This window comes from Lysinibacillus sp. BS3 (assembly GCF_039614735.1).
GTDB lineage: Bacteria > Bacillota > Bacilli > Bacillales_A > Planococcaceae > Lysinibacillus > Lysinibacillus capsici.
The window spans coordinates 2,627,501-2,685,171 of record NZ_CP154860.1 but is presented as its reverse complement, the minus strand read 5'-3'; the positions used below and the strand labels follow the sequence as shown (position 1 = coordinate 2,685,171).

The following is a 57,671-nucleotide window of genomic DNA, read 5'->3' as shown; positions in this document are numbered from 1 at the left end:
TCTTTTATGCATGTTAAGTCGGAATTGATAGAGGCTGACAAAATACATCATTACTTACGCATGTTACAATCTAGTAGTCCATCTTACTTATTATTAGCATCATTAGATGATGCTCGCTATTATGTACAGACATATATGGAGAGTGATGGGGCATATATAATAGAAAAAAAGAATCAATGGGTAGATGCATTACGAGCAATTGGATCATTAGAAGTAATTGAAGTAGATGATCCACTTAAAGTATTGCTACGTGTTAATGGTTATAGTGGCTTTCAATTACAGGAGGCATTAGAGGCAAAGCATGTATATGGGGAACTTGCAGATGCCAATCAGGTTTTATTTGTGTTACCTTTGCTGAAGCAGGGACATACCTACCCATTTGCTGAAATCAGGGTTCGTATAAAAGAGGCCATAACAACGCTATTAAACACAGCTAAAACAGATAGCATAACGGCTTCTCAAACAGCCTATCATTTTGTCCCGATTACTGAGCCTATATATACCTTTAATGAGGTTGCATCATTAAAGAAAGAATGGTTACCATATATGCGTACAATGGGGCGAATTTCAGCGAATATGATCATTCCTTATCCACCTGGTATACCATTATTAGTACCAGGAGAAAGAATAACAGTAGCTAAGTTAAGTCAATTGGAAGAGCTACTAGCAGCAGGTGCAACATTCCAGGGGAATCATCGTTTAGCAGAAAAAAAGATTCAGGTTATTAAATAGTTGGAGGCAATAACAGCATGAATAGCAATTTATTTATTACATTTGAAGGACCAGAGGGAGCAGGAAAAACAACGGTCATTCAAATGATAGCAGAGCGATTAAAAAAAATTAATATTGAAGTTCTAGCAACAAGAGAACCAGGTGGAATTGAGATTGCAGAAAAAATAAGAACGATTATTTTGAATCCTGCACATACTGCTATGGATGAACGAACAGAAGCATTGTTATATGCTGCAGCAAGAAGCCAGCATTATTTTGAGAAAGTACGTCCTGCCTTAGATGCAGGGAAGTTAGTGATATGTGACCGTTTTATCGATTCCTCTTTAGCTTATCAAGGATATGCAAGAGGTATAGGTGTTAATGAGGTGCTTTCTATTAATGAATTTGCTATTGGGAAGAAATTACCTGACGTGACCATACTATTTGATCTTGCTCCAGAGGTTGGCTTAGCGCGTATTCATGCAACTGGCAATCGAGAAGTAAACCGCTTAGATGTTGAAAGCTTGCCGTTTCATCAGAAGGTACGTGAAGGATATTTACAATTAGTAGAGCAGTACCCAGAGCGAATACGTGTAGTCAATGCAGATCAAGATATTAAAAATGTTGTTGAAGATGTATGGTTATTATTATTGGAAGCAATGCAGTAAATGCATGAAGTTGTCTACAACAATGTGATATAATGATACTATCCATTAATTTATCTTCACTAGGAGGGCAACATTTGTCGAAGTACCTATTAGGTCAGACACACCTTCGTGTAAGATACATTATGTGTTTAGGGAACCTTGTAGATGTCTTTTTTAAAACTTTCTTATAGAGTTTTTGTATCAACATGATGATGTTCCTCTAGTTCAACAGATGAACTAAGATTAAGTATAGAATTGAAATCTATCTAGGCGAATTTTATAAAAGGGGTGAGTGCGAATGAAGTTAGTCGTAGCTGTAGTGCAAGATCAGGATAGCAGCCGCTTATCAAATGCTTTAACGAAAAATCAGTTTCGCGCAACTAAATTAGCGAGCACAGGAGGATTTTTACGTTCAGGAAATACGACATTTCTTATAGGAACTGAAGACTCTCTCATACCCAAACTTTTAGATATTATTCGGGATAATTGTCGGGCAAGAGAGCAAATGGTTGCACCCGTTTCTCCGTTAGGAGGAAATGCTGATTCCTATATACCTTACCCTGTGGAGGTAGAGGTGGGAGGAGCTACCGTATTTGTTTTACCGATTGAACAATTCCATCATTTTTAAAAAGTAGCCTCCGAAGCTAAATCATTGATTATTTGTTACTATTAAACATTTTATTTAAAATCGATTATGCGTAGGAGAAATAGATGAAAATTGTGGGGGCGAAACCAGCTTGAAGATTAATCAAGATATACGTGTCGGGTTAAATACAAATCGCAAAGAGCCACTACAAAATAATAATCAAAATAACCGATTTGGAGATATGGTCGTCAAGCAAGGTAATAAGCTGCAAACAGAACAACTCACGCGTTTGTTAGGAGATATATCTACTGCAGGGGACCGAGTAGCTAGATCACGTAATTTACGAGAACTTGCTAGGTTTAAAATGCTTGTTAAACGATTTCTACAAGAGACAGTAGAACATGGTATGGAGTTAAAACAATCACATACCTGGAATCGTTTTGGTGAAGGAAGACGTCTGAAAATCATTGAAACCATTGATACACGTCTTGTCGAGCTTGCACAGGATCTCTTAGACGAAGAAAAAGAAGCAATAGATCTTCTTGATAAAATCGGTGAAATTAAAGGCTTACTAATTAATTTATATATGTAAAACCCGTGTCTCGTTCTCATTTAGGCGCGGGCTTTTTTCAAATGTTGATGTGGCTACTCGCCATAAAGTAAACAACTGTAATCTTTACAAGAGTGCAAGAAAGTATCACCTTTTGTTGTAGAGACAGGAAGGAATTTAAATGTATGGCCAAGAATGTTGAAGAGCTACTCACACTGCAACCAGTCGTAATGAAGCAGCTTCAAACAATATTTGACAAGAATAGATTAGCACATGCATATATTTTTGATGGCGAAAAAGGGACAGGCAAGGCAGATATTATGCACTTTTTTGTCAAATTAATGTTATGTGAGCAACCAAGTGGAAATGTTCCATGTGAAACATGTCGAAATTGCAAACGTGTAGATTCGGGAAATCATCCAAATATTCATCAAATTTATCCAGATGGTCAATTCATAAAAATTGATCAGATGCGAGAACTCATCGGAGAAATGAAAATGGTGGGTGTAGAAGAAGGACGTAAGATTTATGTGCTTCATCATGCAGACCGTCTTAATACAGCCTCTGCAAATATGATACTTAAATTTTTAGAGGAGCCAGAAGGAGAAGTAACTGCCATATTACTAACTGAGCAAATGCAGTCAATTCTTCCAACTATCCGTTCTCGTTGTCAACATATCAAATTTCAAAAAATGCCACGTCATGTTTTGTTGAAGCATTTACAGGAAAATAATATTTCACATTCAATGGCCTCAACAGTAAGCATGATGACAAATGAGCTCGAAACAGCGATATTTTTAGCAAATGATGAGCAGTTTGCACTCGCTCGAAAAACAGTGTTAAAATTAGTAGAGGCCATTCGGCAAAATGTACATGAAGCATTGCTTATTGTGCATGAAGAGTGGTTGCCTCACTTTAAAGAAAAAAGCGAGATGGAGCAAGCATTGGATTTACTACTATTTGCTTACCGTGATATAGTGTCAATAAAAGCTAATCCCGAGGCAGCTTGTACTTATCCAGACATGTTACCACTATTTAAAGAAGTTGCGTTATATTCCACTTATGAAAGATTATCAAATCAGATGGAATCTATTTTACAAGCACGCGCCTCTTTACAGCGTAACATGAATAGGACGTTATTGATGGAGCAGTTAATGCTAAATCTGCAGGAGGGATATACATTTGTATAATGTAGTAGGAGTCCGCTTTAAAAAGGCGGGTAAAATATATTATTTTGATCCGGCATCATTTCTACTAGAGGATAGTCAATATGTTATTGTAGAGACAGCCCGCGGTGTAGAGTATGGAAAAGTAGTTGTCCCTCAAAAAGTTGTGGGTGATAATGATGTTGTATTACCACTAAAACAAGTACTTAGACCAGCAGATGATCGTGATCGTATACAAGTAGAGGAAAATGCAGCGGAATCAAAGCGTGCATTTGAGCTCGCTAGTACTAAAATTATAGAGCATAATTTAGAAATGAAACTTGTAGATGTTGAATATACATTTGATCGTAATAAAATTATTTTTTACTTTACAGCTGAAGGACGAGTTGATTTTAGGGATCTAGTAAAAGATTTAGCCTCGGTTTTTAGAACACGTATTGAACTTCGTCAAATTGGTGTGCGTGATGAAGCCAAGCTTTTAGGTGGTATCGGTCCATGTGGTAGAATGCTTTGTTGTTCCACATTTTTGGGTGATTTTGAGCCCGTTTCGATTAAAATGGCTAAAGATCAAAACCTATCATTAAATCCTTCAAAAATATCTGGCCTTTGTGGACGTTTAATGTGTTGCTTAAAGTATGAAAATGATGAATATGAAGAAGCAAAAGAGGGCATGCCAGATGTTGGTGAGATAACAATGACACCAGATGGCCGTGGGAAAGTAGTAGGGCTAAATGTGCTGGAAAGACTTATTCAAGTATATTTACATGAGCAGGAACGCACAGTTGAGTATACACTAGAAGAACTGCTAGCATGCGAAAAAAATCTTATTTAAGATAGAGAATTTAACGAGGTGGCTTGGGTGAAGGACCGTAATTTCTTAGATACCGTTATGGAGTTCGAACAACAGCTCGAAGCAATGCAGGAGCAATTTGGTGCATTGAAACAATTTGTAGCGTTAATGATGGAAGAGCATAAGGCGCTTGAAACAGAAAATCATCACCTACGTACACGTCTAGAAGAACTACTTTCTAATACAAACTCCGTACAAGCTGCTGAAGTAAAGAAAGAGAGTCCGCTAGATATTGGTGAGGGATATGATAACTTAGCTCGCCTCTACCAAGAGGGCTTCCATGTTTGCCATGTTCATTTTGGAAGTTCACGTAAGGGTGAGGATTGTCTGTTCTGTCTATCATTTTTAAATAAACAAAATGTGTAATAAAAGGCTGATTCCCGCTACGGTGGTGTCAGTCTTTTGTTTTGTAGCGTAGGAGGAGTAAGCATGGAAAAATGGCTAAAAGGTGACGAGCGGTTAGATTATTTGTTGGCTGAGAATTTACGTATTATTCAAAGTCCCTCTGTCTTTTCGTTCTCATTAGATGCAGTATTGCTTTCGAAATTTGTCAGTATTCCTTATCATAAGGGAAAAATCGTTGATTTATGCTCAGGAAATGGTGTGATTCCACTTTTTTTAAGCGCACGTACAAAGGGACAGATAACAGGCGTAGAAATTCAGCCACGTTTATTTGAGATGGCAGAGAGAAGTATCCGTTACAATCAGCTAGAACAGCAAATTCAAATGATTCTTGGAGATGTTAAAGAAATACCAAAACAACTTGGCATTGAAAAGTATGATGTGGTTACCTGTAATCCACCCTATTTTTTAGCACATGAAGCGAGTGATAAAAATCTTAGTGAGCATCATGCCATTGCACGCCATGAATTGTATTTAACATTGGAAGAAGCGATTCAATCCGCAAGTAAATTATTAAAGCAAGGGGGCAAGGCCGCATTTGTTCACCGACCTGGGCGATTATTAGATATTGTGACAGCTATGCGAGCAAATCGCTTAGAGCCTAAACGGATGCAGCTCATTTATCCGAAAGAAGGGAAAGAGGCTAATACATTATTAATAGAAGGAATAAAAGATGGAAAGCCTGATTTAAAAATTCTGCCGCCGTTGTATGTTTATGATGCCAATAATGAATACACGACAGAAGTGAGAGAAATTCTTTATGGAAAAGAGCAATAATCACTACTTTTATGTGTTAGAGTGTGCTGATCAAACTCTTTATGCAGGGTATACAAATAATATAGAAAAACGTGTTGCTGTACATAACGCTGGTAAAGGAGCAAAATATACAAGAGCTAGAGGTCCAGTGAAATGTATTTACAAAGAAATATTCGAGACAAAGCAAGAAGCAATGCGTGCTGAATATGCCTTTAAGCAATTAACAAGAACACAGAAAATTAATTATATAAGGAGGGGTGAATCGTGAAATCACAAAAAAGTACAATACACGATCAGACAGGTTGTTTATATCTGGTAGGAACACCTATTGGTAATTTAGAGGATATGAGTGTGCGTGCACTTCGCATTTTAAAAGAAGCAGATATTATCGCTGCAGAAGATACTAGAAACACCAAAAAGCTTTGTAACTACTTTGAGATTGACACACCACTAATCAGCTACCATGAGCATAATATAGCCGTAGGTGGAGAAAAATTATTAACATTACTACAAGAAGGAAAAACAATTGCATTAGTAAGTGATGCAGGTTTACCTTGTATTTCTGATCCAGGTGCAGATATAGTGGAAAAAGCAATTGCCCAAAACTTTTCTGTTGTACCAGTGCCAGGGCCTAATGCAGCAATTTCAGCATTAATTGCATCTGGGTTATCGCCACAGCCATTTTTCTTTTATGGATTTTTGAATCGCGGAAAAAAGGAACGTCGCCAGCAATTAGAACAATTAAAAAAACGCCAAGAAACGATTTTACTATATGAGGCACCACATCGCTTAAAGGATACATTAAAAGATATGGAAGCTATACTCGGGGAACGTCGTATTGTTTTAGCTCGAGAGCTGACAAAGAAGTTTGAAGAGTTTTTACGAGGTACTTTGTCTGAAGCTGTAGAATGGTCACAAACTGAAGAAATACGAGGAGAGTTTTGTATTGTTCTTGAAGGCAATAGCTGTGTAGAAGAGGAAGATCATGAAGAAGCCTATTGGCAAAACATGTCCATTGTTGAACATGTTGATTTCATTATCAATCAATCGAATGTATCTTCAAAAGAAGCCATTAAAGAAGTAGCTAAGTTAAGGCAAGTGGCAAAGCGAGATGTTTATAATGAATATCATAGTGAATAATAGTAAAGAGTTACCTTATTAGGGTAGCTCTTTATTTTTATTTAGTTAATGACTCGAAACTTAAAAGTTGAAAAGTAATAATTTTGAGACACAATTTTAAATTGATAATAATTGTAAATAATAGTAACCTTAAATAGAAAGGTCTGACATGGACATTATAAGGGGTTAAGAAATTGGTTATATTAATAAACAGAAACACCTAAATCACTGTTTTGATTTAGGTGAGAAACTAATTATTTTTTTAAGTTAGATTGAATTTCTTTAACTAACATTTCTGCGCCTTCTGGACTTAAAATTAATTTGCCTCCAACTAGACGGAAGTTATCATCTGAAACTTCACCAGTAACAGCACATGTCATATTAGGCATATATTTTTTTAAGATGATTTTATCATCATCCACATAGATTTCTAAAGCGTCCTTTTCAGCAATACCTAGCGTACGGCGTAACTCGATAGGAATTACTACACGACCTAACTCATCGACTTTACGAACAATCCCTGTTGATTTCATAATAGATTTCCTCCTAATTTATAAAAGTTATATTGGTATTTCGTCAAATTTCGACATTATTTCTTTGTCTGATAGTTATCATACCAAGTAATGCCATAAACGTCAATTAATTAATGCACTAATATTATGGTTTTTAAAAAAAATTTTTGAGAAGAATGCAGGTATTTTAATTTTTTTAAAAGGTTTTTAATAAATATTTTTGTTAATAGTAAAAAAGGTTCTTATTTAAGTCATTTAATGGATTAAATATATTATTCGACAATTTTCGCGTTTAATAAACTTTCATTGAAACGAATTTCGTACTTCGTTAGAATAGAAAGTATATTGTAAAACAATGGAGGCAGTTCTTGTGAGTGAACAACAAAAAACATTCTATATAACAACACCCATTTACTATCCAAGTGGGAAATTTCATATTGGTACGGCATATACAACAGTAGCATCTGATACTATTGCACGCTATAAACGTTTAAAAGGTTATGATGTACGCTTTTTAACAGGAATGGACGAACATGGCCAAAAAATTCAAGAAAAAGCAGCTGAAGCGGGTAAACATCCTCAAGATTATGTAAATGAAATTGCCGATGCTGCGAAAAAACTTTGGGGTTTAATGGATATTTCTTATGATGACTTTATTCAAACAACGCAGGATCGACATACGAAAGCTGTCGAAAAGATTTTCCAAAAGTTTTTAGATAATGGTGATATCTATAAAGGTGAATATGAAGGCTGGTACTGTACACCGTGTGAATCATTCTTTACTGAGACTCAACTAGTTGACGGGAACTGTCCTGATTGTGGTCGTCCGGTGCATAAGGTTAAAGAAGAATCGTACTTCTTTAATATGAAGAAATATGCAGATCGTTTATTAGCTTATTATGAAGAGAACCTTGAATTCATTGAGCCAGAATCACGAAAAAATGAAATGATTAACAACTTCATTAAACCAGGGCTAGAGGATTTATCGGTATCAAGAACATCCTTCGACTGGGGAATTAAAGTACCAGGAGATCCAAAGCATGTTATTTATGTATGGGTTGATGCATTAACGAATTATATTACAGCCTTAGGTTATCTATCAGAAGATGAATCATTATTCAATAAATATTGGCCAGCAGATGTACATGTAGTTGGCAAGGATATTGTTCGTTTCCACACGATTTATTGGCCAATCTTCTTAATGGCATTAGATTTGCCATTGCCGAAAAAGGTATTTGCTCATGGTTTTATTATGATGAAAGACGGTAAAATGTCTAAATCAAAAGGCAATGTAATTTATCCTGAAATGTTAATCGAGCGTTATGGTCTAGATGCGACACGTTATTTCCTATTACGAGAATTACCATTTGGCTCTGATGGGGTATTTTCACCAGAATCATTTATTGAACGTACAAACTTTGATCTGGCTAATGATTTAGGGAACTTATTAAATCGTACAATTTCAATGATTAATAAATATTTTGAAGGTATTATTCCGACAGAAAATCTTCAACCGACAGAATTTGATGCAGCTTTAAAAGAGCAAGCTGAGTCGGTACGTATTAAATATGAAGAAAGTATGGAAAAAATGCAATTTAGTGTCGTTCTTGCTGACTTATGGACGCTTGTTTCACGCACAAATAAGTATATAGATGAGACACAACCATGGGTGTTAGCAAAGGAAGAGTCAGACAAGCCAAAATTAGGTGCAGTTATGCGAAATTTGGCAGAAAGCTTACACCAAATCGCTGTCATGTTGCAACCATTTATGACAACAACTCCTAAACGTATGATCGATCAGTTAGGATTAGATGACAAATTCTTAGCATGGGATACAATTGCAACATTCGGCAATACTATTCCAGCAAACATTAAAGTGGTAGAAAAAGGGATACCGATTTTCCCACGCTTAGAAAATGAGGTTGAGATTACTTATATTCGTGAGGAAATGCGTGGGTCTGTGAAAACACCACAGGATGAAGAAATTAAAAAGGTAGCAAAAACTGAAGAAAATCCAGAAATTCCTGAAATTACTATTGATGATTTTATGAAAGTTGATTTGCGTGTAGCTACTGTGACTGCATGTGAAACTGTTCCGAAAGCAGATAAATTATTAAAGCTACAAGTTGATCTAGGATATGAGCAACGTCAAGTAGTTTCAGGTATAGCGAAATTTTATACACCAGATGATTTAATAGGTCAAAAAGTGATTGTCGTAGCAAATTTAAAACCAGTAAAATTACGTGGTGAAATATCACAAGGAATGATTTTAGCTGGTGAGAAAGATGGAAATTTAAAATTAGCATCAGTTGATCCTAAACTTGAAAATGGTGCAAAAGTAAAGTAATGAACTTAAGGAAGGCCTGCTGAATATGAATTATTCAGCAGGCTTTTCAAATCTGTTAGAGAAATCGGGATTAAATTATTTTGATATAATTTACGATGCGTGAAAAACTTGGTTTTATGGGCCCGAAGAACTACTTGTGGTAATGTCGATTAAGTGGAATGTCACAATGTCGAATAGTTTGTAATGAAATTGTAATGATCACGAAAAATATGAAATAATAAATTTTAATAAAATCAATGTTAGGAGAATGAAGATGTTTATAGATACACACGTACATTTAAACGCAGATCAGTATGAGGAAGATCTTCAAGAAGTGATTGATAGAGCTCTTGAAGCTAAAGTAGAACGAATGGTAGTTATTGGTTTCGACCGTAAAACCATTGAGAGAACAATGCAATTAATAGAGCAATATGATTTTGTTTACGGTGTCATTGGCTGGCATCCAGTAGACGCTATTGATTGTACTCAACAAGATTTAGAGTGGATTGAGCAATTAGCTTCACATCCAAAAATAGTTGGCATTGGTGAAACGGGATTGGACTACTATTGGGATAAGTCTCCAAAAGACGTTCAACAGGAACTTTTTCGCAAGCAAATTCAATTAGCTCAAAAGATCAATTTACCAATCGTTATTCATAATAGGGATGCAACAGGTGATGTTGTACAAATTTTACGTGAAGAAAATGCTGCATCCGTAGGGGGTGTTATGCACTGCTTTAGTGGAAGTGTAGAAACAGCGCGTGAATGTATAGCAATGAATTTTATGATTAGTCTTGGGGGACCAGTGACATTTAAAAATGCACGTCTACCAAAGGAAGTAGCTACAGAAATAGCTCTTGAGCATTTGATGATTGAAACAGACGCTCCTTATTTAGCTCCACATCCACATCGAGGTAAGCGCAATGAACCCGCTTTCGTGCCTTTAGTTGCTGAGGAAATCGCACGTTTGAAAGGGTTGACAATTGAGGAAATTGCACAAGCAACTACAGCCAATGCGAAAAATTTTTTTGGGATTGACAATTAACTAGCTTAGATGCCTCCAATACAGGGTTTGTGGTTGGCAAAAAACAAGAAGTCAATTTTCAGAGAAATACTTTCGGGTTGACAGTGCCAAAACTAGTCCGTATAATCCAACCTTGTATTAAGGAGGCGTTTTTTCATGTCAAATAATTCCATGAAAAACTTGTTCTTAGGATCATTGAGGAGTAAGCAAACAGTGATAAGAATTATCTCACTTGTCCTGTTTGTGTCTGTAATCTCTTTCGTGCTTTACCAAGGTACGAAAAAATCCGTTAAGCTTGAAGCAAATGGAGAAACAATCGAAGTATCAACACATGCCAAAACTGTAGAACAATTATTACAAAATCAAAATATAGATATAGCAGAGCATGACAAAATTTCACCCTCTCTGAACACCAAAATTGTTAATGGATTAGCAATTACATGGGAACAGGCAAAAGAAGTAACTATTTCAGTTGATGGAAATCAGTCAAAAGTTTGGACAACTGAAACACTTGTGAAGGACATTTTGAAGGAAGCAAATATTAAAGTATCTGAACATGACTCTTTAGCGCAAGGTCTAGATACTGAACTAGGAGCAGAAAACAAAATCGATATTCAAAAAGCGTTTCAAGTAGCGCTTGTCGATGGCGTAAATAAAAGACAAGTATGGTCCACTTCGACTACGGTCGCTAACTTTTTAAAACAACAAGGAATTCAGCTAAATGAATTCGATCGTGTCGAAAATAACCTGGAGAACGTTATTACTCCGGAGAGTAAAATCACAGTAGTTCGCGTAGAAAAGGTTATCGATGTAGTGGAAGACTCTTTAGATTTCGCAGTTGAAAAGAAGCAGGATGCTTCATTGCAAAAGGGGAAACAAAAAGTAGTAGCAACGGGCGAGAAGGGTTCGATTTCTCGTACGTATGAGGTTGTCAAAGAAAACGGTAAGGTTGTGGCAAAAAACCTACAATCTGAGAAAGTTTTAAAAGAGCCGAAGAAACAAGTGGTTGCTGTAGGCACAAAAACAATTGTTGCAAGTGCAGCAACTGTGTCACGTGGTTCAGCAGAGCCTACTAACGGAAAAGAATTTTATGTAACGGCAACAGCATATACACCATATTGCAACGGTTGTACTGGTACATCAGCAACTGGTATAAACCTACGTTCAAATTCTGGCTTGAAGGTGATCGCAGTTGACCCTTCTGTTATTAAGTTAGGATCAAAGGTTTGGGTAGAAGGCTATGGAACTGCTATAGCTGGGGATACTGGTGGGTCAATTAAGGGTAATAAGATTGACATACTTGTACAAACAGATGCCCAAGCACGTAACTGGGGACGTAAGAAAGTGCGCGTTAAAGTATTAAATTAAAAAAATTGTAAAATTAATCAAAATGTTTTTCACAAATGGAGCTTTCCTGTTTTGACTGGCGGGAAGGCTTCTTTATTATTTTTTTAGCAAATGATGTTGTAGGTATGTAGAGAGAAAGTTGAATAAGATAAGCTCATCTGAACCTTGTATTCCTGTACAAATCGTATAGAGCAGTTGTAAAATGGTCAGAAGATAAGGTAGATAGAAAAGAGGAGCCTTTTTGCAAATTAAAGAAATTATTGTTGTTGAAGGAAAAGATGATACGACAGCTATTAAACGTGCTGTACAAGCAGATACTATAGAAACGAATGGATCTGCAATTTCTGAAGAAACGTTAAAGCGAATTCAGCACGCCCAAGAAAAACGTGGAGTTATCGTATTTACTGATCCAGACTATCCAGGACGTCGAATACGCGCCATTATCGAGGAGCGTGTAAAAGGGGTGAAGCATGCCTTTTTACCAAAAGCGAAAACGATCGCTAAAAACGGTAAAGGGTTAGGGATTGAGCATGCTGCTGATGAGGATATACGTGAAGCACTACAACATGTCTATACCCCTACACATGAGTTGCTAAACGAAGCGGTAATTACACTGGAAGATTTAATGACTGCTCGTTTAATTGGACATCCACAATCAAAGCAGCGTCGTGATAGACTAGGGGAAATTTTAAATATAGGTGCTACAAATGGTAAACAACTTCATAAAAGATTGAAAATGTTTCAGATTACAGAGGAGCAATTTGGTGCGGCTATCGCACAGTTAGATCAGGAGGAAAATGATGCATAAGGATATTGCTACACCAATTCGAACACAAGAAATATTAAAAAAGTATGGTTTTTCATTTAAAAAAAGTTTAGGTCAAAACTTCTTAATTGACCCGAACATTTTAAGAAATATAGTGAGTCACGCCAATTTAACTGAGAATAGTGGCGCAATTGAAGTTGGTCCTGGGATTGGGGCATTAACTGAGCATTTGGCGAGAAGCGCTAAAAAGGTAGTTTCCTTTGAAATTGACCAACGTTTATTACCTGTACTAGAAGATACGCTTAGTCCATATAATAATGTGTCTATTATTCACTCTGACATACTTAAGGCAGATGTGGAGAAAGTAATTGCAGATGAGATGCCAGGTATTGATGATATTATGGTTGTAGCAAATTTACCGTATTATGTAACGACCCCAATTTTACTGAAGTTACTCAATGACCGATTACCGATCCGTGGTTTTGTTGTGATGATGCAGAAAGAGGTAGCAGACCGTATAACAGCTAAGCCAGGGACGAAAGAATATGGTTCTTTATCAATTGCAATACAATATTACGTGAAAGCAGATATTGCGATGACAGTGCCAAAAACCGTTTTCATGCCGCAACCTAACGTCGACTCTGCAGTAATTCGCCTTATTAAGCATGAGGAACCACCAGTAAAAGTAATAGATGAGGATTTTTTATTTGTTGTAACGCGTGCTTCATTCGTACAGCGAAGAAAAACAATCTATAATAACCTGCAATCTGGTTTACCTAATGGAAAGGCACAAAAGGATCAAATTTTACAGGCATTAGAGTTAGCAAATATTGAGCCAACTCGCCGTGGAGAAACACTTTCAATTCAAGAGTTTGGGAAATTAGCTGATGCACTGCATCCTGTATTTGCAAAGTAAAAATTTTTGTTAACAATTTTTCGGATATGTAAAAAAATATATATTTTTTTATAAAAAATAAGTTGACAAGATTTATAAGAGGCTGATAAAATATTATATTTTGTTGACATTTTTGGGACATTAGCTTATACTTGTTATTAGTGAGGTGTAAGCGAAAATGCCAAAAACTTTAGCGGACATTAAAAAGTCGTTGGATTGTCATTTGGGTAAACGTTTGCAATTAAAAGCAAACGGTGGTCGCAAGAAAACGGTTGAGTGTGCAGGGATACTACGTGAGACATATCGCGCCATCTTTGTAGTAGAGCTCGATCAAGAAGACAATACGTGCAAGCGCGTATCGTATAGCTACACAGATATTTTAACTGAAGCAGTAGAGATTACATTTTTAGACGAAGCAAAGGCTGCTGTCGCAAAATAGTTTCTAGTACTTATTTCTATATTTTAGAAACACTCATGTATATGTAAAAATACATGAGTGTTTTGCGTTTTCACGGGCATACTAAATTCGTCAGTTGTTAAAGGAGGAGTTTATATGCCTAGAAAAGGTATCATGTCACCTCGTTTAAAAGAAGAGATCGCAAAAGAACTTGGATTTTATGATGTTGTGCAAAAGGAAGGCTGGGGCGGCATAAAAGCTCGTGATGCTGGTAATATGGTCAAACGTGCCATAGAAATGGCAGAACGGGCAAGTAGTGAGCAAGAGCGTAAGTAGACTGTTTTTGCTAAAATAGTCATCTTATAAAGTTTCATTCAGCAGGGATGAAAATCCTTACTGACACAACAAATACAACTGACGAGAGAGAGCCGTTACTCCGAATAGGGTAAACGGTTCTTTTTTTCCATTTTCGTATTCTCAATATGGTAAAATAAAATGAATAATCTTGCGCGAAAAAAAGAACTGTTTATACGTGTAGCTATAAGGAGGAAGAAAGATGCTTTATGTAAAGGCGCCTGCAAAAATCAATTTAACATTAGATGTACTTTATAAAAGACCGGATAATTTTCACGAAGTGGAGATGGTTATGACAACAGTCGATTTAGCTGATCGTATCAGTCTTGAATCTCGAGAAGATGGTGTTATTCAAATAATTTCAACAGATAATTTTGTACCAAATGACCATCGTAATTTTGCTTATCAGGCAGCGCGTCTCATTAAAGATACATATGGCATTAGACAAGGTGTATCCATTACGATTGAAAAGGAAATCCCTATAGCAGCAGGACTCGCAGGAGGTAGTAGTGATGCAGCTGCAACATTAAAAGGGCTAAATGAACTGTGGGATTTAGGTTTATCAATAGATGAATTAGCGGAACTTGGTGCTAAAATTGGTTCGGATGTTTCGTTTTGTGTTTACGGAGGCACGGCACTCGCTACAGGACGAGGCGAAAAAATAAAGGAATTACCAGCTCCACCTAATTGTTGGGTTGTACTAGCTAAGCCTAAAATTGGTGTGTCGACAGCAGAAGTTTATGGGGGTCTTAAGGTTGAAGGACTGCAACACCCCAATACACAGCAGATGATACAAGCTATAGAGACAAAAGATTATGAGCTATTATGTTCTTCATTAGGAAATGTTTTGGAAACTGTAACATTTAAGCTACACCCAGAAGTTGTGATGTTAAAGGAACAAATGAAGCGCTTTGGGGCAGATGCCACGCTAATGAGTGGAAGCGGTCCAACTGTATTTGGGCTAGTGGATAGTGAAGCTCGTGTAAGTCGCATTTATAATGGTTTACGTGGTTTTTGTGAGGAAGTTTATGCAGTACGAATTTTGGGTGAGCGAAATACGCTTGCTTAGAAACGCAAATTTGTGTTAATTTTACCTATAAATATTCGTGTTTAGGAGAGGGTCGCATGAAATGGAAGCGTAGTGAACGACTAGTTGATATGACGTACTACTTACTAGAACATCCACATCAGCTGATCCCGCTAACTTATTTTTCAGAACTATATCAATCTGCTAAGTCATCCATTAGTGAAGATTTAACGATTGTAAAAGAAACATTCGAAGAAAAAGGAATCGGGTTATTGATGACAGTGCCGGGTGCTGCAGGAGGAGTAAAGTATATTCCGAAAATGTCCGAGGCTGAAGTACGTTTAGTGATTCAAGATTTAAAAGCAGAGCTAGAACATTCAGATCGATTGTTACCAGGTGGTTACTTATTTATGACGGACTTGCTTGGAAACCCAGATTTAATTAATCGTGTAGGAAAGGTCTTTGCTTCGGCCTTTGCAGATCAACAAATCGATGTCATAATGACAGTAGCAACTAAAGGGATATCCATCGCTCATGCCATTGCAAGACATTTAAATGTACCAGTGGTTGTTGTGAGAAGAGATAGTAAAGTAACAGAAGGTTCTACAGTAAGCATTAACTATGTATCTGGTTCTTCCAGAAGAATTCAGACAATGGTATTATCAAAAAGAAGCATGAAGAGTGGACAACGTGTATTAATTACTGACGACTTTATGAAGGTCGGCGGTACTATGAATGGCATGAAAAATCTCTTAGAAGAGTTTGACTGTCAGTTAGCAGGCATTGCAGTGCTTGTGGAGGCTGAGCATGCGGACGAAACATTAGTAGATGATTATTATTCACTTGTAAAGCTTCATGAAGTTAATGAAAAAGATCGAACAATTGCATTAAGTGAAGGTAACTATTTTTCTAAAAGGGGACATGACAAATGAAAGTAGTAGCAACAACAAATGCACCAGCAGCAATCGGACCATATTCACAAGGTATTATTGTTAACGGAATGTTTTATAGCTCTGGTCAAATTCCATTAACAGCTACAGGTGATTTAGTGGAAGGCGATATAACTGTACAAACAAATCAAGTATTTGCTAATTTAAAAGCTGTTTTAGCGGAAGCTGGAACTTCTTTAGATAATGTTGTAAAAACAACGGTCTTTATGAAAGATATGAATGACTTTGTAGCGATGAATGAAGTTTATGCAAATCATTTCGGTGATCATAAACCAGCTCGTTCAGCTGTAGAGGTAGCCCGTCTTCCGAAAGATGTAAAAGTAGAAATCGAAGTAATCGCAATCGTAAAATAAATAAAACTTATTAAGCTCACTAAAGAGAATCTTTATTCTTTTTAGTGGGTTTTTTTACGCCGACAAACAATTGTCAAAAATTACGTATATAAGAAAAAATATTATTCTAATAAGTATTCAAATTTTTTAGAAAATTTGATAGACTATGAAAAGGAAAATATTCGGTAATTGAGAATATAATATTTTCATTTAGGCATCCAAGAAGAGAGGTGGTGAGAAAATGGAAGTTACTGATGTGAGATTACGTCGGGTACAGACGGATGGTCGCATGCGTGCGATTGCTTCCATTACACTTGATAATGAGTTTGTTGTTCACGATATTCGTGTCATTGATGGAAATACTGGTTTATTTGTAGCTATGCCTAGTAAACGAACACCAGATGGGGAATTTAGAGATATTGCTCATCCAATTAATTCTGATACTCGAAATAAAATTCAGGAGATCATTTTAAACGAGTATCATAACTCTAGTGAAATAGAGGAAGCTGGTAAAGAAGAAGAATTAGAGGGAATCGGTGTGTAATAAATAGTAAATAACTTACTTTTTAAGGATATGTTACAAACTTACGGTAAAAAAGATAGGAAGAACTCTTCTAGTTGGAAGGGTTCTTTTTATTTTGATAAAAAGATAATATGAGCAATTTCAGGATATACTTCATGACATTCGAGCATAAGGTGCATTGGATTTAGGAATTCATGTTTTTGTCAACTCTACATGCCTTGAAAATAGATGAATTTTGCTATATAGTCATAAGAGAAAATGAGCGTATTGGAGGACTTACAGATGAGCAATATTTTTGCTGTCATTTTGGCTGCAGGTCAAGGTACACGTATGAAGTCCAAATTATATAAAGTGCTCCATCCAGTATGTGGGAAACCAATGGTACAACATGTGGTGGATCATATTCAGACGTTAGATGTGAATCGCATTGTAACGGTTGTCGGACATGGTGCTGAAAAAGTGCAACAACAGCTTGGTGATAAAAGTGAGTATGTGCTGCAGGCTGAACAACTAGGTACAGCGCACGCTGTGCAACAAGCAGAGGCCATTTTAGGTAATGAAGAAGGTACAACATTAGTTGTATGTGGAGATACACCACTAATTCGTCCTGAAACGATGCAAGCTCTATTCGAACATCATCAAGCAAAGAATGCTAAAGCAACTATTTTAACTGCAATTGCTGAAAATCCAACTGGCTATGGCCGTATATTACGTGGCAGTAACGGACAGGTGGAGCAAATTGTTGAACAAAAGGATGCTTCAGCAGAGCAGCAATTAGTAAAAGAAATAAACACAGGCACATATTGCTTTGATAACAAATTATTATTTGAAACATTGAAGCTTGTGAAAAATGATAATGCTCAAGGTGAATACTATTTACCAGATGTCATTGAAATTTTACAAAAGCAAGGTGATATTGTTGAAGCATATGTCACTGATGATTTTGAAGAAACACTAGGTGTTAACGATCGCGTGGCTTTATCACAAGCCGAGACATTAATGCGTACAAGAATCAACGAAAAGCATATGCGGAATGGTGTAACAATTATCCATCCTGAAACAACGCATATTAGTGCAGATGCAGTTATTGGGCGTGATACGGTGATTCAACCTGGCTCAATGATTGAAGGTGCTACTGTGATCGGTGAAGATTGCATTATCGGGCCAAACACTCAAATCATAGATAGCCGCGTTGGTGATCGTACAACTATACATTCTTCAGTTGTCCGTGAAAGCGCTATTGCAGAGGATACTGCTATTGGGCCATTTGCTCATATTCGACCACTTTCAGACATCGGTAGTCATGTCAAAATTGGTAACTTTGTAGAAGTGAAGAAAAGCAAGCTAGATAATGGCTCGAAAGTTTCACATTTAAGTTATATTGGCGATGCTGAGATCGGTAGTAACGTCAATATTGGTTGTGGTTCCATTACAGTAAACTATGATGGAAAAAACAAGTTCAAAACAATTATTGAAGATGATGTATTTGTAGGATGTAATACTAACTTAGTAGCGCCAGTGAAAGTTGGAAAAGGTTCATTTATTGCAGCAGGTTCTACAATTACAAAAGAAGTTCCTGAAGATGCACTTGCCATAGCTCGTGCAAGACAAGAAAACAAACCGAATTATGTAAGCAAATTAAATTCAAAATAATTATCAACTAAACAGGAGGCCATCATGCCGTATCATTATGCAAACTCACAATTAAAAATATTTTCACTTAACTCTAATAATCCATTAGCTCAAGAAATTGCGCAGGAAATGGGCGTAGAATTAGGTAAATCTTCTGTTAAGCACTTCAGTGATGGAGAGATTCAAATTAGCATTGAAGAAAGTATTCGAGGTTGTGATGTGTTTATCGTGCAGTCTACTTCTGCACCTGTAAACGAACATTTAATGGAGCTTTTAATTATGGTAGATGCAGTTAAACGTGCATCTGCTCGTACAGTAAACGTTGTAATGCCTTATTATGGTTATGCACGCCAAGATCGTAAAGCAAAAGCGCGCGAGCCAATTACAGCTAAATTAGTGGCAAACCTACTTGAAACTGCTGGTGCAACACGTGTTATCGTATTAGATTTACACGCACCTCAAATCCAAGGGTTCTTCGATATCCTAATCGACCACTTAATGGCAGTACCATTACTATCTGATTACTTCAAATCTAAAGGTATTCCAGGAGATGAGATCGTTATTGTTTCACCAGATCATGGTGGGGTAACACGTGCTCGCAAAATGGCTGAACGATTAAAAGCACCGATTGCAATTATTGACAAACGTCGTCCGAAACCAAACGTTGCGGAAGTGATGAACATTGTTGGTAATGTTGATGGTAAAGTGGCAATCTTGATTGATGATATTATTGATACAGCAGGTACAATTACAATTGGGGCAGATGCGTTACGTGCTGCTGGTGCAAAAGAAGTTTACGCTTGCTGTTCACACCCTGTATTATCTGGTCCAGCAATTGAACGTATTGAAAACTCTGCTATTAAAGAATTAGTGGTGACAAATACAATTCAGCTTTCAGACGAGAAAAAATCTCCAAAAATTACAGAGCTTTCTGTAGCTAAATTAATGGCGGATGCTATCTCTCGCGTTTATGAAAATAAATCTGTAAGTACTCTATTTGATTAATAAATATTGTAAGTATAAGACCAATCTACTCTTTGAGAAGATTGGTCTTTTCTATATAAATTGGACACTATTTCATCAAGACGAAGAAATAGATGAGTGTTTTATGTGTGAGCCTTCTCACAAAGGGGTATAATAATAATGTGTCTTAATAATATTTACTCTACCTTAAACAAATAGAGCTAAGTATTATCATAGCCTACAACGAATTATTGTTGAGGCGTAAATAATTTTCTTGGAAGGGGAATAAAGAAGTATGAGTACAGTATTAAGTGTTACAAAGCGCGAAACTGGGCATCGTTCAACATTAACCCAACTTAGAAAAGGGGGAGCCATTCCTGCAGTTATTTACGGCTACAAAGTAGATTCAACCCCAATTTCTATTGCTGCAAAAGATTTTAAAAAGTCCATTCAAAAAAATGGGCAAAATAGTGTGTTTTCGCTAGAGTTAGAGGGGAAAAAGGTGAATGCTGTTGTGTCGGAGATTCAGCAATGTTCATTGAAAGATGAAGTAAATCATATTGACTTTTTAGCCATTAATATGGCGGAAGAGCTAGAAGCTGATGTCCCGATTAAATTACTTGGACAGTCAGTTGGTGTGAGTGAGGGCGGTATTTTAATGCAGCCTAACTTAGAATTAAAAGTTAAAGTAAAGCCAACAGAGTTACCCGAATCAATTGATGTGGACATTTCATCGTTGAAAATTGGGGAATCCCTAACAGTAGCAGATATTCGCGATGCTACACCTGTTGAAATTATTAGTGAAGATGATTATATGTTAGTAACCATTGTGGCGCCTGTTTCTGTAGAGGAAGAGACTACAGAAAATGAAGAAGGGCAAGAGTCAGTATAAAAGTAAATACGCTTAAGGCTAATAAGAAGGCTATAGCTTTCTTGTTAGCCTTATTTTTTATGCCTTTTAACAATTGTACAAAATGCTTTCTAGGCGTGCTATATGGTAAAATAATGACTATTAGATTTGAAAGAAGAGAGGTACTTATGAAAATTATCGTTGGTTTAGGAAACCCAGGTAAACCTTATGAGCATACAAGACATAATATCGGCTTTGATGTTATTGATGCGTTAGCAGAAAAATGGGGAACACCTTTAACAAATTCAAAATTTAACGGGATGTACACAACTGTACATCGACCAGAAGGAAAGGTTCTACTTGTTAAACCATTAACATATATGAATTTATCAGGGGAATGTGTTGGTCCCCTAATGGACTATTTTGACATAGAGGTAGAAGACTTAATTGTCATTTATGATGACTTGGATTTAGAGACAGGTAAATTACGTCTGCGACAAAAAGGGAGTGCAGGTGGTCATAACGGCATTAAATCATTAATTCAACATTTAGGCACTCAGGAATTTAATCGTATTCGAGTGGGCATTAATCGTCCACCAGCGGGCATGAAGGTAGCAGACTATGTGTTAGCTAAATTTTCGAAGGAAGACCAAGTTCTTATGCAAGACGCCATTGTAAATTCTGTAAACGCTGTTGAAGCATCTCTTTCAAAGCCGTTTCTTGATGTGATGAATCACTTTAACGCAAGCAAATAGATGGAAGTAATAAAATTTCTGTTAAAGTTTTTGGATAATTGGCATGGTGTAAGGTGAGTAATGAGCTGCCTTACACTATTATTACAGCTAATACTTGTAGTGAATAGTCTTAGCTACAGGTAAAAATTAATTCTCTAATTTTTACGTTATTGCAATGAGGATGACAGTGAAAAGTGCATAATCCTTTTTATAAATGTCTATACTTTAAGTAGAAAGTTGCTTAAAGGAGGATGATTTGGAGATGTCAGTTCGCTATCGATGTCGGCATTGTGAAGTAGAAATAGGGACACTACCATTTGATGCAGATGATACAATTCGAAAGTTGCATATTTTCGAATTGGGAGAAGCGGATGATTATGTTGAGAAAGATCAACATGGTCAAACGACTGTGCACTGCATTTGTGAGCAATGTGAGGATTCGCTGAGACAATATCCAGATTATCACGCACTCAATAAATGGATTCAATAATTGGAAGGATGCTTTGACACACTTATGTGTGTTCAAGGCTTTTTCCATTTCATAAAACAGCCATTAATAGAGATATGTAAAATAACACTAGAATAATAGAAATAAAAATATAGAATTTATGCTGAAAGGAGCTTTTGACTGTGGAGGTTTTACGACAGCTTGTGTCGCAAGATAAACATATTACATCATTTTTAAAGGAAATTCAGAGCGGTCAAACTGCATCACAGCTTATAACAGGTTTAACAGGAAGCGCACGCCCAGTAATGGTTGATGTGTTATTTGAATATGTAAAGAAGCCAATCTACATTATCTCTCCTAATCTATTGCAGGCACAAAAAATGGTGGATGAGCTTGCTGGACTATTAGGCGAGGAACATGTTCACTATTACCCTGCGGATGAATTTATTGCAGCTGATCTTTCTGTGGCTTCACCAGAACTTCGCGCGGAGCGAATCGCGACGCTCGATTGCTTAGCTAGAGGGGAGAAAGCCGTATATGTAATACCTGTGGCTGGTCTACGTAAAATAATGCAACCAAAAGAACACTGGCTACATTATTTTTTACAAACTGCATTAGGCGAAGATGTTGAAATTGATAAATGGTTGCAAACGTTAGTTGAGATGGGCTATGTACGGAATTCAATGGTGACATCACCTGGAGAGTTCGCATTACGTGGGGGAATTTTAGATATTTATCCACCTTATTTAGAATCACCAATTCGTATTGAATTATTTGATACAGAGGTTGATTCCATACGAACATTTTCAGCAGATGACCAACGTTCTATTGATAAATTACAAAAAATTCGTATTCTTCCTGCTTCCGAGGTCATTCTTACGAAATCAGAAAGACAGGCATTAGCAGACCGTTTAGAAGTGGCATTAGCAGCCAGCCTAAAGAAGGTGAAAAAGCAGGAGACAAAAGAACTTCTGTATCAGCATATTCAATATGATATTGAGTTGCTACAGCAAGGAAATTTACCTGATTATGTAAACAAATATGGCTCATTATTATACGATAAAACAGCCTTTTTGGGAGATTACTTTGAACATGATGGTATTGTACTTTTTGACGAGCTTGGACGTATTCAAGAGGTAATGGATGCATGGGAACGTGAAGAAGATGAATGGTTTTTATCTTTAATCGAAGAGGGAAAAATGGTTCATGATGTCAAACCCGCCTTCTCATTAAAAGAAATATTGGCGATGTTGTCACAACAAAAGCTTTCATTTTCATTATTTTCGCGAACATTTGCAGGGATTACGTTTAATAAAACAACTAACTTTTCTTGCAAACCAATGCAGCAATTTCATGGACAAATGTCCTTGCTTCAAAGTGAGGTTGAACGCTGGTTACTTGGCAAATTTACAGTTCTAATCATAGCAAGGGATAAAGAACGAGTAAAAAGGGTTCAGCAAATGCTTGAAGAATACGATATTCATACAGCGATAGGTGAGCCAACAGAACCTGGTATTTATATTGTAGATGGTGGCTTGTCGAGTGGCTTTGAATTGCCCCTACAGCGTTTAGCAATTGTAACAGAAGATGAGCTCTTTAAACAGCAGGCAAAGAAAAAAGCACGCACACAAAAAATGACCAATGCTGAACGTATTAAAAGTTATACGGAAATTAAGCCAGGTGATTATGTTGTACATGTTCATCATGGGATTGGTAAATATATTGGTGTAGAGACATTAGAGGTTAATGGTACACATAAGGATTACCTGCATATTCGATATCGTGCAGACGATAAATTATATGTCCCTGTAGAGCAAATAGACTTAATCCAAAAATATGTGGCGTCAGAGGATCGTGAACCAAAGCTACATAAATTAGGTGGAGCAGAGTGGAAAAAGGCTAAAGCGAAGGTATCCTCTGCTGTACAGGATATTGCAGATGATTTAATAAAGCTGTATGCAAAGCGTGAAGCAGAGAAAGGTCATGCTTTTACACCTGATAACGACGACCAACGTAATTTTGAAGCGATGTTCCCTTATGAGGAAACAGAGGATCAGCTACGTTCAATTGTTGAAGTAAAACGAGATATGGAACGTGAACGCCCTATGGATCGTTTAGTCTGTGGCGATGTAGGCTATGGTAAAACAGAGGTAGCCATTCGTGCCGCATTTAAGGCTATTCAAGATGGAAAGCAAGTGGCATTCCTTGTCCCTACTACTATCTTGGCTCAGCAACACTATGAGACAATTCGTGAGCGCTTTCAGGATTTCGCCATTAATGTTGGATTGTTATCTCGCTTCCGTTCGAAAAAAGAGCAAACAGCCACATTAAAAGGCTTAAAAGAAGGCCGAGTCGATATAGTTATTGGAACACACCGTATTTTATCTAAAGATTTAATTTTCCAAGACCTTGGCCTGTTAATTGTGGATGAAGAGCAACGCTTTGGTGTGACGCATAAGGAAAAAATTAAGCAGTTAAAGACAAATGTCGATGTCTTAACTTTAACAGCTACACCTATCCCAAGGACACTTCATATGTCCATGGTAGGGGTCCGAGATTTATCTGTTATTGAGACGCCTCCTGCTAATCGTTTCCCAGTTCAAACATATGTGATGGAGCACAGCGGGGCATTAGTACGAGAAGCTATTGAGAGGGAAATGGCACGTGGCGGACAAGTATTTTATTTATATAATCGGGTAGAGGATATGGCTCGAAGGGTTGAGGAGATTCAAGTGCTGGTCCCTGAAGCACGTATAGGCTTTGCTCATGGAAAAATGACTGAGTCAGAGCTAGAATCCGTAATTTTAGCCTTTTTAGAGGGCGATTATGATGTGCTTGTTACAACAACGATTATCGAGACTGGTGTCGATATACCGAATGTAAATACATTAATAGTCCATGATGCTGATCGCATGGGCTTAGCACAGCTCTACCAATTACGCGGGCGCGTTGGACGTTCTAACAGAGTAGCTTATGCATATTTTATGTACCAACGCGACAAAGTTCTGACAGATGTAGCGGAGCAACGTTTACAAGCAATTAAAGAATTTACAGAGCTTGGCTCAGGCTTTAAAATTGCGATGCGAGATTTATCTATTCGGGGCGCAGGAAACTTACTTGGAGCGCAGCAACATGGCTTTATTGATTCAGTTGGCTTTGATTTATATTCACAAATGCTTCAGGATGCCATCGCGGAACGTCAAACGGGCGTGAAAAAAGAAGAAAAGCCAGATATAGAAATTTTGCTGAGTATTGATGCTTATATTCCAGACGCTTACATTCCAGATGGTTATCAAAAGATCCAGATGTATAAACGAATTAAAGCCATGGATCAGGTGGAGGAGTATGACGAAATCATGGAGGAATTAGAGGATCGATTTGGCGATCTTCCAATTGAAACAGAGCGTTTACTTCGAATAGCACGAATGAAAGTTTGGGGCTTAGGTGCGGGAGTAGTATCTGTAAAGGAGAAGCAAAAACTTATTACAATACTATTGTCAGAACAAGGGACGGCAAGTGTCGATGGCAGTAAGATTATTGAAGAATCGATGAAATTCGAGCGTGCTGTTGGTTTTGGTATGGATGGCATGCAGTTAAAATTAACAATAGATGAACGCAAGAGTGGGAAATATCAACCCTTTGATATGTTGGAAGAGCTAATGCAAATTATTGATAAAGCAAAAAAGCAGCCATAGTAGTTAAGAGGCTAATCATATCTTTTACCGTAAAAGATAAGATTAGCCTTTTTCATGTTGCTTCAGTAATCATCATCTCTAACATATTTGCTCACAGGAATAATTGATTTTTTCCAATATTTTTTATGAATTAATTATAGAAACTTATTCCTTGGGTAATCTAATAAAGAGTTGATTGATGTAATACCGTTTTTTGAAAAAAATTGATTGATGGTTGTGAAATCCTTTTTCTTCAGTTTTTGCATAGATTGCTCAAATAAAAACCATACTATCATTGAATTAAAATTTCATTGTAGCGAAAGCGAGGCATTAGAATGAAGGCAACAGGAATTGTTCGTCGTATTGATGATTTAGGGCGTGTAGTTATTCCAAAAGAAATTCGTAGGACGCTACGTATTCGTGAAGGCGACCCGCTTGAAATTTATACGGACCGTGAAGGCGAAGTCATTTTAAAGAAATATTCTCCCATCAATGATTTGGGGGAATTTGCAAGAGAATATGTTGAAACACTTTATGAAACGATGGGCACACCAGCATTTGTCACTGACCGTGATGAAGTAATCGCTGTTGCAGGGATAGGGAAAAAGGAATATATAAATCGTCGCATTACGTCCTTTGCGGAAAGCTTTATGGACGAACGCTCCACAAAAATAGAAAAAATGGAGACAACGATTGAAATTGTCCCTGGACAATATGAGCAAGTAAAATCATATTGTGCGACACCTATTATGGTGAATGGTGACCCAATAGGCTGTATTATCGTCTTGTCTAAAGTACACTTTGTTGGTGAGGTAGAAGTCAAAGTAGTGGAAACAGCTGCAAACTTCTTAGCAAAACAAATGAATAGTTAATGCATGTAAAAGTTATTGCGATGACCTTTAAGGCTGAACAATAACTTTTTTGCGTACATAAGGATGAATCATTATAGGAACAGTAGTGCCACCTTGCACGTCAAACTTTTGAGATATGCTATACTATTGGCATTGTTAAGAAGGAAAGAGGGCAATTTATGTCGCAACGTTTTGGTATGAAAAGCTACATGAAGGGTGCCGCCTTATTGACGATAGCAGCCCTTATTGTAAAAGTTCTTAGTGCCATTTACCGTGTGCCTTTTCAAAATCTAGTAGGTGATGAAGGCTTTTATATCTATCAACAGGTATATCCAGTTATTTCAATCTTCGTTGTTTGGACATCTAGTGGCTTTGCTATAGCCATTTCTAAAATGCTTGCAGACAATGATTGTATTGTTGATACAATAGAACGTGATGAAAGACGTCGCACTATAACACAGGTAGTTTTCAGGTATTTAACGGTATTATCACTACTGTTTTTTGCCATTTTATTTGGAGGTGCTGAAAAGATTGCCCATTTAATGGGAGATATTCAATTAGCACCACTTATTCGTACAGGCTCCTTAGTAGTATTGGTTATGCCGGCGCTGGCTATTTTAAAAGGTAGCTTTCAATCTAGAGCAATTATGGAGCCTATTGCTTATGCCCAAGTACTTGAACAAGCAGTGAGAGTAACTGTCATATTAGCAGGTACCTTTCTTATTATGACAACGACTAAATCTCTTTATGGTGCAGGAAAAATGGCTGTTATCGGTACAGTAATTGGAGAAATTACAGCCTTGCTATTACTTGCTTATATCTCATATAAACGATTTGGTCTACAGCAAGTTAAACAACATCTACAAGGTAATCCAAGTTTACCTATCATTAAAGAGGTCACTTGGCTCAGCTTGAGTGTCAGTATGAGTGGTCTACTACTCCTTGGCTATCAATTGGTCGATTCATTTACAATCTATTCTTCATTAATTGATAATGGGATGACTCCTACAATTGCAAAGGAAACGAAGGGTATTTATGATCGAGGACAACCGTTAGTTCAACTAGGTGTTGTCATTGCATCCTCATTGTCGTTGGCCATTGTGCCACTTGTCGCCCATTTGTCGAAAAAACAAGCGGGACGTAGTGCAGTGCCATTCATACAATTAACATACAAAGCATCCGTCCTGTTCGGCTGGTCTGCTGCACTAGGCTTAATGCTAGTTATGCCTTATTTAAATGAAATGCTTTTTAAAACCAATTCCTTATCGGAAGTATTGATTGTCTATGTATTTCAAATTGTCCCTTTGTCGATTATCCTTACATTTACAGCAATCTTACAAGGCTATGGAAAATTAAAAAAACCAGCTTTATTTCTCATAATCGGTTTTCTAATAAAAATTATATTAAATGTACGTTTAATTGGTGGATTAGGTGTACTAGGAGCTGCCATCGCAAATGATATAGGATTATTATTAACAGCAACCTTGCTAATTATTTATTTAAAAACATTGACTGGCATTCAATTAGCTTCAGGCGCATTTTATAAAAAAGTAGGTATAGCCTCCTTCAGTATGACAATCGTCGTTCTTATATGGTTACAGCTAGTATCGACCTTGTTAAACCATTTGATGTCTTCACGTATGATAGCCATGGTGGCGGGTTTGACAGCAGTATCTATTGGGGCGTTTGTTATGCTAACAATTATTGCAAAGAAAAGAGTACTAATAGAAAAAGAATGGTATTTACTGCCGTTTGGACGTAGAATGGCTGTTTACCAACTTTGGCTAAATTCAAGGAAGTAGGTGTAATATTGAATACATTAACAATTATTGGTTTAGGTGCAGGTGACTTTAATCAGCTGCAAATGGGTGTTTATAAAAAATTAAAGGCTGCTAAAAAATTATATGTACGAACAGTGGATCATCCGGTTTTAGAGGAATTAGCAGCAGAGGGTGTGGGATTTGAAAGTTTTGACGACGTTTATGAAAAACACGATACATTTCAACCTGTGTATGCAGAAATAGCTGATTCACTTATAGAAGCTACCGCTGTTGAGGATGTTATGTATGCTGTGCCAGGGCATCCACTAGTTGCAGAGCAAACAGTGCAATTACTTATTGCAGCCGCAAATGAAGGGAAAATTGAGCTAGTCATTGAGGGTGGTCAGAGTTTCTTAGATCCCATTTTTGGTGCGTTAAAAATAGATCCAATTGAAGGCTTTCAATTACTTGATGGTACTAGTTTTTCAATGCATGACATTAACATGCGTCAGCATATCTTGATCGCTCAAGTATACGATACATTCAGTGCATCAGAAGTGAAGCTAACGTTGATGGAGAAATATGATGATGAGTATCCTGTGACAGTTGTGACAGCGGCTGGATCTTCACAGGAACAGATTGTCACAGTGCCACTCTATGAACTCGATCAAAGTGTAGAAGTAAATAATTTAACAACAGTCTATGTACCACCTGTAAAATCACAGGAGGAGTCATTAAGAGATTGGACAACATTCCGTCAAATCATTGCAACGCTGAGAGGTCCAAATGGCTGTCCTTGGGATCAAAAGCAAACACATGAGTCGTTGAAAAAATATTTACTTGAGGAAGCACATGAATACTTGGCTGCGGTCGATGCTGAGGATGATTTTGCTATGATTGAGGAACTTGGTGATGTGTTGTTACAAGTATTTTTGCATGCACAAATTGGAGAAGATCAAGGTTATTTTACACTTGAAGATGTGTTAGCTTCGATTAGTAAAAAAATGATTCGCCGCCATCCGCACGTTTTTGGGGATGTTGCAGTAGAAGATGCAGATGATGTTGTGGCTAATTGGGAGGCTATTAAAGCTGAGGAAAAAGAAACTAGCGACAAACCTTTATTAGACGAAGAATATAGAGCATCTTCGGCATTACAGACAGCCTACAATTATCAAAAAAGAGCTGCAAAAGTGGGCTTTGATTGGCCAGATGTGGAGGGAGCATGGGATAAATTTACCGAGGAATGGCAGGAATTTCGCCATGAGGTGACGAAAGGCTCTAATGCGTCCCGTCTTGATGAATTTGGCGATGTATTGTTCACATTAGTAAACTTAGCACGTTTCTATAAATTATCACCAGAAGAAGCCATGCTACATGCAAATGAGAAATTTGCAAGACGTTTCGGCTATGTTGAGCAACAGGTAAAGGCAAGTGGAAAACCATTTTCCGATTTTACATTAGAACAATTAGATGCATTTTGGAATGAAGCAAAGCAACTAGAAAAGGAGTAAGATTATGAGATTAGATAAGTTTTTAAAAGTATCCCGTTTAATAAAACGCCGTACTTTAGCCAAAGAAGTGGCCGATCAAGGACGTATTACAATCAATGAAAAGATTGCAAAAGCAAGTAGTACAGTGAAAGCTGGTGATGAGCTTGCTATCCGTTTTGGTCAAAAAATAGTAACGGCACGTGTAGAAGAAATACGTGATACTGTGAAAAAAGAAGATGCAGCAAAAATGTTTACCATTTTGAAAGAAGAACGACTTGAAAAGATTGAGCCTGAATTTATTGATGATGAGGATTAAAGCTAAATTTATTTTCTAGCCCTCCTATTGTTGTCCTGCCTTTCTTTTTGTAGGTGAAAGTATGACACAACTTAAATAAAGTTGTCATGCTTTGAAGGTTGTCCGCATAAAGTGAACAGAAGCTAGGACGACTAAAGGAGGAAAAAAATGACGCTACATCAAGAAAGTAATCGTTACACAATTCCATCTGGAGAGCATATTTTAACGATTCGTAATCGTAAAAGAATGGACATGACTTCTGTAAAATCAATTGAACGCTTTGATCAGGAAGAGTTTTTCATTAAGACGTCCCAAGGGCACTTGTTAATCCGTGGAGAGGAACTGCATATCGTTCATTTAGATGTTGACAAAGGATTATTGACACTTGAAGGAACTGTAAAAACCTTACAGTACGACGAGGAGGAAAGTGGCTTCTCGAAAGGTTTCCTTCATAAGTTATTTGGATGATTGTCAGTGAACAATTTTATCAATTAATTGTCATGGTTTTGAGCGGTATAGCAGTTGGTTTCATAATTGATAGTATAAGGCTTATTGTTTTTTCAACTCCAAAAAGGTCAAGCCTTCGAAAGTGGATGATGGTTGTTGAGTTAATAACTTGGATTCTACTTGGAGGGTTGACATACTATTTATTATTTTGGCTAAAAGATGGCGCTTGGCGGGCTTACGACCCGCTAGCGCAAATAGCCGGAATTTTTTTGTATCAATCATTTTTTCAAACCTTTTTACGTTTCGTTGCTAGAATTTTGGTGAATATAACATGGAGACCCTTTTGGTTCATTGTGCGTTTCATAATTACGGTTATTCGACAAATTTTGCAATTATTAATAAATATTGTTATGTTTGTTTTAAGACCTTTTGTCAAAATTTATTCGTATTTGTCCTACACTTTTTTTAAAAAATTACGATATTTGAAGTATAATAAAAAGCAACAATAATTATCGGAGGTGCGGACATGACTAGACGTCATTCATCAAATGATGAATCCCAAAACTTCACTAAGCTTGATAATGACTATGTCCGTAACACGGATAGAGCTATAAATCGCAAACAACAGGCTCGAAAACGTAAGATGCGTCGTACTGTCTTTTTTGCGATTGTACCAGTCATTATTATTGCTCTTCTCTTAAATGTGCTGTCACATCAGAATGAAACATTAGCAGCAAAAGAGAAATCCAAAGAAGAAGCGAATCGGCATCTCACTGAATTGAAAGAAGAACAAGATACATTAAATCTTAAAATCAAACAATTGCAGGATGATGAATATATCGCAAAGCTATTAAGAAAAGAGTACTACTTATCGGAAAAAGGTGAGATTATTTTCATCATTCCAGATAAGGAAGATAAAAAAGACGACTGAAAAGCTATGTATTGTTGACACTCTTTTATTGTTATATATAATGAAAAGAGAAGCTTATTGCAGTAAAAAGTTTGATTAAATTGATTACATGGCTCAAAAGAGTCGCTTAATTTTTAAGGAGGAGCATTTTTTTTATGTCAATTGAAGTAGGCAGCAAGGTACAAGGTAAAGTAACAGGAATCACAAATTTTGGAGCATTCGTTGAGCTGCCAGATGGCAAAACAGGCTTAGTTCACATTAGTGAAGTTGCTGACAATTATGTAAAAGATATCAATGAGCATCTAAAAGTTGGAGATGAAGTTGAAGTAAAAGTGATGAATGTTGAAGCGGACGGAAAGATTGGTCTTTCAATCCGTAAAGCAAAGCCTCAAGCTGAAAGACCAGAGCGACCAGAGCGTCCAGCACGTCCACGTCGTGATAATCGTTCCAATGATCGCAACGAACGCCACCAGCCAAAAGAAAATTTTGAGCAAAAAATGGCACGCTTCTTAAAAGATAGTGATGAACGTCTAGCAACACTTAAACGTGCTACAGAATCAAAACGCGGAGGTCGCGGAGCTAGAAGAGGGTAGTTTGCTGACTGTTTTAATCGTAGAAAAAGTGTATGAAATAGAGTTGGGAGTGGCTTTTTAAAAGCTACTCCTTTTTTTAATATACCTATAAAGTAGAAGAAGGTCTCTTTTTCTTTTTTGTGGGTGTTATCGTTTTTTCATCGGTAAGACCAATGGATTCTTTCTTCACAGGATGGATAACCATTTTGACAAGTAAAGAAACACCATATACACTCACAGCTAGTCCACCAAGCAATAAGATTATTTGAACAAAAAACGGTAAGTTTATTAGAATTGAAATAAGAATAATCATTGAGCCACTTCCACAAATTAAAGCAGCTTTTGTTAATGCACTCAAGGGAATTAAACCTCCTAAAAACGTTGTTTTTACTAGTATGCCATACTTTTATATTCTGTCACATAGCTTTACTTAAGCGGACGGATAGAATTTGCAAAGAAGTAGATAGATGGATAAATTAAAAATAGGTATCTCAGAATCTAGTTCTGAGATACCTATTTGAGATGACCCGTACGGGATTCGAACCCGTGTTACCGCCGTGAAAGGGCGGTGTCTTAACCACTTGACCAACGGGCCTATATGGTGGCGGCCGAGGGGATCGAACCCCCGACCTTACGGGTATGAACCGTACGCTCTAGCCAGCTGAGCTAGGCCGCCAAATTTAGAAATGGAGCGGAAGACGAGGTTCGAACTCGCGACCCCCACCTTGGCAAGGTGGTGTTCTACCACTGAACTACTTCCGCATGTCGTTTAAGCAACAAGTTAAATAATACAAGCCAATCGTGCTAGTGTCAAGTAGGTTTGAAAAAATATTTAAAGATATTTCAGGACATTTAACTATAGAAGAATATTTTAGCGGATTTTTTGTTCTTACGTAGAAATATATCCTAGAGAATAGTTGTATCAAACCATTAATAGTACGTGAAATCCCTTCAAATTAGGCTTTAAGATGAATAGTAAATAATTATTATATTGATTCAATAATTGAATTTTCCAATATTTCTATTGATCAAAAGCCTTTTACTATAGAAATTGTTGCCAATTCTCGTATTTATGAATAGCTATTAGTCGAAATATTTATATTTTTTTCTGTCAACGTCAGACAATCTTTCCACACATAATTTTTTATAATAACCAAAAGTGCGGAAAGGGGATAGTTAAATGACAAGTATTGAATGGTATAATACAACGAATGTAGATGACCAAAAAATAGGTTTGAAAAAGAAGCAGATCCTAATAGGCTCTCTCTTTTTTTTAACCGCCTTTTTCTTGGCTCAATCTGTTGTATTTGAAGCGGCTGTACCGTTCTCAGTTCCTTTTTGGGCCATTATTCGAACAAAATATAGGGAGTATGCTAAATTCGTATTATTTGGGAGTTTAGCGGGTTGCTTTTTCCTAGGCTTTGGACAAGTCCTAATTCTCGCTTTACAAATTATCCTGTATGAATGTATTATGCGTTTTCGTTACTGGCAACTGCCCCAAAGTATTGCGGTGTCTTTAGCTGTATTACTAGTACAAATAATGTGGCAAGGGGTGATGTATCAAGGCTTACCACCAGTGCTTGTACAATTTTATGTGGGTTGTGAAGCAGCTTTAGCTCTTATTATGACATTGTTTATGCAAGTATTATTTGTTAATTCGTATGAATGGTTTACGACGCATTGGACATATGAAAAGCTAGGTTCAGGATTAGTCGTCTTTGCAGCCATGCTTACTGGAATGCAAACGGTTGTAATAAGCTATTTTTCACTCCCTATTTTTTTACTGCAGCTCTTTATCTGTTTTGGCGCATTGGTTGGAAGTGTGCCCTTAGCAACTGTCATTGGAGCAGTGTTAGGAACGCTTATAGGTGTGGCCAAGCTTTCGTTTACCGGTATGCTTTCGGTGGCTACCTTAACTGGATTATGTGCGGGTATGGGAGCGAAAGGTGGTAGATTTGGCGTTGCTATTGGTAGTATTTTACCTAGTGTATTTTTTTTATTTTATGACGCCACATTGCCCTTGGATAGTGTTTATTTCACCTCAATTGCCATTGGTAGTATTTTATTTCTAACCATTCCAAAGAAATATTCAGATAAGGTAAGGGACAAGCTCTTTCCACAACGAGAAGAGGTTTTACTAGCCCGACAGAATTGGTTAACAGAACATGTAACGTATAAATTAGAGCACTTTCAGCATTTTGTGCAATTCATGAAGGAACTTGTGTTTGATCGCTTTATGACAGCACCAGTTGAAGCGGCAAAGGAAGTAGCACCAATGAATACTTGTTTAAGTTGTTTCCGTTATGATCATTGCTGGGGTGCGCAAAATAATGGTATGGACAAGCTGATGACAGATTGGTTTCATATGAAAGGAGTAGGCAAGGAATCAGCTATTCATCGTGTTGAAGAACAAATACGCTATAAATGTGTGAAATCCACGAAAATCTTTGAGGAATTAGATACAGAACTTTATAGAGAACGAATTAACGGGCAATATTTCCATGGTAAAAAAATGATTGCCCTTCAACTGCGAGATATGAGCAATCATTTAAATCAGTTAATTGCTGAGATGAAGGAAGATACAATTTCTTTTGTAAGTGTTGAGAAGGACATTGTTGAGCGCTTAAAGGAAGCCAATATTGAATGTTTTCAACTTGATGTCTTAAGTAATAAGCCAGGGGCAAGAAAGATTGTTTGTGCCTTAGCACCAGCACGTGTCAACTGGGAGAAAGATACGACATTAGCTGAACGTATGATTTTGCCGATTCTTTATGAAATTTTTGATGAACCTTTTGAAATTGAAAAAGTAGTAGCCTGCGAAATACCATTTCGTCATGTTCAAATTTGCTTTAGATCAGCTATTAGCTTTGAAGTAGAGTATGATATATATAGCATGTCTAAAGATGCAACACTATATTCCGGTGATTCTCATGCCCTTTTCCAATTGCATCCAGGATTATTTGCGATATTGCTGTCTGATGGTATGGGGCAAAGTAAAGAAGCACAACATGAAAGTAGAAAATTGATTCATTTAATGAGAGAGTGTCTAAATTACAATATGAATCCCGAAACTGCGATGCATACGCTCCATTATGTCATGGCATTAAAGCAGCAAGATGATATGTATGCAACCCTTGATTTTGCACTTGTCGATTTACAGCACGGAGATTTGTGGTCGTGGAAAGCGGGTGGAATGTCAACCTACATTTTGCGTGGAAAAGAGGTACTGAAAGTAGAAAGTAATGCAGCACCTGTAGGATTCTTATCTATTTCAGCGGTCGAAGCTGAAAAAAGAAAACTGAAGGCAGGTGATGTTATTTTAATGCATTCAGATGGACTGTTCTCAAGTGTAGCTGATTGGGATGAACAGGAGGAAACATTTTTAGCTTTCGCACAGCAGGTAGCAAGTACAAATAAAACGATTCAAGAAAAGCTAACAACCATTATGCAATCATTCCAAGGATATTTTGAAATAGAGGATGATTGTACAGTATTAATGTTAGAGGTGACACATGTTGTACCGACATGGGCTGTCTTTAGACCAGCTCAGTATTCAATGAGTAAATCATCTTAAACTAACAACGAAAAGGGGAGGAGAAGCGTTTGTCATTTGAATTAAAGGTCAAAACATTTATAGAAGAAGAGCAATTATTACAGCAAGGCGACCATCTTCTCATCGCCGTTTCGGGTGGGATAGACTCTATGGCTTTACTTCATTACTTTATTCAAACACAGGAGCATTGGAACATTCAGGTGGAAGCCGTACATGTTGATCATATGTTGAGAGGAGAAGCTTCTGCTGAGGATAGGGCTTTTGTTCAAAAATATTGTGACGCTAATGATGTTTACTTACATGCCAAGGAAATTCCAATACCTACAATATTGGCACAGGAAAATGGTAATACACAGTTAATATGTCGTAGGGAAAGGTATCAATTTTTCAAAGAAGTTCTGCAAAAAACAAATGCTAATAAGCTTGTAACTGCACATCATGCGGATGACCAACTGGAGTCAGTATTAATGGCCCTTACAAAAAATGCAACAATGAATAGCATGCAGGGCATACGTCCTCAAAGAATTTTTGGAGGAAAATCATTAATTCGTCCGTTTTTAACGGTTACAAAGTCTGAAATAGGGGAATATTTACTTAGAAAAGGTTTAGATTATCGAGAAGATGCTAGCAATTCTAAAGATACCTATGTACGTAATCGTTTTAGACATCATGTGGTGCCTTTATTGGAGGCAGAGAATCCGCGAGTGACTGAACAGGTGACCCATTTCACAAAGCAATTGCAAGAAGACGATACCTTTTTAATGACATTGGCCCAAGATGTATTTTCCCAAATCATCATAAGAAATAATGAAAATACATATCGCATGGAAATTGAGGCATTTCAATTGGTACCACTTGCTTTACAAAGGAGGCTCATTTTAATACTATTAAACTATCTTTACAAAGATTCAAATACGATACAAAGTTATGCCTTATTGACTTCAATTTTAAAGCTTTGTGATACAACAGCAGGGTATGCTGAAATTCACTTACCTGAAGATTTTCTAGCAGTTCGCCGTTATGGAAATTTAACGATTCAGAAAAAGGAGCCGTTAGAAGGCCTAGCTTCTCCTGAGAAACAGGTTATTTCGACTGCTAATGGCTGGACAACACTGACAAATGGTGAGCGCTTACGCGTAGTCAATTTGCATGATTTATCGTCTGAATTGCTGACGGATACTGCACAACTTTTTTATTTTAACGCTAGCAAACTCCACCTACCGTTTTATGTTCGGGCACGCAGGGATGGAGATAGAATGCTGTTAAAAGGAATGGATCAGCCAAAACGCTTATCTCGCCTTTTTATAGATGAAAAGATTCCTTTAAATGAGCGAAATAGCTGGCCGTTACTGATTTCTCAATCTGATGAGGTGGTAGCGGTAATTGGTGTGCGTATGGGAATATTTTTTTCAACCACTCCGCAACCAAACGATGATACAGTGCTCATCGTAGACTAAGGTCTTTGTAAAATATTTCACCGAAATAGGGTGAAGATTTTTTGATACATCACGAGGAGGAATCGATATGTTACAAAACGACATCGAAAAAATTATGATTACAGAAGAACAATTGCAAGAAAGAATTGCAGACTTAGGCGCGCAATTAACAGAGGAATACAAAGATGCATTTCCATTAGCTGTTGGCGTACTTAAAGGGGCAATGCCATTTATGACAGACCTAATGAAACGTTTCGATTCTTTCATCGAACTTGATTTTATGGATGTGTCTAGCTATGGTAATGCTACTGTGTCATCTGGTGAAGTGAAGATTTTAAAGGATTTGAATACAAGCGTTGAGGGACGTGACGTATTAATTATCGAGGACATTATTGATAGTGGTTTAACTTTAAGTTATCTAGTAGATTTATTTAAATATCGCAAAGCAAAGTCCATTAAAATTGTTACATTACTTGATAAACCATCAGGTCGAAAAGTAAATTTATCTGCTGACTATGTTGGTTTCGAAGTGCCAGATGGCTTTGTTGTAGGATATGGCTTAGATTACGCTGAAAAATATCGTAATTTACCTTATATTGGTATTTTAAAGCCTGAGGTATATTCTTTCTAAGAACAAAAGACCAGCTATAAAAAGTAAAGGTCTCCAGCGCAAGTCACGTATTTTTAGTTATGTTTAACATAATTCAAAATCTTGACACAATGTTTAGCTATATCGAGCCCGAGGAACAGGTACAATTACGCTGGGACATATAAAGATGGCCTAAAAACTGTTGTGATAACGGCAATAAGTGAACGAAACATTTTTTAAGTAGGGCTTTTCGTTGTATGATGAAATCATGATATGTTAAGATTTTACTTATAATTTTTCTGTTTGTAATGAGGAGGCTGGAGATGAATCGAATATTTCGATATACCATATTCTATCTACTGATTTTCCTAGTGATTATCGGTATTTTTGGTACTTTCAATGGTGGAAATTCACCAACGAAAGAATTAACTTATCATGAGTTTCAAGAAGCTCTAGATAAGAAAGAAATAACAAGTGCTACAATTCAACCTGATAAATCAGTTTACGTCGTTGAAGGAACACTGAAGGGGTATGAAAAAGGGGAAAGTTTTACTACAAACATCCCTCGTGAAAACCAATCTTTAATGGACCGCATCGATGAGGCTGCTAAGGATAAAAATAGTAATATTAGTTTTTTAGCAGCACCAGAAACAAGTGGATGGATTCAATTCTTTACAGGAATTATTCCTTTCATTATCATCATTTTCTTATTCTTCTTCCTAATGAGTCAATCTCAGGGTGGCGGTAATAAAGTGATGAGCTTTGGTAAAAGTAAAGCTAAACTGTATGATGATCAAAAGAAAAAAGTGCGTTTTACAGATGTAGCAGGTGCTGATGAAGAGAAAGCAGAACTTGTTGAAGTGGTAGAATTCTTAAAAGACCACCGCAAATTCACTGAAATTGGTGCCCGTATTCCAAAGGGTATCTTACTTGTAGGTCCTCCAGGTACAGGTAAAACATTACTTGCACGAGCAGTAGCAGGTGAAGCGGGTGTTCCATTCTTCTCTATCTCAGGTTCTGACTTCGTTGAAATGTTTGTCGGTGTTGGTGCTTCTCGTGTCCGAGATCTATTTGAAAATGCTAAGAAAAATGCTCCATGTATCATCTTTATCGATGAGATTGATGCAGTAGGTCGTCAACGTGGTGCTGGTCTCGGTGGAGGCCATGATGAGCGTGAACAAACATTAAACCAGTTATTAGTTGAAATGGATGGTTTTGGTGCCAATGAAGGGATTATTATCATTGCCGCAACAAACCGCCCGGATATTTTAGATAAAGCATTATTACGTCCAGGTCGTTTTGACCGTCAAATTACAGTAGGTCATCCTGATGTAAAAGGACGTGAGGCAATTCTTAAAGTACATGCACGTAATAAGCCTTTAGCAGATACAGTTGATTTAGCAGCTGTTGCTCAACGTACGCCAGGTTTCTCAGGTGCGGATTTAGAAAATCTACTAAACGAAGCAGCGCTTGTAGCGGCTCGAAAAAGTAAGCGCACTATAAATATGGCAGATATTGATGAAGCATCAGACCGAGTAATCGCTGGTCCTGCAAAAGCCAGTCGCGTATATTCTGCGAAAGAGAAGAAACTAGTATCCTTCCATGAAGCCGGCCACGTAGTCGTTGGTCTTGAGCTAGATGAGGCTGATACAGTACACAAAGTAACAATTGTTCCTCGTGGGCAAGCGGGTGGATATGCGATTATGTTACCGAAGGAAGAGCGCTTCTTTACGACAAAGCAAGAGCTTTTAGATCGTATTGCAGGTCTTCTGGGTGGTCGTGTAGCTGAAGAAATTGTTCTTGGTGAAGTTTCTACTGGAGCACATAACGATTTCCAAAAGGTTACAAGCATTGCCCGTGCTATGGTTACTGAATACGGAATGAGTGAGAATCTTGGAGCTATGCAATTTGGTTCAAGTCAAGGTGGTAATGTATTCCTTGGCCGCGACTTTAATTCTGACCAGAACTATTCTGATTCAATAGCCTATGAAATTGATAAAGAAATGCAAAAAATAATTGATACACAATATGAGCGTACTAAGCGTATCCTTACGGAAAAACGTCACCTGCTTGATTTAATTGCCAATACACTAATGGAAAAAGAAACATTAAATGCACAAGAAATTGAGCATTTACGTGATCACGGTGTGTTACCGGAACCAGAGGCTGCAGAAAAAATTGAGGAGAACACTCCAAAGATTGAAGCAAAGCCTACATTAGATACTATTGGCGAACCAGTTGTTGAAAAAGAGCTACTAAGTAAAGAGTCAAATCCAACAACTTTGGATTTAGCAAAAGAACGTAAAGAACCGAATGATGCACCTAAGGGTATCGATGAAAAACGTGATTAAAAATAGGGAAGACTGTTTACTAGTTCAGTAAGCAGTCTTTTTCTTTGCCTTTTCTTACTAATAAGCATTAGGATAGAGTAGTAAAAAAGACAAGCTGCATGCAACTCTGCCATTTAGAGAGATGTTAGCCAAAAAAGATAGGAGTGTATATGCGTGGGAAATGTTGTATTGAATAATGGTCTTAAAATGCCTTTGGTTGGATATGGTGTCTTTCGAGTACCCGAAGGAGATGACCTAGCTGAAGCAGTCAAAACAGCTATAGCAAAAGGCTATCGTAGTATTGATACAGCACAAGTATATCGAAACGAAGAAAGTGTTGGACGAGGAATACGAGCAGCCATTGAAGAAGGCTTGGTAACTCGTGAAGAATTATTTATCACATCAAAAGTTTGGAACGATGGACTTTCCTATGAAGAAACACTTGCGGCATATGACAGCAGTCTAGAAAAAATAGGATTAGACTATTTAGATTTATATTTAGTACATTGGCCTGGAATAGACCAAAATTATATTGAAGTTTATAAAGCACTAGAAAAGATTTATCAAGATGGTCGAGTACGTTCAATTGGTGTTAGTAATTTCCATGTACACCATTTGGAAAGCCTTTTGAAGGAAACGACTGTCGTCCCTGTTATAAATCAAATTGAATTCCATCCGCATTTAATACAGGAGGAAGTACGTGCCTACTGTAAGGATAAGGGCATACAGGTAGAGGCATGGTCTCCGTTGATGAATGGTTCTCTACTGGAAGAGGCATTGATTCAAGAGCTAGCATCTAAATATGGCAAAACGCCTGCACAGATTGTATTACGCTATGATGTGCAACATGATGTTGTCACGATTCCAAAAACGATGACACCTGCACGTATGACTGAAAACCTAGCTGTTTTTGATTTTACGTTAACTGAGCAAGAAATGACACAGTTAGATGCAATGAACGATGGACTACGTTGTGGTCCAGATCCAGAAAAATTTAATTTCAAATGATTGTAAGAGAGGCTACCATATTTAGGGGGCCTCTTTTTAAAGAAGGATGATAACATGTATAGGTATTTATCTCCACCTGTAGTAGAAGGTGATGTACCTAAGACTATCCCTACAGTACAAACAACATCTGCTGAATCAAGATAAAAAGTATGGTATCATTTTCTAAAGTGTTTTATCCTCATTCCAGTTAGAGAGAATATTGTAATATGGGGATTGTGAAAGTTACAATGACGACATGGGAGGTGTCATTCTTGATTTTAGTTTTAGATGCAGGGAATTCCAATATTGTATTAGGTGTCTATGATGACAACGATCAATTAGCCTTCCATTGGCGTATGGTGACGGATCTTCATAAAACAGAAGATGAATATGCCATGCAAGTTCTTTCATTTTTTAATCATGCAGGCATTTCATTTGAACAAATAACAGGCATTATTATATCCTCAGTTGTGCCACCAATTATGTTTTCACTAGAGGCGATGTGCCAGAAGTATTTTCGAAAAAAGCCATTGATAGTAGGGCCAGGTGTGAAAACAGGTTTAAATATTAAATACGAAAATCCTCGTGAGGTTGGGTCTGATCGCATAGTGAATGCCATAGCAGCTCTAGATTTATATAAGGCCCCTTGTATCATAGTTGATTTTGGGACAGCAACAACCTATTGTTATTTGAACGAAAAGGGCGATTACATGGGTGGAGCTATTGCGCCAGGCATAACTATTTCTACAGAGGCTCTTTATACACAGGCTGCAAGATTGCCGCGTATTGAAATCGTTCGACCTACACATATCGTGGGGAAAACGACCGTTTCTGCCATGCAGGCGGGAATTTTTTATGGCTTTGTCGGGCAAGTTGAGGGCATTGTTAATCGTATAAAAGCACAAAGTAAAGAGGAGCCATTAGTTATTGCTACAGGTGGATTAGCAAATCTAATTGCAGGGGAGACACAAATTATAGATGTTGTAGATCCATTTTTAACGTTAAAGGGTTTATATAAGCTCTATAAACGTAACCAATAGGAAATGAGGGACATTCCATTTATGAGTGATTATTTAGTAAGAGGTTTAGGATTTAATGGACAAGTTCGTGTGTTTGCAGCACGTACAACAGCCACAGTAGGAGAAGTGCAACGCCGTCACGATACATGGCCAGTTGTATCAGCAGCTTTAGGTCGTTCAATGACAGCGGCAGTTATGATGGGAGCCATGCTAAAAGGTGAAGAGAAAATCACTATTAAAATTGAGGGCAACGGTCCAATTGGCCCAATGGTAATTGATAGTAATGCACATGGAGAAGTGCGTGGATTTGTGACAAACCCTCATGTACACTTTGATTTAAACGAGCAAGGTAAGCTAGATGTTCGAGCAGGTGTTGGAACAGAAGGTGCTCTTACAATTGTTAAAGACCTTGGTTTAAGAGATATGTTTTCAGGACAAACACCAATTGTTTCAGGCGAAATTGCTGAAGATTTTACTTATTATTTTGCTACATCTGAGCAAGTACCATCATCTGTAGGTTTAGGCGTATTAGTTAATCCAGACAACACTATTCTTGCAGCTGGCGGATTTATACTTCAATTAATGCCAGGTTGTGAGGAAGAAACGATAACTGAAATTGAGCAACACCTTGCTACAATAGAGCCTGTTTCCAAAATGATTGAAAAAGGCTTTACACCAGAGCAAATTTTAGAAGCTGTATTAGGAAATGGACATCTACAAATTTTAGATTCCATGCCAGTTGAATTTAAATGTCAATGTTCAAAAGAGCGGTTTGGTGCGGCAATTTTAGGTCTAGGAACAGCAGAGATTAGAGAAATGATTGATGAGGACGGCGGTGCAGAGGCACAATGTCACTTCTGCTTAGAGACATATAGCTTTTCTAAAGATGAGCTAGAAGGGTTTATCGATGAGCTCAACGCGTAATCGGCGACCTTCAACCAATGTAACACCAAACCAAACTCCTTTATTGCAACGTCGTTTAAAGACAAAGCCTGCTTTAGCTGTCATAGCCGTTTTGTTATTAGGAAATGTATTATGGTTCATTAGTTGGTTGATCCCTAACAAAGGTCAGGAAATTGGTAGCGACGAACAAGTCGCTGCCATTGACGGGGATGTTATCACACGCCAAGAGTGGATGATTGCTATGGAAGAACGATATGGTAAAGAAACACTCCAAAATTTAGTAAATGAAACGGTAATGGAAAAGGCCGCAAAAACATATAAAATTAAAGTTACTGATAAAGAAATTGATCTTGAATTAGCGTTAATGCGATCTGCTCAAGATAAGTATGATACAGCCATGCAAAATCTTTCGGCAGAGCAACTACGCCAAAAGATTCGATCACAGCTTATATTGGATAAGGTACTCACTAAAGATGTAGTGATAGAGGAAGAAAACGTTGAAAAGTATTATGAGGAAAATCAAGGCTTATATAATACAAAAACAAGCTATCGTACGAATTTTATTGAGGTCGATTCAAAAAAAGCTGCTGATGAGGCACTGGGTGAATTAAAAAATGGCTCTGATTTTACAGTGCTGGCACGAGAAATTTCTGTTGATAGTGCTTCAGCGAGTTTAGGAGGGGATATTGGTTTCCTTACAGAAAATCAGGAAAATGTAGACCCTGCAATTATTAATACTGTAAAATCACTAAAGGCAGATGAGGTAAGTAAAGCCTTTAAGTTAGATAATGGTCATTATGGCATTGTTCAAGTACAAGAGATATTAGAAGGACAATCCTTTACATATGACGATGTGAAAGAACATATTGAGCGAGAATTAGCTTTAGAGCAATTACCGCAATCTGTTACGCCAGAAGCATTTTGGTCGGAATTTAATGCTACTTGGTATTATGGAGAGACTAAAAAAGAAAAATAATACATGAAAAGAGTCTGCAGGTTTTGCGGGGTAAAATGAGTCTGATCAAACTTACAGGCATTCGTAGTGAATTACCCAATAAATGCAGGTTCTTTTTCTTTAGTGAGGATAAGATTTTTCCTTTTCATAGCAATGATAAATATTCTGAAAATATTAGTTTTATTTATTGACAATCGAATGGAAAAATTGATAAAATACAAAATAAGTAAAACCTATAAAAATAGTAGGGATTGGGAGTGGATTAGTAAATGAGTAGATTAGCAAACTCGGTAGCTGAATTAGTTGGTAAAACACCAATTGTAAAATTAAATCATGCAACAAGTGAAAATGAAGGTACTGTGTATGTAAAATTAGAATATTTTAATCCGGGAAGCTCGGTGAAAGACCGTCTAGCTTTAGCTATGATTGAAGCTGCGGAAAAAGACGGGACATTAAAACCTGGTGGTACGATTATTGAGCCGACATCTGGTAATACAGGTATTGGTCTTGCAATGATTGCAGCTGCTAAAGGTTATAAAGCCATTCTAGTTATGCCAGAAACTATGAGCTTAGAGCGTCGTAATTTATTACGTGCTTATGGTGCAGAGCTTGTATTAACACCTGGTCCAGCAGGTATGAAAGGTGCAATTGCTAAAGCAGAAGAACTATCTGAAGAACATGGCTACTTCCTACCACAACAATTTACAAATCCTGCGAACGCGGTAATTCACCGTTTAACAACAGGCCCAGAAATTGTAGAAGCATTTGATGGCCTGACACTCGATGCTTTTGTAGCTGGTGTCGGCACTGGTGGTACAATTACTGGTGCTGGTGCGGTCTTAAAAGAAAAGTATCCAAACATTGAAATCATTGCAGTTGAACCAAAGGATTCACCAGTTCTTTCTGGTGGTCAACCAGGGCCTCATAAAATTCAAGGAATTGGCGCTGGATTTGTACCAGCAGTTTTAGATACAGAAGTCTATTCGTCAGTATTCCCTGTTGAGAATGAGGTTGCTTTTGAAGTAGCACGTAAAGTAGCACGTGAAGAAGGAATCCTATGTGGTATTTCATCTGGTGCTGCAATCTATGCTGCAATTGAAGCGGCAAAACGTTTAGGTAAGGGTTCGAATGTCCTTGCTATTGTGCCTTCTAATGGTGAACGTTATCTATCAACACCTTTATATCAATTTGAAGACTAATTCAATTTTTTATGTAAGGGCTCCTTTATAAAGGGGCCCTTTTTTAGTGTGAAAACTAGGGCACTATGAAAATTATAAAAACATTCGCTTCTATGTAATAATCAAGTTAAGATGGAATCACATCATATGTTTAAAGGGGAAAAATAACTTGAAAACAATACTTACAAAAACATTAACGATGGATGCAGATTCATTTTTTTATAGCTATAAAAGGCAGACAGAGACGCAGCAAGCGCATGTGTTTTTAGAGAGTGGACGTGGTGGACATTTTTCAATAGCTGCGTGGAATCCATTAGCTACCGCACGATCAGTAGAGGGTGGGCTTTTCGTAAATTGGAGAAATGGCAGACAGGAAGTTTTACAAGGGGAGTCCCTCGACTTACTGGAAGAGCTTGTGGCGGAATATCAGGTTTCTTATAATGCAGAGCTACCTGTTTTTCAGGGAGGGGCTATTGGATTTGTGTCGTATGATTATGCTCGTAAAATCGAGGAGCTTCCTAATACGGCAACAGATGATTTACAAGTGCCTGATATCTATTATTATATCTTTGATTGCTGGGCCGTACATGATGTGAAAACGAATACAGTGACACTTATGAAGTTAGAAGAGAATGAGGTTAACTTGGAAGAATGGGCTAACATCTGGCAGGTTGCTGCACAGGCTGGGTTAGACGCGCGCAAATTTGAGAAAACAACTGCTATAGAAGTTAAGAATGATGAAAATGAGTTGCTTGTTTCATTTGCAGGAGGCGATTTCGAGGCAGCAGTTAAAAAAATCCAAACGTATATCGCACAAGGCGATGTCTTTCAGGTGAATTTATCTGTTCGTCAGTCTAAGAAACTCAATGCAAATGCACTAGATGTCTATGAGGCACTACGAGCTTTTAATCCGTCGCCATATATGGCTTATATTGAAGCACCTGATTTTTCTGTTGTTTCTGGATCGCCAGAGTTACTAGTCAAGCGTCAAGGCAATGAGTTGTCGACGAGACCAATCGCTGGCACTCGACCAAGAGGGAAGTCTGAAGAGGAAGATTTAGCGTTGGCTCAAGAATTAATTGATAATGATAAAGAGCGTGCTGAGCATGTGATGTTAGTGGATTTAGAGCGCAATGATTTAGGTCGTGTATCCACCTATGGAACAGTGGAAGTGGATGAGTTTATGGTCATTGAGCGCTATTCACATGTTATGCATATCGTTTCGAATGTGCGTGGAGAAATAGCAGAAGGTAAAACGAATGCAGATGTTATTCGTGCGATGTTCCCAGGTGGGACAATTACAGGAGCGCCTAAAATCCGCACTATGGAAATTATTGAAGAATTGGAGCCTGTACGACGTGGTTTATATACAGGCTCAATCGGCTGGCTAGGCTTTACAGGTGATATGGAATTTAATATTGTAATCCGTACAGCGTTTGTAAAAGATGGGGTTGCGCATATTCAAGCTGGAGCAGGCATTGTCATTGACTCTGTTCCGGAAAGAGAGTATCAGGAATCATTAAATAAAGCGAAAGCAATGTGGCAGGCAAAGGCAATGGCAGAGGAGCGAGTAATATGATTTTGATGATCGATAACTATGATTCATTTATTTATAACATCGTCCAATATTTGGGTGAATTTGGTCATGACATAGTAGTAAAACGTAATGATGTTATTACAGTAGAAGAAATAGAACAACTTTCGCCAGATATGATTGTTATTTCTCCAGGGCCATGTAGTCCAAATGAGGCGGGGGAAAGCCTGAACATTATTAAATATTTCGCGGGAAATATTCCGATTTTAGGAGTTTGTCTTGGACATCAGGCGCTTGCACAAGTGTTTGGTGGTCATGTCATACAAGCGGAACGTTTAATGCATGGGAAGACATCACCCGTGCTGCATGCTGAAGTGGGTTTGCATAAAGGCATGCCAAATCCATTCCAAGCAACTCGCTATCATTCTCTTATTGTAGAAAAGGAGACATTACCAGCGTGTCTAGAAGTAACAGCTTGGACAGAAGAAGGAGAAATTATGGGTTTACGTCATAAGGAATATCCTATTGAGGGTGTACAATATCATCCGGAATCCATTATGACAGAGCAAGGGAAACAACTTCTTCGTCAATTTATAGAAATGTATATAGAAGGAGTGAAATAGATGCAGTGCTGGATGAACGGAAACTATATGGCGGCCCAGGATCTGAGAATTTCGCCATTTGATCATGGATTTTTATATGGATTAGGATTTTTTGAAACGTTCCGAACATATGGTGGTCAGGTATTTTACTGGGAAGCACATATGGAAAGATTACAGCATGCTTTATCACAATATCACATTCATTTAAACTATCCTGAAAGTGTATTACTTGAGGCTGTGCAACAACTAAATCAACTTGCTGGCGGTCAGGATGGTTACTTCCGTTTAAATGTATCTGCGGGTGAACATAATATTGGATTACAGCCAACAGAATATAGACAACCTAATATCATCATTTTTCGCAAGGAACTTCAAGACACACCGCGTGGTACTGAAAAGTTTGCACAATGGCTTACCATACCACGTAATACACCTGAACAAGCATTTCGTGTTAAATCGCACCATTACGGCAATAACGTGCTTGGTCGCTTTGAAATGCCATCACTGGCTCAACAAGAAGGTTTTTTTTTAACAGAATCAGGCTATGTAGCTGAAGGTGTGACATCAAATATATTTTGGATAAAAAATGATATACTATATACGCCTTCTTTGGAGACAGGTATTTTACCAGGAATTATTCGTGCATGGGTTATAGAAAAGGCTAGTGCGCTAAACCTTGACGTACAGGAAGGCTTTTATACAAAAGAGGATTTACTACAAAGTACGGAATGCTTCATTACCAATTCAGTACAAGAACTTGTGCCTATTAGTAGCTTGGCGAACCAGCGATTTTTAGGCAATAAAGGACCTATTTATTCCATTTTGCATAGCGCATTTGTTCAAGAAGTGGAACGAGGATAGAAGGAGCGTTTACATGCTAGAAAAATATACGAAACCATTAACGATTAATGGTATTACATTAGACTATAGACAAGAAACATTTGTTATGGGGATTCTAAATGTTACACCGGACTCCTTCTCTGATGGAGGAAAGTATAACAATGTGGAGGCTGCAGTTACTCAAGCAAAAAAAATGGTGGCTGAAGGAGCAAAAATTATCGATGTAGGTGGAGAATCTACACGTCCTGGGTACGAACGAATTTCAGATGAAGATGAAATTGCACGCATCGTGCCTGTTATTCGAGCGTTAGCACAAGAAGTAAAGGTCATTATTTCAGTTGATACGTATAAAGCAAGTGTGGCGCGTGCCGCAATTGAAGCCGGCGCACATATCATCAATGATATTTGGGGAGCAAAGGCAGAACCAGAAATTGCTCAGGTTGCTGCAGACTTACATGTTCCAATCATTTTAATGCATAACCGTGAAAATATGGATTATGGTGTTGATTTTTGGACGACTGCAAAGGCAGATTTAGAAAAAAGTATTGCCATTGCACAGCAAGCGGGAGTTCCCGATCATCATATCATCTTAGACCCAGGTATCGGCTTTGCTAAAAATACTGCACAAAATATAGCTATGATGCAACACTTATCGGATTTAGTGGCTATGGGCTATCCCGTATTATTAGCAACATCACGTAAATCAATGATTGGTAATGTCTTGAACTTACCTGTTGAGGAGCGTCTTGAAGGGACAAGCGCCACAGTGGTTTATGGAATTGAAAAGGGTTGTCATATGATAAGAGTTCATGATGTAAAGGAAATGGCGCGGGCAACATATATGACAGATGTATTAGTGGGTAAACGTTTGTTTAAGGAGGAAGTGTGATGGATTATATTCATTTAAAGGACATGCAGTTTTATGGTTATCATGGTGTATTAGCAGCTGAAACCACTCTAGGCCAACGCTTTCGAGCAAATGTTTCGCTTGCAGTAGACATGACAAAAGCCGGTGAAACGGATGATCTTTCTTATACCGTAAATTATGCAGAGGTATATGCGTTATGTCGGGATATTGTAGAGGGTGAACCGTTTAAGCTTATTGAGGCTCTTGTTGTGAAAATAGCAAATGTGATTTTAGCAACCTATCCTGATAAAGTAAAAGGAGTTCGTGTAGAGCTCATTAAACCAGACCCACCTATTCATGGTTATTATAAAGAAGTCTCTGTTGAGGTTACGAGGGGGGATTTCTAATGAAGGATGTCTATTTATCTATCGGAACAAATATGGGGGAGAGATATGAGAATCTTCAGCATGCAGTAGACCTTTTAAAAGAAAAGAAGGAACTAGAGTTGATTCGTGTTTCATCTGTTTTTGAAACAGCTGCTGTAGGTTATACGGATCAGGCCGATTTTTTAAATATAGCTGTTCATCTAAAAACAGCTATATCATCTGTTGAGATGTTAAATATTTGCCAAGAAATCGAACGGGAATTAGGGCGTGTAAGAGAATTCCGCTGGGGCCCAAGAGTTATTGATCTTGACATTTTACTTTACAATCAAGAGAATATTGAAACGGAGAACTTAATTGTTCCTCATCCAAGAATGTACGAGCGAGCGTTCGTCCTAGTACCACTTGTAGAGATCACACCATCACCTTTCGATGAACAGCTACAACAAGCGCATGATCTGTTACAGCAAATGGATTGTGAAAAGGAAGGCGTAATCTTCTGGAACCACTTTAATGAGCCGTCAGCGGTGAATTAAGTATTTGTATAGGAATGAATTATCAGCGTATAGCATTAACGATAGATAGAGAAAATAGGTAAAGCCTATAGAGGAGGAAGAAAAACGTTGAGTCAGTCAACAGAGAAGCCATTTCAAATTGGCGATATTGTCATGGACAACCGAGTAGTATTAGCGCCAATGGCTGGGATTTGTAACTCTGCTTTCCGATTAACGGTTAAGGAGTTTGGGGCAGGTCTCGTATATGCTGAAATGATTAGTGATAAGGGCATTGTCCAAAAAAATGAAAAAACATTAGGTATGCTTTATATCGATGAACGTGAAAATCCTCTTTCACTGCAAATCTTTGGTGGAGATAAAGAAACCTTAGTGGAAGCAGCGAAATATGTGGATGAAAATACGACTGCTGATATTATTGATATCAACATGGGGTGTCCTGTTAATAAAATTATAAAATGTGAAGCGGGAGCACGTTTACTACTTGATCCTAATAAAGTATATGAGATGGTAGCGGCTGTTGTGGATGCTGTTAAAAAGCCTGTTAGCGTAAAAATGCGTATTGGTTGGGATGAAGAACATATCTTTGCGATTGAAAACGCTCAAGCTGTTGAGCGTGCAGGTGCAGCTGCAGTAGCAGTTCATGGTCGTACACGTGTACAAATGTATGAGGGTAAAGCGAACTGGGATTATATTCGTCAAGTAAAGGAAAATGTCAGCATCCCTGTGCTTGGTAACGGTGACGTGGAAACACCCCAAGATGCTAAACGTATGCTGGAAACTACAGGTGTAGATGCAGTAATGATTGGACGTGCTGCTTTAGGTAATCCATGGATGATCTATCGTACGGTTCAATACCTAGCAACTGGCGAATTAAAAGAAGAGCCAAGTGTACGAGAAAAAATGGACGTGTGTTTACTGCACTTTGAACGACTTCTTCAATTAAAAGGAGAAGGAATTGCAGTACGGGAAATGCGTAAGCATGCATCATGGTATTTAAAAGGAATCCGAGGTAATGGTAAGGCCCGCAATGCTATTAACCAAACAGAAACTGCGGCAGAACTTCGGGTACTATTAAATAGTCTTGTACAGGAGTATGAAGAAAGCGAATCTAAATTGATTGTTCCAGAAGTTAAAGAATTAATGATATAGTTTTTATTATGGGCGTCTCTATAATTTGATAGAGGCGCCTTTTCAGCAGCACCTTTAATTTTTAGAATTATTAATTATTTTGTATTGGATTGAAAATAAATTGAAACAGATGATTACAGCACTAAAATTGTGTACAATAGAAATATTATGGACGTAAACGCGGACAATTTACTTAAGGAGTGAAACAAGTGTCAAATATAGAAGAATTAAATGATCAACTATTGGTGAGACGCCAAAAGATGACAACGATACTAGAAAATGGACAAGACCCATTTGGAAGCCGTTTTGAGCGTACACATTTATCAACAGAAGTACGTGATCAATTTGCAGATCAAACAAAAGAACAGCTTGAGGAAAACCTTCAAGAGGTAATTATTGCGGGCCGTATTATGACGAAACGTGGTAAAGGAAAAGCTGGCTTTGCACATATTCAAGATTTAAATGGTCAAATTCAAATTTATGTTCGTCAAGATCATGTAGGCGAAGAAGCGTATGAATTATTTAAACAAGCTGATTTAGGAGATATCGTGGGTGTGCGTGGTAACGTGTTCCGTACACAAGTAGGAGAACTTTCTGTAAAGGCTGAGGAATTCACATTCCTTACAAAAGCGCTACGTCCTATGCCAGAGAAATTCCACGGCTTACAGGATGTTGAGCAACGTTATCGCCAACGTTATCTAGATTTAATGACAAACGAAGATAGCAAAAAGACATTTATCACGCGTTCGAAAATTATTCGTGCAATCCGAAATTATTTAGATAATGCTGGATACTTAGAAGTAGAAACACCAATGCTTCACACAATTGCAGGTGGCGCAGCAGCTCGTCCATTTATTACGCATCACAATGCCCTTGATATGGAATTATATATGCGAATTGCCATCGAATTGCATTTAAAACGTTTAATAGTTGGTGGTTTAGAGAAAGTTTACGAGATCGGACGTGTGTTCCGTAATGAAGGAATTTCTACACGCCACAACCCTGAATTTACAATGATTGAACTATATGAAGCATATGCTGATTATCAAGATATCATGTCTCTAACTGAAAATCTTATTGCACATGTTGCTCAAGAAGTTCTCGGTACAACTTCTGTTCAATATGGTGAAGATGAAATCAACCTTGCTGTAGGCTGGAAACGAGTTCATATGGTTGACGCTGTAAAAGAGGCAACAGGTGTAGACTTCTGGCAGCCGATGACAAAAGAACAAGCACAAGCACTTGCTAAAGAGCATGGAGTTGAAGTGAAGGATGTTCACGAAGTAGGTCATATTATCAATGAATTCTTCGAACAGAAAGTAGAAGAGACGCTTGTACAGCCTACATTTGTATATGGTCACCCTGTAGAAATCTCACCTCTTGCGAAGAAAAATCCAGAGGACGAGCGTTTTACAGATCGCTTTGAGTTATTTATCGTTCGTCGTGAGCACGCCAATGCCTTCACAGAGTTAAATGACCCTATCGACCAACGCCAACGCTTTGAAGCACAATTAGCAGAAAAAGAAGCAGGTAATGATGAGGCACATGAAATGGACAATGATTTCATTGAAGCATTAGAATACGGTATGCCTCCAACAGGTGGTTTAGGTATAGGTATTGACCGTTTAATTATGCTACTAACAAATTCACCATCAATTCGTGATGTATTATTGTTCCCAACAATGCGTCATATTACAAAATAAATTACTGCGTAGGCTCTTTATAGAGCTGCTAAAGAGCATTCAATGAATTAAGAGGAGAATTCACAGGATAGGTGAGTTCTCTTCTTTTTGCTCAATGAAAAAAATTAAGTTGTTTAAACGTAGATTATATTTAGGTTATACTTTTATAGTTCTATGTTTTTCAAATCAAATACAATAAGTATAAAAAGAAGTATTTTATTGGGGGCTTATAATGAATTACAAAATTATTAACAAACAAGTATTTGAACAGGCACAATTACGTTCTGTTTCTGATGTTCCATTTACGGAGGAAGAGCTCGAGCATGGTATGAAATTAGTCGTTGCTAAAAAAGACGAGAATCTTACTTTATATTTAGTAGAAATAGATGGCCATAAGAAATTTGATGTTCGTTGGGACGATTCTTCTGAAATCTTTAGTGGCTGGTATTCTGCATGGGATAACTTCTTGTGGTGCTTAAATATAGTTGACCCTCAAGGTAATGAAATAAAATAGGGACTATTAGAAATAAGCAGGCGCTAAAGTACTTCTACTTTAGCGCCTGCTTATTTTCATAATGCAATTTTTAAAAACCTTCTTTGACCTAAACAACTAATTAAATTTGTAGTTTTATTTATGAAGTAATTTTACACTAAGTTTTATGAGCTATATTTAACTTGAAAAGTAAGTAGTATTTTAATTTAAGATATTGAGATTTAATAGAAAGAGATGTATAGTAAAACAAATAATAAATAAGGAAAGATACTATGATTTACGATTCTCGTAAATACACAAATTTGCTTATTAAAGCAAGTTTGTTAAATTAAATTAGATTTTGTATAAAAAACACTTGCGAAGTTTTTTCTAACGTGATAAATTATTACTTGTCGTTAAGACGATGCAATTAACAACATTGAACTTCAAAAACAATTTGAAAAAAGATGTTGACATGAATAATTGATTATAATACAATTTAAAAGTTGTCTCCGCTGATTTGAAAAAACATTTTAAAAAAGTGTTGACAACAAAGTGAAGAAATGTTATAATTAAAAAGTTGCTGTCGAGAGATGGTTGCTAAATGAACCTTGAAAACTGAACAAGCAAAACGTAATCAATAAAGTTTTAAGTAGCTAGTTTTGCTAGTGAACGAAACACAATTTTGGACATCAAACATGATGCCGGCAAAACAATTTGAGCTAATCAAATTTCTTTTATGGAGAGTTTGATCCTGGCTCAGGACGAACGCTGGCGGCGTGCCTAATACATGCAAGTCGAGCGAACAGAAAAGGAGCTTGCTCCTTTGACGTTAGCGGCGGACGGGTGAGTAACACGTGGGCAACCTACCCTATAGTTTGGGATAACTCCGGGAAACCGGGGCTAATACCGAATAATCTCTTTTACTTCATGATGAAAGACTGAAAGACGGTTTCGGCTGTCGCTATAGGATGGGCCCGCGGCGCATTAGCTAGTTGGTGAGGTAACGGCTCACCAAGGCGACGATGCGTAGCCGACCTGAGAGGGTGATCGGCCACACTGGGACTGAGACACGGCCCAGACTCCTACGGGAGGCAGCAGTAGGGAATCTTCCACAATGGGCGAAAGCCTGATGGAGCAACGCCGCGTGAGTGAAGAAGGTTTTCGGATCGTAAAACTCTGTTGTAAGGGAAGAACAAGTACAGTAGTAACTGGCTGTACCTTGACGGTACCTTATTAGAAAGCCACGGCTAACTACGTGCCAGCAGCCGCGGTAATACGTAGGTGGCAAGCGTTGTCCGGAATTATTGGGCGTAAAGCGCGCGCAGGCGGTCCTTTAAGTCTGATGTGAAAGCCCACGGCTCAACCGTGGAGGGTCATTGGAAACTGGGGGACTTGAGTGCAGAAGAGGAAAGTGGAATTCCAAGTGTAGCGGTGAAATGCGTAGAGATTTGGAGGAACACCAGTGGCGAAGGCGACTTTCTGGTCTGTAACTGACGCTGAGGCGCGAAAGCGTGGGGAGCAAACAGGATTAGATACCCTGGTAGTCCACGCCGTAAACGATGAGTGCTAAGTGTTAGGGGGTTTCCGCCCCTTAGTGCTGCAGCTAACGCATTAAGCACTCCGCCTGGGGAGTACGGTCGCAAGACTGAAACTCAAAGGAATTGACGGGGGCCCGCACAAGCGGTGGAGCATGTGGTTTAATTCGAAGCAACGCGAAGAACCTTACCAGGTCTTGACATCCCGTTGACCACTGTAGAGATATAGTTTCCCCTTCGGGGGCAACGGTGACAGGTGGTGCATGGTTGTCGTCAGCTCGTGTCGTGAGATGTTGGGTTAAGTCCCGCAACGAGCGCAACCCTTGATCTTAGTTGCCATCATTTAGTTGGGCACTCTAAGGTGACTGCCGGTGACAAACCGGAGGAAGGTGGGGATGACGTCAAATCATCATGCCCCTTATGACCTGGGCTACACACGTGCTACAATGGACGATACAAACGGTTGCCAACTCGCGAGAGGGAGCTAATCCGATAAAGTCGTTCTCAGTTCGGATTGTAGGCTGCAACTCGCCTACATGAAGCCGGAATCGCTAGTAATCGCGGATCAGCATGCCGCGGTGAATACGTTCCCGGGCCTTGTACACACCGCCCGTCACACCACGAGAGTTTGTAACACCCGAAGTCGGTGAGGTAACCTTTTGGAGCCAGCCGCCGAAGGTGGGATAGATGATTGGGGTGAAGTCGTAACAAGGTAGCCGTATCGGAAGGTGCGGCTGGATCACCTCCTTTCTAAGGATTATTTCGGAATACAAACCTTGGGTTTGTAAGATTACGTTTTGCGTTCAGTTTTGAAGGTTCATTCTATCTGAATGAAACACTTCAAAACTTGTTCTTTGAAAACTGGATAAAACGACATTGAAATTGTAACAAACACATTTATTTTTTAAGTTTTTTATAGGCTTAATAACTTGGTTAAGTTATTAAGGGCGCACGGCGAATGCCTTGGCACTAGGAGCCGAAGAAGGACGGCACTAACACCGATATGCTTCGGGGAGCTGTAAGTGAGCTTTGATCCGGAGATTTCCGAATGGGGGAACCCACTACGTTTAATCGCGTAGTATCTTGACGTGAATACATAGCGTCTTGAAGGCAGACCCAGGGAACTGAAACATCTAAGTACCTGGAGGAAGAGAAAGAAAAATCGATTCCCTGAGTAGCGGCGAGCGAAACGGGAAGAGCCCAAACCAAGAGGCTTGCCTCTTGGGGTTGTAGGACACTCTATACGGAGTTACAAAAGAGCGAGTTAGATGAAGCGACTTGGAAAGGTCCGCCAGAGCAGGTAAAAGCCCTGTAGTCGAAAGTTCGTTCTCTCCTGAGTGGATCCTGAGTACGGCGGAACACGTGAAATTCCGTCGGAATCCGGGAGGACCATCTCCCAAGGCTAAATACTACCTAGTGACCGATAGTGAACCAGTACCGTGAGGGAAAGGTGAAAAGCACCCCGGAAGGGGAGTGAAAGAGATCCTGAAACCGTGTGCCTACAAGTAGTTAGAGCCCGTTAATGGGTGATAGCGTGCCTTTTGTAGAATGAACCGGCGAGTTACGATTACGTGCAAGGTTAAGCTTTAGAAGGCGGAGCCGCAGCGAAAGCGAGTCTGAATAGGGCGAAATAGTACGTGGTCGTAGACCCGAAACCAGGTGATCTACCCATGTCCAGGGTGAAGGTGAGGTAACACTTACTGGAGGCCCGAACCCACGCACGTTGAAAAGTGCGGGGATGAGGTGTGGGTAGCGGAGAAATTCCAATCGAACTTGGAGATAGCTGGTTCTCTCCGAAATAGCTTTAGGGCTAGCCTCGTGATGAGAATACTGGAGGTAGAGCACTGTTTGGACTAGGGGGCCATCCCGGTTTACCGAATTCAGACAAACTCCGAATGCCAGATATTTATACACGGGAGTCAGACTGCGAGTGATAAGATCCGTAGTCAAAAGGGAAACAGCCCAGACCACCAGCTAAGGTCCCAAAGTAATCGTTAAGTGGAAAAGGATGTGGCGTTGCACAGACAACCAGGATGTTGGCTTAGAAGCAGCCATCATTTAAAGAGTGCGTAATAGCTCACTGGTCGAGTGACGCTGCGCCGAAAATGTATCGGGGCTAAACGATTCACCGAAGCTGTGGATTGACATCTACGATGTCAGTGGTAGGAGAGCGTTCTAAGTGCGTTGAAGTCAGATCGGAAGGACTGGTGGAGCGCTTAGAAGTGAGAATGCCGGTATGAGTAGCGAAAGACGGGTGAGAATCCCGTCCACCGTATGACTAAGGTTTCCTGAGGAAGGCTCGTCCGCTCAGGGTTAGTCGGGACCTAAGCCGAGGCCGATAGGCGTAGGCGATGGACAACAGGTTGATATTCCTGTACCACCTCCTCACCGTTTGAGAAATGGGGGGACGCAGTAGGATAGGGTAAGCGCGCCGTTGGTTGTGCGCGTCCAAGCAGTAAGGCGTGTGTGTAGGCAAATCCGCACACTGTAACGTTGAGCTGTGATGGCGAGTCCGTATGGACGAAGTTCCTGATTTCACACTGCCAAGAAAAGCCTCTATCGAGGTGAGAGGTGCCCGTACCGCAAACCGACACAGGTAGTCGAGGAGAGAATCCTAAGGTGTGCGAGAGAACTCTCGTTAAGGAACTCGGCAAAATGACCCCGTAACTTCGGGAGAAGGGGTGCTCTTGAGCGTGCAAGCGCATGAGAGCCGCAGTGAATAGGCCCAGGCGACTGTTTAGCAAAAACACAGGTCTCTGCAAAACCGTAAGGTGACGTATAGGGGCTGACGCCTGCCCGGTGCTGGAAGGTTAAGAGGAGTGGTTAGCGCAAGCGAAGCTGCGAATTGAAGCCCCAGTAAACGGCGGCCGTAACTATAACGGTCCTAAGGTAGCGAAATTCCTTGTCGGGTAAGTTCCGACCCGCACGAAAGGCGTAACGATCTGGGCACTGTCTCAACGAGAGACTCGGTGAAATTATAGTACCTGTGAAGATGCAGGTTACCCGCGACAGGACGGAAAGACCCCGTGGAGCTTTACTGTAGCCTGATATTGAATTTTGGTACAACTTGTACAGGATAGGTAGGAGCCAGAGATCTCGGAGCGCCAGCTTCGAAGGAGGCGTCGGTGGGATACTACCCTGGTTGTATTGAAATTCTAACCCATGCCCCTTAGCGGGGCAGGAGACAGTGTCAGGCGGACAGTTTGACTGGGGCGGTCGCCTCCTAAAAGGTAACGGAGGCGCCCAAAGGTTCCCTCAGAATGGTTGGAAATCATTCGTAGAGTGTAAAGGCACAAGGGAGCTTGACTGCGAGA

55 protein-coding genes, 3 tRNA genes and 2 rRNA genes (2 of these 60 running past the window's edge) are annotated in these 57,671 nt (G+C 38.4%); 55 read left to right on the top strand and 5 right to left on the bottom strand.

Annotated elements, in window-relative coordinates; genetic code table 11:
* The 10 genes from AAJG31_RS13215 to rsmI form a co-directional block, all read left to right on the top strand.
* On the top strand, positions 1–732 hold the 3' portion of the coding sequence (locus tag AAJG31_RS13215; protein WP_066038153.1) for an aminotransferase class I/II-fold pyridoxal phosphate-dependent enzyme. 702 nt of this gene lie to the left of the window's left edge; the window shows 732 of its 1,434 coding nt (coding positions 703–1,434); the start codon falls outside the window, past its left edge; its stop codon occupies positions 730–732.
* A gap of 17 nt (positions 733–749) precedes the next feature.
* The gene (gene tmk / locus AAJG31_RS13210; RefSeq protein WP_279493560.1) at positions 750–1,379 is read left to right on the top strand and encodes a dTMP kinase; all 630 of its coding nucleotides are present in this window, start codon (positions 750–752) and stop codon (positions 1,377–1,379) included.
* Positions 1,380–1,656: 277 nt separating this feature from the next.
* Positions 1,657–1,986, top strand: a complete 330-nt coding sequence (locus AAJG31_RS13205; protein WP_004229230.1) for a cyclic-di-AMP receptor — start codon at positions 1,657–1,659, stop codon at positions 1,984–1,986.
* Positions 1,987–2,095: 109 nt separating this feature from the next.
* On the top strand, positions 2,096–2,536 hold the full coding sequence (locus AAJG31_RS13200) for a YaaR family protein (protein WP_004229228.1): 441 nt from the start codon (positions 2,096–2,098) through the stop codon (positions 2,534–2,536).
* Positions 2,537–2,679: 143 nt separating this feature from the next.
* Entirely contained in the window at positions 2,680–3,684 is a 1,005-nt protein-coding gene (holB, locus tag AAJG31_RS13195; RefSeq protein WP_048395429.1) for a DNA polymerase III subunit delta', read from the top strand.
* Positions 3,677–4,492, top strand: a complete 816-nt coding sequence (locus AAJG31_RS13190) for a stage 0 sporulation family protein (RefSeq protein ID WP_048395431.1) — start codon at positions 3,677–3,679, stop codon at positions 4,490–4,492. Before holB ends, AAJG31_RS13190 begins: the two co-directional genes overlap by 8 nt.
* Before the next feature lie 27 nt (positions 4,493–4,519).
* Positions 4,520–4,876 (top strand): DNA replication initiation control protein YabA, encoded by a 357-nt coding sequence (yabA, locus tag AAJG31_RS13185; RefSeq protein ID WP_004229222.1) that lies wholly within the window; start codon positions 4,520–4,522, stop codon positions 4,874–4,876.
* Positions 4,877–4,939: 63 nt separating this feature from the next.
* Positions 4,940–5,689 (top strand): tRNA1(Val) (adenine(37)-N6)-methyltransferase, encoded by a 750-nt coding sequence (locus AAJG31_RS13180; protein WP_054548597.1) that lies wholly within the window; start codon positions 4,940–4,942, stop codon positions 5,687–5,689.
* On the top strand, positions 5,673–5,936 hold the full coding sequence (locus AAJG31_RS13175) for a GIY-YIG nuclease family protein (protein ID WP_004229219.1): 264 nt from the start codon (positions 5,673–5,675) through the stop codon (positions 5,934–5,936). The genes AAJG31_RS13180 and AAJG31_RS13175 overlap by 17 nt, the downstream gene beginning before the upstream one ends.
* Complete coding sequence (rsmI, locus tag AAJG31_RS13170) at positions 5,933–6,808, top strand: 16S rRNA (cytidine(1402)-2'-O)-methyltransferase (protein WP_048395435.1); 876 nt, start codon at positions 5,933–5,935, stop codon at positions 6,806–6,808. The genes AAJG31_RS13175 and rsmI overlap by 4 nt, the downstream gene beginning before the upstream one ends.
* A 233-nt stretch (positions 6,809–7,041) precedes the next feature.
* Here rsmI and AAJG31_RS13165 read toward each other — a convergent pair whose 3' ends face one another.
* Positions 7,042–7,320 (bottom strand): AbrB/MazE/SpoVT family DNA-binding domain-containing protein, encoded by a 279-nt coding sequence (locus tag AAJG31_RS13165; protein WP_004229214.1) that lies wholly within the window; start codon positions 7,318–7,320, stop codon positions 7,042–7,044.
* A gap of 349 nt (positions 7,321–7,669) precedes the next feature.
* On the opposite strand from AAJG31_RS13165, the gene metG reads away from it, so the two are divergent.
* The 25 genes from metG to AAJG31_RS13040 all read left to right on the top strand — a co-directional run bounded on the left by metG (position 7,670) and on the right by AAJG31_RS13040 (position 31,887).
* Positions 7,670–9,646 carry a methionine--tRNA ligase gene (metG, locus tag AAJG31_RS13160; RefSeq protein ID WP_279493562.1) on the top strand — a complete coding sequence of 659 codons (1,977 nt, stop codon included), beginning with the start codon at positions 7,670–7,672 and terminating at the stop codon, positions 9,644–9,646.
* Positions 9,647–9,899: 253 nt separating this feature from the next.
* Positions 9,900–10,670, top strand: coding sequence for a TatD family hydrolase (locus AAJG31_RS13155; RefSeq protein WP_048395439.1), 771 nt, complete (start codon positions 9,900–9,902; stop codon positions 10,668–10,670).
* Positions 10,671–10,805: 135 nt separating this feature from the next.
* Positions 10,806–12,017: a G5 and 3D domain-containing protein gene (locus tag AAJG31_RS13150; RefSeq protein ID WP_048395441.1), complete on the top strand. Its 1,212-nt coding sequence runs from the start codon at positions 10,806–10,808 to the stop codon at positions 12,015–12,017.
* A gap of 220 nt (positions 12,018–12,237) precedes the next feature.
* The gene (gene rnmV, locus AAJG31_RS13145) at positions 12,238–12,804 is read left to right on the top strand and encodes a ribonuclease M5 (RefSeq protein WP_048395443.1); all 567 of its coding nucleotides are present in this window, start codon (positions 12,238–12,240) and stop codon (positions 12,802–12,804) included.
* Positions 12,797–13,678, top strand: a complete 882-nt coding sequence (gene rsmA / locus AAJG31_RS13140; protein WP_048395444.1) for a 16S rRNA (adenine(1518)-N(6)/adenine(1519)-N(6))-dimethyltransferase RsmA — start codon at positions 12,797–12,799, stop codon at positions 13,676–13,678. Before rnmV ends, rsmA begins: the two co-directional genes overlap by 8 nt.
* Before the next feature lie 157 nt (positions 13,679–13,835).
* Positions 13,836–14,096 (top strand): Veg family protein, encoded by a 261-nt coding sequence (locus AAJG31_RS13135; RefSeq protein WP_004229199.1) that lies wholly within the window; start codon positions 13,836–13,838, stop codon positions 14,094–14,096.
* A gap of 114 nt (positions 14,097–14,210) precedes the next feature.
* Positions 14,211–14,390: a small, acid-soluble spore protein, alpha/beta type gene (locus AAJG31_RS13130; RefSeq protein WP_004229193.1), complete on the top strand. Its 180-nt coding sequence runs from the start codon at positions 14,211–14,213 to the stop codon at positions 14,388–14,390.
* Positions 14,391–14,610: 220 nt separating this feature from the next.
* The gene (gene ispE / locus AAJG31_RS13125) at positions 14,611–15,477 is read left to right on the top strand and encodes a 4-(cytidine 5'-diphospho)-2-C-methyl-D-erythritol kinase (RefSeq protein ID WP_048395447.1); all 867 of its coding nucleotides are present in this window, start codon (positions 14,611–14,613) and stop codon (positions 15,475–15,477) included.
* A gap of 56 nt (positions 15,478–15,533) precedes the next feature.
* Positions 15,534–16,367 carry a pur operon repressor gene (purR, locus tag AAJG31_RS13120; protein ID WP_004229190.1) on the top strand — a complete coding sequence of 278 codons (834 nt, stop codon included), beginning with the start codon at positions 15,534–15,536 and terminating at the stop codon, positions 16,365–16,367.
* Positions 16,364–16,738: a RidA family protein gene (locus AAJG31_RS13115; protein WP_004229189.1), complete on the top strand. Its 375-nt coding sequence runs from the start codon at positions 16,364–16,366 to the stop codon at positions 16,736–16,738. The genes purR and AAJG31_RS13115 overlap by 4 nt, the downstream gene beginning before the upstream one ends.
* Before the next feature lie 220 nt (positions 16,739–16,958).
* The gene (gene spoVG, locus AAJG31_RS13110) at positions 16,959–17,261 is read left to right on the top strand and encodes a septation regulator SpoVG (protein ID WP_048395448.1); all 303 of its coding nucleotides are present in this window, start codon (positions 16,959–16,961) and stop codon (positions 17,259–17,261) included.
* 261 nt (positions 17,262–17,522) lie between these two features.
* A complete protein-coding gene (glmU, locus tag AAJG31_RS13105; protein WP_103117249.1) occupies positions 17,523–18,893 on the top strand; it encodes a bifunctional UDP-N-acetylglucosamine diphosphorylase/glucosamine-1-phosphate N-acetyltransferase GlmU in 1,371 nt (456 codons plus the stop codon).
* Positions 18,894–18,917: 24 nt separating this feature from the next.
* On the top strand, positions 18,918–19,877 hold the full coding sequence (locus tag AAJG31_RS13100) for a ribose-phosphate diphosphokinase (RefSeq protein ID WP_004229183.1): 960 nt from the start codon (positions 18,918–18,920) through the stop codon (positions 19,875–19,877).
* A gap of 253 nt (positions 19,878–20,130) precedes the next feature.
* Entirely contained in the window at positions 20,131–20,727 is a 597-nt protein-coding gene (locus AAJG31_RS13095) for a 50S ribosomal protein L25/general stress protein Ctc (RefSeq protein ID WP_066038161.1), read from the top strand.
* Between the two features lie 146 nt (positions 20,728–20,873).
* Entirely contained in the window at positions 20,874–21,440 is a 567-nt protein-coding gene (gene pth / locus AAJG31_RS13090) for an aminoacyl-tRNA hydrolase (protein ID WP_016993791.1), read from the top strand.
* Between the two features lie 241 nt (positions 21,441–21,681).
* On the top strand, positions 21,682–21,909 hold the full coding sequence (locus tag AAJG31_RS13085) for an anti-sigma-F factor Fin (protein ID WP_016993788.1): 228 nt from the start codon (positions 21,682–21,684) through the stop codon (positions 21,907–21,909).
* Positions 21,910–22,049: 140 nt separating this feature from the next.
* Positions 22,050–25,562: a transcription-repair coupling factor gene (gene mfd / locus AAJG31_RS13080; protein WP_279493577.1), complete on the top strand. Its 3,513-nt coding sequence runs from the start codon at positions 22,050–22,052 to the stop codon at positions 25,560–25,562.
* A 314-nt stretch (positions 25,563–25,876) separates the two neighbouring features.
* Positions 25,877–26,413 (top strand): stage V sporulation protein T, encoded by a 537-nt coding sequence (gene spoVT / locus AAJG31_RS13075; RefSeq protein ID WP_004229174.1) that lies wholly within the window; start codon positions 25,877–25,879, stop codon positions 26,411–26,413.
* A 158-nt stretch (positions 26,414–26,571) separates the two neighbouring features.
* Entirely contained in the window at positions 26,572–28,194 is a 1,623-nt protein-coding gene (locus tag AAJG31_RS13070) for a polysaccharide biosynthesis protein (RefSeq protein ID WP_279493578.1), read from the top strand.
* 8 nt (positions 28,195–28,202) lie between these two features.
* Positions 28,203–29,663: a nucleoside triphosphate pyrophosphohydrolase gene (gene mazG, locus AAJG31_RS13065; protein ID WP_054548592.1), complete on the top strand. Its 1,461-nt coding sequence runs from the start codon at positions 28,203–28,205 to the stop codon at positions 29,661–29,663.
* A gap of 4 nt (positions 29,664–29,667) precedes the next feature.
* A complete protein-coding gene (locus AAJG31_RS13060; RefSeq protein WP_048395337.1) occupies positions 29,668–29,958 on the top strand; it encodes an RNA-binding S4 domain-containing protein in 291 nt (96 codons plus the stop codon).
* Between the two features lie 147 nt (positions 29,959–30,105).
* The gene (yabP, locus tag AAJG31_RS13055) at positions 30,106–30,405 is read left to right on the top strand and encodes a sporulation protein YabP (protein WP_004229167.1); all 300 of its coding nucleotides are present in this window, start codon (positions 30,106–30,108) and stop codon (positions 30,403–30,405) included.
* Positions 30,402–30,893: a spore cortex biosynthesis protein YabQ gene (yabQ, locus tag AAJG31_RS13050; protein WP_279493581.1), complete on the top strand. Its 492-nt coding sequence runs from the start codon at positions 30,402–30,404 to the stop codon at positions 30,891–30,893. Before yabP ends, yabQ begins: the two co-directional genes overlap by 4 nt.
* Positions 30,894–30,910: 17 nt before the next feature.
* Positions 30,911–31,315: a septum formation initiator family protein gene (locus tag AAJG31_RS13045; protein ID WP_279493582.1), complete on the top strand. Its 405-nt coding sequence runs from the start codon at positions 30,911–30,913 to the stop codon at positions 31,313–31,315.
* 134 nt (positions 31,316–31,449) lie between these two features.
* Positions 31,450–31,887, top strand: coding sequence for a S1 domain-containing RNA-binding protein (locus AAJG31_RS13040; protein WP_048395331.1), 438 nt, complete (start codon positions 31,450–31,452; stop codon positions 31,885–31,887).
* A gap of 85 nt (positions 31,888–31,972) precedes the next feature.
* Here the strand turns inward: AAJG31_RS13040 and AAJG31_RS13035 are convergent, their stop codons facing one another.
* The 4 genes from AAJG31_RS13035 to AAJG31_RS13020 form a co-directional block, all read right to left on the bottom strand.
* The gene (locus AAJG31_RS13035) at positions 31,973–32,224 is read right to left on the bottom strand and encodes a hypothetical protein (protein WP_103117253.1); all 252 of its coding nucleotides are present in this window, start codon (positions 32,222–32,224) and stop codon (positions 31,973–31,975) included.
* A gap of 165 nt (positions 32,225–32,389) precedes the next feature.
* Positions 32,390–32,461, bottom strand: a tRNA-Glu gene (locus AAJG31_RS13030).
* Positions 32,462–32,465: 4 nt separating this feature from the next.
* Positions 32,466–32,542, bottom strand: a tRNA-Met gene (locus AAJG31_RS13025).
* 11 nt (positions 32,543–32,553) lie between these two features.
* A tRNA-Gly gene (locus AAJG31_RS13020) sits at positions 32,554–32,628 on the bottom strand.
* A 418-nt stretch (positions 32,629–33,046) separates the two neighbouring features.
* Between AAJG31_RS13020 and AAJG31_RS13015 the strand changes: the two genes are divergently transcribed.
* The 20 genes from AAJG31_RS13015 to AAJG31_RS12920 form a co-directional block, all read left to right on the top strand.
* Positions 33,047–35,440, top strand: coding sequence for a SpoIIE family protein phosphatase (locus tag AAJG31_RS13015; protein WP_048395327.1), 2,394 nt, complete (start codon positions 33,047–33,049; stop codon positions 35,438–35,440).
* Positions 35,441–35,469: 29 nt separating this feature from the next.
* A complete protein-coding gene (gene tilS, locus AAJG31_RS13010) occupies positions 35,470–36,876 on the top strand; it encodes a tRNA lysidine(34) synthetase TilS (protein ID WP_066038166.1) in 1,407 nt (468 codons plus the stop codon).
* A 67-nt stretch (positions 36,877–36,943) separates the two neighbouring features.
* Positions 36,944–37,486 (top strand): hypoxanthine phosphoribosyltransferase, encoded by a 543-nt coding sequence (gene hpt / locus AAJG31_RS13005; protein ID WP_004229145.1) that lies wholly within the window; start codon positions 36,944–36,946, stop codon positions 37,484–37,486.
* Between the two features lie 281 nt (positions 37,487–37,767).
* Positions 37,768–39,795, top strand: coding sequence for an ATP-dependent zinc metalloprotease FtsH (ftsH, locus tag AAJG31_RS13000; RefSeq protein WP_048395325.1), 2,028 nt, complete (start codon positions 37,768–37,770; stop codon positions 39,793–39,795).
* Between the two features lie 153 nt (positions 39,796–39,948).
* Entirely contained in the window at positions 39,949–40,782 is an 834-nt protein-coding gene (locus tag AAJG31_RS12995; protein ID WP_081010921.1) for an aldo/keto reductase, read from the top strand.
* Positions 40,783–41,033: 251 nt separating this feature from the next.
* Complete coding sequence (locus AAJG31_RS12990; protein ID WP_048395343.1) at positions 41,034–41,801, top strand: type III pantothenate kinase; 768 nt, start codon at positions 41,034–41,036, stop codon at positions 41,799–41,801.
* 21 nt (positions 41,802–41,822) lie between these two features.
* On the top strand, positions 41,823–42,704 hold the full coding sequence (gene hslO / locus AAJG31_RS12985) for an Hsp33 family molecular chaperone HslO (protein ID WP_009373570.1): 882 nt from the start codon (positions 41,823–41,825) through the stop codon (positions 42,702–42,704).
* Entirely contained in the window at positions 42,688–43,659 is a 972-nt protein-coding gene (locus tag AAJG31_RS12980; protein WP_048395323.1) for a peptidyl-prolyl cis-trans isomerase, read from the top strand. Before hslO ends, AAJG31_RS12980 begins: the two co-directional genes overlap by 17 nt.
* 248 nt (positions 43,660–43,907) lie before the next feature.
* Positions 43,908–44,837, top strand: a complete 930-nt coding sequence (cysK, locus tag AAJG31_RS12975; protein WP_004229133.1) for a cysteine synthase A — start codon at positions 43,908–43,910, stop codon at positions 44,835–44,837.
* Between the two features lie 178 nt (positions 44,838–45,015).
* The gene (gene pabB, locus AAJG31_RS12970) at positions 45,016–46,395 is read left to right on the top strand and encodes an aminodeoxychorismate synthase, component I (protein ID WP_083225413.1); all 1,380 of its coding nucleotides are present in this window, start codon (positions 45,016–45,018) and stop codon (positions 46,393–46,395) included.
* Positions 46,392–46,973: an aminodeoxychorismate/anthranilate synthase component II gene (gene pabA / locus AAJG31_RS12965; RefSeq protein WP_048395320.1), complete on the top strand. Its 582-nt coding sequence runs from the start codon at positions 46,392–46,394 to the stop codon at positions 46,971–46,973. Before pabB ends, pabA begins: the two co-directional genes overlap by 4 nt.
* Entirely contained in the window at positions 46,974–47,813 is an 840-nt protein-coding gene (pabC, locus tag AAJG31_RS12960) for an aminodeoxychorismate lyase (RefSeq protein ID WP_054548587.1), read from the top strand.
* Between the two features lie 13 nt (positions 47,814–47,826).
* A complete protein-coding gene (folP, locus tag AAJG31_RS12955) occupies positions 47,827–48,681 on the top strand; it encodes a dihydropteroate synthase (RefSeq protein WP_279493587.1) in 855 nt (284 codons plus the stop codon).
* Positions 48,681–49,046, top strand: coding sequence for a dihydroneopterin aldolase (gene folB, locus AAJG31_RS12950; protein WP_004229125.1), 366 nt, complete (start codon positions 48,681–48,683; stop codon positions 49,044–49,046). The genes folP and folB overlap by 1 nt, the downstream gene beginning before the upstream one ends.
* Positions 49,046–49,558, top strand: coding sequence for a 2-amino-4-hydroxy-6-hydroxymethyldihydropteridine diphosphokinase (folK, locus tag AAJG31_RS12945; protein ID WP_054548584.1), 513 nt, complete (start codon positions 49,046–49,048; stop codon positions 49,556–49,558). The genes folB and folK overlap by 1 nt, the downstream gene beginning before the upstream one ends.
* Before the next feature lie 87 nt (positions 49,559–49,645).
* A complete protein-coding gene (gene dusB, locus AAJG31_RS12940) occupies positions 49,646–50,686 on the top strand; it encodes a tRNA dihydrouridine synthase DusB (protein ID WP_269897522.1) in 1,041 nt (346 codons plus the stop codon).
* A gap of 179 nt (positions 50,687–50,865) precedes the next feature.
* Positions 50,866–52,368, top strand: coding sequence for a lysine--tRNA ligase (gene lysS, locus AAJG31_RS12935; RefSeq protein ID WP_175400778.1), 1,503 nt, complete (start codon positions 50,866–50,868; stop codon positions 52,366–52,368).
* A gap of 211 nt (positions 52,369–52,579) precedes the next feature.
* Positions 52,580–52,861, top strand: coding sequence for a hypothetical protein (locus AAJG31_RS12930; RefSeq protein ID WP_048395308.1), 282 nt, complete (start codon positions 52,580–52,582; stop codon positions 52,859–52,861).
* A 694-nt stretch (positions 52,862–53,555) separates the two neighbouring features.
* Positions 53,556–55,107: ribosomal RNA gene (locus AAJG31_RS12925) — 16S ribosomal RNA — on the top strand.
* A 181-nt stretch (positions 55,108–55,288) separates the two neighbouring features.
* A 23S ribosomal RNA gene (locus tag AAJG31_RS12920) occupies positions 55,289–57,671 on the top strand; it runs 545 nt beyond the window's last position.
* Together the 16S and 23S rRNA genes form the textbook arrangement of a ribosomal RNA operon.

Coding starts and splice junctions, on each gene's coding strand:
- AAJG31_RS12930 (WP_048395308.1), top strand. CDS start 52,580: ATGAATTACAAAATTATTAACAAACAAGTATTTGAACAGGCACAATTA.
- cysK (WP_004229133.1), top strand. CDS start 43,908: ATGAGTAGATTAGCAAACTCGGTAGCTGAATTAGTTGGTAAAACACCA.
- ftsH (WP_048395325.1), top strand. CDS start 37,768: ATGAATCGAATATTTCGATATACCATATTCTATCTACTGATTTTCCTA.
- tmk (WP_279493560.1), top strand. CDS start 750: ATGAATAGCAATTTATTTATTACATTTGAAGGACCAGAGGGAGCAGGA.
- hslO (WP_009373570.1), top strand. CDS start 41,823: ATGAGTGATTATTTAGTAAGAGGTTTAGGATTTAATGGACAAGTTCGT.
- AAJG31_RS13205 (WP_004229230.1), top strand. CDS start 1,657: ATGAAGTTAGTCGTAGCTGTAGTGCAAGATCAGGATAGCAGCCGCTTA.
- pabC (WP_054548587.1), top strand. CDS start 46,974: ATGCAGTGCTGGATGAACGGAAACTATATGGCGGCCCAGGATCTGAGA.
- AAJG31_RS13060 (WP_048395337.1), top strand. CDS start 29,668: ATGAGATTAGATAAGTTTTTAAAAGTATCCCGTTTAATAAAACGCCGT.
- AAJG31_RS13165 (WP_004229214.1), bottom strand. CDS start 7,320: ATGAAATCAACAGGGATTGTTCGTAAAGTCGATGAGTTAGGTCGTGTA.
- AAJG31_RS13150 (WP_048395441.1), top strand. CDS start 10,806: ATGTCAAATAATTCCATGAAAAACTTGTTCTTAGGATCATTGAGGAGT.
- yabQ (WP_279493581.1), top strand. CDS start 30,402: ATGATTGTCAGTGAACAATTTTATCAATTAATTGTCATGGTTTTGAGC.
- AAJG31_RS13040 (WP_048395331.1), top strand. CDS start 31,450: ATGTCAATTGAAGTAGGCAGCAAGGTACAAGGTAAAGTAACAGGAATC.
- folP (WP_279493587.1), top strand. CDS start 47,827: ATGCTAGAAAAATATACGAAACCATTAACGATTAATGGTATTACATTA.
- folK (WP_054548584.1), top strand. CDS start 49,046: ATGAAGGATGTCTATTTATCTATCGGAACAAATATGGGGGAGAGATAT.
- purR (WP_004229190.1), top strand. CDS start 15,534: ATGAAATGGAAGCGTAGTGAACGACTAGTTGATATGACGTACTACTTA.
- AAJG31_RS13135 (WP_004229199.1), top strand. CDS start 13,836: ATGCCAAAAACTTTAGCGGACATTAAAAAGTCGTTGGATTGTCATTTG.
- AAJG31_RS13085 (WP_016993788.1), top strand. CDS start 21,682: ATGTCAGTTCGCTATCGATGTCGGCATTGTGAAGTAGAAATAGGGACA.
- AAJG31_RS12980 (WP_048395323.1), top strand. CDS start 42,688: ATGAGCTCAACGCGTAATCGGCGACCTTCAACCAATGTAACACCAAAC.
- spoVT (WP_004229174.1), top strand. CDS start 25,877: ATGAAGGCAACAGGAATTGTTCGTCGTATTGATGATTTAGGGCGTGTA.
- AAJG31_RS13070 (WP_279493578.1), top strand. CDS start 26,572: ATGTCGCAACGTTTTGGTATGAAAAGCTACATGAAGGGTGCCGCCTTA.
- AAJG31_RS13155 (WP_048395439.1), top strand. CDS start 9,900: ATGTTTATAGATACACACGTACATTTAAACGCAGATCAGTATGAGGAA.
- AAJG31_RS13130 (WP_004229193.1), top strand. CDS start 14,211: ATGCCTAGAAAAGGTATCATGTCACCTCGTTTAAAAGAAGAGATCGCA.
- AAJG31_RS13095 (WP_066038161.1), top strand. CDS start 20,131: ATGAGTACAGTATTAAGTGTTACAAAGCGCGAAACTGGGCATCGTTCA.
- ispE (WP_048395447.1), top strand. CDS start 14,611: ATGCTTTATGTAAAGGCGCCTGCAAAAATCAATTTAACATTAGATGTA.
- holB (WP_048395429.1), top strand. CDS start 2,680: ATGGCCAAGAATGTTGAAGAGCTACTCACACTGCAACCAGTCGTAATG.
- folB (WP_004229125.1), top strand. CDS start 48,681: ATGGATTATATTCATTTAAAGGACATGCAGTTTTATGGTTATCATGGT.
- AAJG31_RS13175 (WP_004229219.1), top strand. CDS start 5,673: ATGGAAAAGAGCAATAATCACTACTTTTATGTGTTAGAGTGTGCTGAT.
- pabB (WP_083225413.1), top strand. CDS start 45,016: ATGGATGCAGATTCATTTTTTTATAGCTATAAAAGGCAGACAGAGACG.
- hpt (WP_004229145.1), top strand. CDS start 36,944: ATGTTACAAAACGACATCGAAAAAATTATGATTACAGAAGAACAATTG.
- AAJG31_RS13115 (WP_004229189.1), top strand. CDS start 16,364: ATGAAAGTAGTAGCAACAACAAATGCACCAGCAGCAATCGGACCATAT.
- rsmA (WP_048395444.1), top strand. CDS start 12,797: ATGCATAAGGATATTGCTACACCAATTCGAACACAAGAAATATTAAAA.
- AAJG31_RS13045 (WP_279493582.1), top strand. CDS start 30,911: ATGACTAGACGTCATTCATCAAATGATGAATCCCAAAACTTCACTAAG.
- AAJG31_RS13015 (WP_048395327.1), top strand. CDS start 33,047: ATGACAAGTATTGAATGGTATAATACAACGAATGTAGATGACCAAAAA.
- yabP (WP_004229167.1), top strand. CDS start 30,106: ATGACGCTACATCAAGAAAGTAATCGTTACACAATTCCATCTGGAGAG.
- AAJG31_RS13100 (WP_004229183.1), top strand. CDS start 18,918: ATGCCGTATCATTATGCAAACTCACAATTAAAAATATTTTCACTTAAC.
- AAJG31_RS13180 (WP_054548597.1), top strand. CDS start 4,940: ATGGAAAAATGGCTAAAAGGTGACGAGCGGTTAGATTATTTGTTGGCT.
- spoVG (WP_048395448.1), top strand. CDS start 16,959: ATGGAAGTTACTGATGTGAGATTACGTCGGGTACAGACGGATGGTCGC.
- glmU (WP_103117249.1), top strand. CDS start 17,523: ATGAGCAATATTTTTGCTGTCATTTTGGCTGCAGGTCAAGGTACACGT.
- pabA (WP_048395320.1), top strand. CDS start 46,392: ATGATTTTGATGATCGATAACTATGATTCATTTATTTATAACATCGTC.
- pth (WP_016993791.1), top strand. CDS start 20,874: ATGAAAATTATCGTTGGTTTAGGAAACCCAGGTAAACCTTATGAGCAT.